This window comes from Paenibacillus sp. FSL H7-0331 (genome assembly GCF_001956045.1).
Genome location: NZ_MRTH01000013.1, coordinates 115,344 through 173,014 on the forward strand (window position 1 = coordinate 115,344; position 57,671 = coordinate 173,014).

A 57,671-nucleotide genomic window follows, 5' to 3' on the forward strand; every position below is an offset into this window, starting at 1 on the left:
CTTACCCTGAATTGGGTAAGCTGCCTAATTTCCTGATGTTAGATGGTGGTAACGAGTCCGTTCCTTCGCTTTCTACCACTCCCTTTCATGGGCACACCACCTCAACGCCTATTTGCTCAGCAACAATTTGACAATGTTTACCCAGAAAGGAAGCGTAACGAAATGAAAAAGCAGTGGGTGATATGGGGGAGTATTGGAGGCGTTGCAATCTTATCAGCTGCCTTGATATTATCGAGCGATAAGATCATAAAAGGTGTAGCTCAGATAAACCAGCTGGTACCTGTAACAGTACCTGTATCTGTACCGGAATCCGCGAAGCCATTGCAAGGAGTGCCGTCCACACCTGCTTCACCTGTTGCGCCTTCGAAGACGACAACTGCCCCTGGAACCCAAGCCCCAAAGGCATCAACAAGTTCGACTTCAGCACCAAAAGCATCTCCAACTGAAATCGTCCCGACACAGACGGAAGTCATGACCACATTACCTTCAGTTGCTCCCAAATCGGTACCCAGTGTGTCCTCCAAGGCCCCAGCAGCGGAATCATCCGCAGCGTCAAAGCCAGCCCCGTCACCAGTAACAACCAAGGCTCCAGCAGCGGAATCATCATCAGCCTCTAAAGCTTCCCCGACGCCAAACGAAGCTAAGGCTCCTTCCACAAAAGAAGTCACCTCCACAACAATCACAGCGCCTGTGGCTCCTGTGGCTCCAGTAACGCCAATTGCCCCCATACATGAGCACAAGTAACGGTTGCTAGAATCAGTTCCAGATTTAACGACACCACTGTAGGTGTCCAGCAGATCAGGGTTCTGCAATCCGATTAGAGGCTGCATAATGGGGTCCAATAGCTTCGGGAACATCGACGAGTTTCTGATGTGCTCCCCAGGTTTCTCCCCATATGCGCATTTGCAGGAGCACGGTTTTGTACGCTCTTCCTTTATCAGTTAATGAGTATTCCACGGTTACAGGTACTGTAGGGAATCTTCAATTATTTTAAGCCGCCTCTTTAGCGCCAGCTCGCTGTTTCATTTTATCAAATCTGCCCGGACCGGACAGTATGCCTGCCAGAACCCCTATTACAGCAAAGATGATAGCAATCATAAATCCGTGATTAATCGCCGTACCGAGCGAGTCACGTAAGAATTCGCGAATTTCCTGAGGTATGCTAGCGGCGGCACGGACTAACAATTCGGGATTCGCCAGCGTATCGATTTTATCAGCGGGAATGTGGTGAGCCTCTGATCCATCCCGTATCATTTGTGCTAGCTGATTGTTTACGATAGTGGCAGTCAAGGTCGCTCCGAGTATACCGCCAATATTACGCCAGAAGCCAACAATGGACGAGCTGATACCGATGTAACGAGGGTCGACACTGTATGCAACGGCATTTTGCGCTACGCTCATCAAGGGGCCAACGGCACCAAACCCAAGCATAACCATCAAAGAAATCATATAAACAGTGGAGGCATCATGAGCAACTCTGCTGAGCAGAAAGGTAACAACGATGCCCATCAGCATGGATACGATGATCAACGATCGGAAGGAGAAGCGCGTCTGCAGGCCACCGAATACAACGGCCCCAACCATCAGCGAGAACATCATCGGTGTCAGCAAGCCATTGGAGTTCGTGTTGCCAAGTACTGCAACAGAGAACATAGGCAAATAAGTAATGGCTGAGAACATGATGGCGCCTTGGCATAAGCAGGCAATACTGGTACCGACAATCATGCGGTTGCGAAATAATTGCAGCGGCAGTATCGGTTCTTCGGCTTTGAGCTCGGTTAGGACGAACAGGATCGTTCCGATCACAGCTGTCGCGAATAAACCGATAATTTGCCACGATGCCCAAGGGTAGCTCTTGCCGCCCCATTCCAAAGCCAACATCAACGAAATCGTGGAAACGATCAAAAGGAAGGTACCCAGATAATCAATTTTGGGCTTGCGGTCTGAACGTGATTCCTTCAAAGCGATCAGCAGTACGAGAAAGGACAAAGCACCGAGCGGCACATTGACGTAAAAGCACCAACGCCATCCCCAGTAATCCGACAACAGCGTGCCAATCTGTGGACCCGCAACAGAGGAGATGCCAAAGATGCCAGCAAATACCCCGGAAAGCTTGGCAGCCTGCTTCGGATCAGCGAACATCGTGTAGATGATCGTAAAGCTGATGGGGAAGAGAGCCCCTGAACCGATTCCCTGCAGCGCGCGAAACCAGATTAACTGATCGATATTTTGCGCGAGCCCGCATAGTGCGGAACCGAGAAGAAAAATGGCAATACCAATTAAATAAAATCGTTTTCGGCCGAATAAATCGGACATCTTCCCAAATACGAGCATCGTACTGGTAGCTGCCAGCATGTAGGCCGTGAAAACCCAGCTCATTTTATCAAATCCACCGATGTCCTTAATGATGTGGCTGACGGCAGCTGAGGTGATCGTATTATCAAGCGACGCCATCAACAACCCAAGTGCCATAGCCAGCAAAATAAATCCGTTCGTCCGCTTACTCATGTGATGGCGCCTCCATATTGTTGTTAATTGTACGGAGTCGTGCAATACCATCCTGCAGCACCTGGACCTGGCTCCGTATATTGCCGATACCAATCTGAATACATAACTCCTGAGTGGGACTCATTTGGGGGCCCATACGTTCATAATCATTTTCCAAACTGAGCAGCTCCGCCTGTGACCGCTGTAAAGCATTGTTTATCCAACCAGCGACCATTTGTGGATCAGCTAATTCTCCAAAAATAAGACGAACCATGAAATCAGAACGAAGCACATTTTCCTGAATGTCGCTTTCTAAATAGCTCTGGAATTTCATTCTGCCTTGTTCGGTAATCGAATATACATGCTTGTTGGGCTTCCCTTGCTGGACAACGCTCTCCTTCGTAATTAATCCTTCCTTTTCCAGCTTGCCAAGCGTGGGGTAAATTGTGCCGTAGCTCGCATCAAAAAAGTAGGAAAATAAATCCTCGAACTTTTTTTTGATATCGTAGCCGGATTTCGGTTCAACTGCCAAAATTCCAAGTATTACATCTTGACCTGTCATTAATGATATGCCTCCCTGATAGCTAATAAATGTATTATAAACGCATGATATATATCGAGTCAATATATAAACGCATGATACACGTATATTTTTTTGTAAAATAAATATGAATTGTCCCTGCTGTTCTTTGCGCTGCAGCACATTTTGATAGATAATAGGAAGGGGAATTTTATAACGACAACAGCAAAATTGAGAGGATGATAGGCATGAGTCAAGCTTCAGTTCAAAATGTACAATTTTACGATGAGCCAGCCATTCAATTAAATGCCGGAGGTTATCAGGCAGTTATCGTTCCGGGTCTGGGTGCTAATATGGTTGAACTGAGCCGTCCTGAGGAAGGCTTGAGCTTTTTACGCACTCCTGGCACAATCGAACAGCTTCGCCAATCAGGTCAAAGATACGGGATACCGCCTTTGTTCCCACCTAATCGAATAGAAGGGGGAATTTTCTCCACACCGCACCGTGACTACACATTTCCGCTTAATAGTTCGGATGGCAAGGTGTTTATGCATGGGATTCTCCATAAAAGACCGTGGCAGATCCAATCTTCCGGTGTTCGCGAGGACGGGTCAGTCGAGGTTAGCCTATTGATGAATATGAATCGCGATGGTGATATGTTTGCCTATTATCCACATGAATTTACATATGTATTAACTTACTTCTTATCGGAGCAGGGTCTTGAACAGCAAATTCGGATTACAAATTTGAGCGATGAACCGATGCCATTGGGTGTAGGCTTTCATACTGCACTTAAAGTCCCCTTCCATCAGGAGGGTCAGGAGCAGGATTACTCGCTGCGGGTATCCGTCGATAAGCAATGGGAGCTGACTTCGGAGTTTTTGCCTACAGGAGTATTATTACCACTGGACGAAATGGACCGGGAACTGCGTCAAGACGGTATTCGACCTACAGGTGAAGCTTATGCGAGGCATTTGACCGGGGGAGCTATCCAGCATAATGGATCTGACTTCTATGGAGCGATTCTCACGGATCAGCAGCGCCAGATCAGTTTGGTTTATGAGGTGGACCCAGCCTTTGGGCATTGGACGATATGGAATGATGATGGCGTGAGCGGATTTATTTGTCCCGAGCCTCAAACCTGGGCTATCAACGCGCCTAATATATCATTACCGGATGCAGTTACGGGATTCCAGCTGCTGGCACCTGGTGCCGAATGGACCGCTTCAAGCCGGCTATACGTTGAACACCAATAAACTCGGTATAATCTTATGAAGCCCGCTGCCGTTGTTGTATAGCCGCGCAGCGGGACTTACTCATCGGATATACAAAGGAGGGGAACACTGATGACCTTGCAAATCGGATTCGTTGGAACCGGTGGCTTTACGCGTTTTCATTGCAATCTGTTAAGCAAAATGGAAGGTGTGCAGGTTCGCGCCTTTTGTGCAACCCGTTTGGAGAAGGCAGAGCAGGCTGCGGCTGATTGGAACAGTGCTGTCGGTTATGACTCACTGACCCATATGCTGGATCAACAGAAGCTGGATGCCGTATTCGTATGCATCCCCCCCATGGCGCACGGAGAGATTGAATATGCGCTGATTGAACGAGGGATCCCCTTTTTGCTTGAAAAGCCGCTCGGTTTGGACCTCTTGCAGCCTGCGGACATAGCCAGTCGTATCCAAGCCAAGCCGCTTATTACCTCAATCGGTTATCATTTCCGTTATATGGATTCCACACAAAGGGCGCTTGAGCTTTTAAAGAGTCGTACTGTAGGGATGGCTCTCGGGTATTGGATGGGAAGTATGCCGAAGGTTCCGTGGTGGCGCAGACAGGACGGATCAGGCGGGCAATTTATCGAGCAAACCTCGCATATGGTGGATTTGCTGCGTTATACGATGGGTGAGGTCGAGGAAGTATATGCAGCTTACGCCAACCGTGTGATGCATGAGAAGGAAGATGGAGTTACGACACCCGATGTCGGTACTGTAACGATCAAGCTGGTCAGCGGAGCGGTAGCGACAATTTCGAACACCTGCATACTGCCGGGCTCAGGTCCCATTGGGCTGCATGTGTATACGGATCAAGGTGTGCTGGAGCTGTCCGACAAAAGCTTAAAGGATATCGGTCGAGCATCTGTGTGCGAGTACGCGAATCAGAACAATCCTTATGTTCGTGAGCATGAAGCTTTTTTTCATGCGGTCAGAACGGGAGACACCTCACGTATTTTATCAACCTATGCGGATTCCCTGCGGACGCAGGCTGTAACAACAGCCGCCTTGCATTCGGCCGCATCCGGCTTACCGGTGCGCCTTGATGAATTTAGCGGATAACTCAACAGAACTTCGGACTCGGGCTAGCCTGGCATGGGAAACGAGAGGAGTATGCTCTTAAGCATGGACACCATTACACATACATTATTCGGACTCACTTTATATGCAGCAGTGAACAAGGCAGGCTACAGCCGCAATGAAAAGAGAGCACTGTTCGTAACGGCAGTGGGTGGCTCGCAAATCCCGGATATCGATGTGATCTCGGCCTGGTGGGATACGACTGGACGCTACCAAATGTGGCATCGCGGCTTGACACATTCCATCTTTCTGGTGCCAGTATGGGCAGCACTGCTGGCGCTGCTGAATAAGCTATTTTTTAAAACCGGCAGCTGGCGATTGTTCGGACTCGGACTGCTGGCGGTCTGGATTCATGACACAAGCGATCTGTTCAATGCATGGGGCACAGGGTACTTGGAGCCATTTTCTTCTAAGAGAATCACATTTGGCACCGTGCCGATCGTCGATGTGACACTATGGGTCATCATGCTGGGCGGTCTGCTGTTCGTGAAGCTTCGCAAGCCAGTGAAATCTTATCGGGTATATCGGATTGTCGGCCTGCTGCTGGCCTGCCATTTTATCATTCAATCTGTGCAAGGCTATGTCTTATACCAGCAGCATGCTAGTCGCTATGATCAGTTTGCACTCTCCGCCGGATTTGTACCCGGACAATTCCAAATCATTGGCAAAAAGGGTGACAAGGTTGAAATCAGCGAGGCTACCGTATTTACCGAGCCCAGGCTGCAGGTTGCCTTGCAATCCAGCGACAGTGCCAATCTTGATCGCTTATTCGCTGACAATTCCAAAGCCAGAACCTTGTATGAATGGTCACCATTCGTTGTGGTCGTGGATGATGGACAGCGGCTTGGCATTTATGATCCGCGTTTTTACCGTAATGGGCAATCCTTCCTATTCGAATTTATTCATAAATAAATGCAAAACCGACCACCTCCGAAAATGCGGAGCGGTCGGTTTTGTTCATTTATCCGTAAACAGCGTGTATGCTTATGTATACTGATTGTGATTGACTTTATTTTTTGCCAGCTTCAAGTATCCGTTAACGTTCAGCAGCTCACTTTCATCTACGAAGCGCAATTTAATCGGGCCGGCGGCTTCAATAATATAGGAACGAAGTGCTGCCGCTCCTCCCCCGATTACATAAAAGCATTGAATATCAGGATGTTTTTTCCAGCGCTTTTTGATCAGGTCCACGATTTTGTTGGCAGCTCGGCTGAAGTACAGATCGACCACCTGCTTCATGCTGGATTGCCCTTCACCGATGCGCCGAATCGTAAAATCATTTTTTTTGATCCGTTGGACCAGCTTGGCGCGGCTTGGAAACCGATATCCGTATTGATCCTCTACATCGCGAATAATGCTATCCAAATAGGTAGCCATCCCAATCTGCTCTCCTGTGCTGAACTGATTGTCGATGCTCATTTTATTAATGACAGGAAAATCAGTAGTCAAGGCGCCGATCTCGCAAATGCCGATGCACCCCTGATGCAGCTCCTCATCCCGAACCTGCAGGTTATCATGTGTGGCCATGTGAAATAACGCCGCTGCACCTTCAATAGAAATGACCGCGCGGCGGATCGATACTTTAACTTTTCGATTTCGCAGGGTAGGTGTGGTCAGGAAGGTGACTTCATGTTCGCCAACAAGCCTATCCTCGAACATTTTATTGTAATAGGAATAGCTGCGTACAGGAAGGCCGGTTCCCAGCGTGTATTCGACTTCCTCAATGTTGCCGTAGCCGCTGTTGGTAACGGATTGACTGACAATACCAGCATACGCGAGAGCGGTTAAGGCTACGATCAGAGACTGATCAGAAACTGCTTTATTGTCGGTCTCCTCAAGCTCCATGCTGTCCTCGTTCTCCATAGCAAGTAAGCCAACAAAATAACGCTGGCTGTTCTTGGACAGCCGAGGACTGTGAACCACGACATCAAGCGCTTTTAACGGTGAATCCTCTTCTTGTAAAATGTGTCGTTCATAACCTGGAGCAACAATATTTTGAATTACTAGTGGCTCGCGTACTCCGTCTAATACTACCTTGATACTGTCATTGCCGATATCTATACCAGCCAACTTCATTGATCTGACTCCTCCAATCGTTTCCCAACGAATTACTTTAGTACTAGAATTCGATTTGTTTCCACAAAATCCCTTCGTACTTTAGAACCATTTTCCAGGGAAGGCTGCAAGCATGCAGGGTTATGAAGCGGATTTGACGAATAAGAACGTAGATTTAATCGAAATTTGTTGGTGAATATTACTTGATGAGCGTGAATCTTGCAAAAGGAGCCAATATGAAACTGGGATGGGGAAGTAAAAAGTTTACATTAGTCATAATTCCGGATGCGAACCGTTCCGTTCGCCAGTTTGAGATGCTGAATTCGATACCTTACATTGCTGCGACCGCTGTCTTTGTCCTGATTCTCGTTACTTTAGTACTATTTTTCTTTCAGGGACGAACAGCCGTTATCGCAGACCAATTGAAGGTTAAGATCGATAGTCAGGAGCTGGTGTATACCCATACGGTGGAGGATAAGAATGAAACGATTGAGCAGCTTCAGAATGAAGTGATCAAGCTATCCCAGCAAACCTCGGAAATGAAAGCCAGAATCGATGATATTCGCAAAATGGAGGACGAGGTACGTTCGATTACGGGTTCCACCAAAATAGTAGCAGCGGCTGAAGGCACAAACACCCTTGATAGTGCAATGGGGGGAATCAGTCATCCCGCTACGAATAACGATGTGAACGAGCTGCTCAGTCAAACCAAAACACAATTAAGCGATATGGATCTTGAACTGGCAGCCCTACAGCAAAGTATTACCGATACGAAGCATAAAGCATTGGCTATTAAGGAGCAGCTTCGCGTGACGCCTAACATATGGCCTGTAGACAGCCATCGAATCACGTCAAGCTTTGGTTTGCGGCAGGACCCCTTTACACGTCGTCCGAGCTTTCACAGCGGCTACGATATTAGCGCACCTGCTAATTCAGAGGTTTCAGTTACAGCAGATGGTATCGTACGTATCACTGGCAGTGATTCAGAGAGAGGCAATCATATTGTGGTTGACCATTCGAATGGCTTGCAAACCATGTACATGCATCTTAATAAAATCCTCGTGCAAAAAAATGATTCGGTTCAAAAAGGACAGCTGATTGGACTTGTCGGATCAACAGGCAGAAGCACAGGCTACCATTTGCATTATGAGGTTTTACAGAATGGTGTCAGTGTCGATCCACTGCCTTATCTCAAATAATCCAGCCTGAAAGGGGAACGATGATGTTTAAAGGTAAGAAGCACGCGCACGGTATACATGCGACGGATACATTAATCGGTGAGGGAACCTTGTTTGAAGGCAGGATCAAGTCAGAGGCAAGCATCCGCATTGAAGGACAGGTAACCGGCGATGTGGATTGCGCAGGCGATGTGACCATTGGCGAGAAGGGCATCGTGAAGTCCAACGTGATTGCACGCAACGTCATACTGGCTGGCACCGTCAATGGAAACGTCCTATGCAAAGGCAAGCTGACAATCCACGCCACCGGCAAGTTGTATGGGAACACGACAGCCCAATCACTCGTTATAGCGGAAGGCGGTTTGTTCCAGGGAATGAGCAAAATGGATAGTACCGAATCGAACTCTATAGAGATGTCTGCTCCTTCTAAACAGACGGAATCGGTCACAGCAGCACCTACCGTTATCACATGGCAATAGCTGATACAACAAAAGGATAAGCATACAGGGACAATCCTGAATGCCTGTCTTTTTTTTTGTTAAAAGTCGCGTGATGATTGAGTTTGAAGTATAATGTAGGCTAATGGTGAAATCGGATAGAGGCATGCACAAGAGGTATGTTTCAATTGACTACAAGGAGAGATTCGATGCTGGGTAAGTTTCAAATCAATAGGCGCAGTGTGCTCCTAACTTGGCTCCTATCTTATTTGGCAGTTTTATTGCTGCCTGTCTTGATGAGTGTAATCGTATACACGCAGTCAAGTAAGACACTGGAGAATGAAATCAACCAGGCGAATCAATCGCTGCTCAAGCAGGTTCGCGAGGTCATGGATAATCAATTCGAATCGATGGAGCGGTTGAACTTTGAATTAACCTGGAACGTCAGACTTCAACAATTCCTGTTTTCGGGTAAATATCAAATCTACCCCAATGAATTACTGTACGACCTGCATCAAATCACACAGGATTTGTTATTGTACAGAACGTCCTACTCGCTTATCGATCTGTTTTATATTTATATAGCCAATAGCAATCAGGTTCTCATGCCTGATGTTTACAGAGATGCTCCCTTTGCTTACAATTTGATCCATAAAAATGGCGTTTATAACTATGAGCAGTGGTTACAAATTGTTAATCAAAAAGAGTTTAAAGGCTTTATACCGATGTCCCGCATTGATGAGAGCGGCAACCTCCGTAATACAGTTGCCTATATCAGCACATATCGCAAGGAATCGGACAAGCCTGGAGCTACTAATGTAATCATGGTTGACCAGTCGCGTATTCTGCGTGCTATTGAAAACATAGAGCTATTTAACAAGGGACATGTGTTAATCCTCAATGAAGCCAACCAGGTATTGGTAACCAGCTCGAAGGAAAGCGTGAATTTGCTCAAGGATTTTCCTTTTGATAAGGAAATGCCTGAATCGAATATGTTTTTATGGAATAAGGATGGCCTTAATTACGAGGTCACTTATATCAAATCAGATCGTTCCAAGCTCAAATACTTATCGATTATCCCGAGCCAATTGTTTTGGGAAAAAGCCGAGCGGGTTCGGAATCTGACCTACATGAGTATTTTTATTAGTTTGCTTGGAGGAATTTCGTTAACATACGTGTTTTTACGCAAAAATTATAATCCGGTACGGCGTCTTGTAACCGCTCTTTCCGGCAAAACCGAGCTGACTGGCGGTCAAGGTTATAATGAGTTTCGATTTATCGAGCAGGCCGTTGACCATACGTTGGTAGAAATGGCCAAAATTATGTCTGAACGTAAAAAACAATACCATATATTACGGTCCAATTTCGTTGGGCGGATGTTAAAAGGAAAGCTTAATGAACAAATCCCTGTTGATGAATCGTTGGCCACCTTTAATATGCAGTTTGCTACGGACGATTTTGCCGTTATTGTGCTTTATGTACAGGAAAGCGGGACTTTCCATGAGCGTATTCAGGAAATAGGCTCGACCGACCCGCAGCAGCTGATGCAATTTATTATTACCAATGTGATGGAGGAGCTGGCAGCCCAAAACCATCAAGGCTATGTAACCGAAATGGAAGATTCGCTCGTCTGTCTTATTAATTTCTCTGCCAAGAATCCCGAGGGACGGATGGAAGAGCTGGTCCGCATCTCCAAGGACGCTCAAGCGTTCATTATGTCCAAGTATCATATTAGTTTGACCCTGTCGATAAGTGGTATTCATAGCGGGATTAACGGAATTTCCCAAGCTTATTTGGAAGCGCTCGATGCTATGGAGTACAAGCTGGTTATGGGCAGCAAGGAAATTTTGTCCTATGAGGATATTCATCAGAATGCTGCTATGGAGGAAGCGGATACCGTCTATTATTACCCGCTCCAGGTAGAGCTCCAACTGATTAATTACGTCAAAATCGGGGATTTCCCGATGGCTCGACAAACACTCGATGAGATCATTGAGCGCAATTTTAAACGATCATTCATGTCTGTGCCGCTTGGTCGATGTCTGATGCTCAATTTGGTCAGTACGATGATCAAAACGATCAGTGAGCTCGGATATATCGAGGACAGCCTCTTAATACGTAACCCAAGACGGATTGAAAAAAGGATCGAGCGGCTGGCGACCTGTGAAACAATTCAGGAAATGCAGGTTCAAATGACGGAATTTCTGGAAAAGGTTTGTGAATATACGTCCAACAAACGTCAGCAAAATATTCAACAGTCCAAGCAGCGAGTTATGGATGAACGAATCCAGCAAATTGTTAATTACATTAATGAGAGCTACACGGACCCGAACCTCAATATCTCGATGATCGGCAGTCACTTTGACATGAAGCCAGCTTACTTGTCCAAGCTGTTCAAGGACCACACCAATGAAGGTCTGTTGGATTCGATAAACAAGACCAGAGTGGCCCGAGCCAAGTCGATTTTAGATGAAGGCAGCCGAAATGTAAGCGATGTAGCAACTTCAGTAGGCTTTAATGATGTGAATGCATTTATCCGGACCTTTAAAAAGTATGAAGGCATCACTCCCGGAAAATATAAGGAAATGAAGGAGGAATAGACCGCTGCTAAGCGGTTTTTTCTTTTTATATTGATTATTTTGTATATCTAATTGTACTTTTTGTTGATTCGAATTCGTGTTTTTGCCGATAAAATTGGCACAATTTACGATTTCATTTTATGTAAGCGCCATCATATAATACGAGTATGGGAAACAGGTTATATACACAATCTCATGTTGAAGTCATTATTCGGTTCAGCCGAAATATTAGGGAGGTCTTCATACTATGAAGAGCAAAAAGAAAATCGTCTCCACTCTAGTAGTTACAGCCATGATGAGCACTGCAGCGATCGCTTGTTCGACACCCGCAGCCACACCTGCACCTGCTGACACGAAAGCACCTGCCGCTGGAACACCTGCACCTGCTGCGACCGCAACAACGTATCCGATAAAGACGGACAAAACACTTTCTTATTGGATGGAGATGACGGGTAACCTGGTCGGCGTAAAAGCGACTCACCAGGATGTTCCTTTCTTTGCTGAATGGCAAAAAAGAACCGGTGTTCCATTAAAATTTATTGCACCTCCTGTTAACCAGGCCAAAGAAGCACTTAACGTTATGCTGGCTTCCGGAGATTTGCCGGACATGATTGAGTTCAACTTCTTTAAGGACTTCCCTGGCGGTCCGGAAAAAGCTATCAAAGACGGATACATTTTGAAGCTGAATGATTTGATTGATAAAAGTGCGCCGAACCTGAAAAAATATTTGAAAGAGCATCCGGAAATCGACAAAATGGTCAAAACGGATAACGGCAGCTACTATGCATTCCCGTTCATTCGCGGAGATGATTCACTGATGGTGTATCAAGGCCCGATTGTTCGTCAGGATTGGCTGGATGAGCTTGGCCTGCCATTGCCGCAAACCATTGATGAATGGACAGCAATGCTGAAAGCTTTCAAAGAAAAGAAAGGTGCAGCAGCTCCTTTCACAGCAAGTGGCAAGCCTCGCGTATTTAATGAATTCAACAGTGGACATTTCATGGGAGCCTACGGGGTAACACGTGACTTCTATCTGGAAGGCGGACAGATTAAGTTTGGTCCTGCTGAAAAAGGCTATAAAGATTGGTTAGCCTTATTCCGTGGTTGGTATGAGCAAGGACTATTGGATAAGAACATTGCAACTGTGGATGCCAAAGCTTTTGATGCGAATATCGTATCGGGTGCATCCGGTGCCACTGTAGCTAATACGGGTGGCGGTATTGGAAAATGGCAGCCGCTTGTTGAAGCTAATAATCCTAAGGCGAAGCTGGTAGCTGCACCACAACCGGTCTTGAAAAAAGGCGATACACCGAAATTTGGTCAAAGAGATTTGCCGTTCTCCGTAAATGGCGGTATGGTAGCCATTTCAGCAACTTCCAAAAATGCAGAGCTGGCTGTTAAGCTGCTGGATTATGGCTATAGCGAGGCAGGTAATAAATACTTCAACTTTGGTCAAGAAGGCGTAAGCTACAATATGGTGAATGGTGTTCCAACCTATACGGATCTATTAATGAAAAATCCGGATAAACTGGCTCCTGCCCAAGCGATAGCTCTGTATACACGCGCTAACTACAGCGGTCCGTTCGTTCAGGATAAAAATTATATTCAACAATATTTAGCGCTTCCACAGCAAAAAGAAGCTCTTGGCATTTGGGCTAAAACCGATGTGGCTAAATATCAATTGCCGCCAATCACACCGACTCCAGAAGAAAGTACTGAAATGGCGAAAATTATGACCGATGTTAACACATTAGTCGATGAAATGACTTTAAAAATTATTTTGGGTGCCGAGCCTCTTGATGCATATGAAAAATATGTTGAAAAGCTGAAATCCGTTAAGCTGGATCGTGCTATCGAGATTCAAAAAGCTGCTTTGGATCGCTTCAACAAACGTTAATTTGCAAGATGGGAGGGCCTACAAGCCCTCCCAACCATTCAAATTATGAGCTAGAGACAAATAGGTGAGGAAGGAGGGGTATGAGATGGCCAAAACGATGCAGCTTGAAAAGTCACAATCGGTAAGAAAGTCAAATCCTACCTTTATGACTCGGTTTATCCGCGATTTTGTGCTGAACAAATATTTATATCTGATGATGGTTCCCGTCATCGCTTATTATGCCATTTTTCACTACACTCCTATGTATGGAGCTATAATTGCCTTTAAAGACTATACCCCGATGAAAGGTATTGTGGGCAGTCCTTGGGTTGGTTTGGCAAATTTTAATGACTTCTTTGGCAGTTATTACTTTTGGCGTATTTTGAAAAATACCGTTGTGATCAGCCTGTATTCTTTAATATTTGAATTTCCTGCTCCGATTATCCTTGCGGTTTTGATTAATGAGGTCCGCAATCAAATATTTAAACGAGTCGTTCAATCCATTACTTATATGCCTTATTTTATTTCGATGATTGTTATCTGTGGTATGATTAGTGATTTTACGAATTCGGATGGCGTTATTAACACGCTTTTAACGTACTTTGGCTATGATGGAAAAGCCATGCTGCAAAAGCCGGAACTATTTCGAAGCATCTACATTCTTTCTGAAATTTGGCAAAAGATCGGCTGGGAGTCGATTATCTATATTGCAGCGCTGATGGGTATTGATCAGGAGCAATATGAGGCAGCCCGTATGGATGGCGCAAGCCGTTGGAAGCAGATTCTTCATATTACACTGCCTGGTATTATGCCGACGATCGCCATCATGTTCATTCTACGGATGGGGAACCTCCTCAACGTAGGTTTTGAGAAGATCATCCTGCTCTACAATCCGGTTACTTACGATACCGCTGATGTCATATCCTCCTTCGTGTACCGTAAAGGTTTGTTGGAGTTCGGATGGAGCTACAGCGCCGCGGTGGGCATATTTAATTCGGTGCTCAATCTGATACTGTTAATTACAGCGAATTACATTAGCCGCAAGGTGAACAATAGCAGCCTATGGTAAGGAAAGGAGAGATAGGGTTATGCCAAAGGATCAAGGTTTAATGGATAAATTATTGGATATCGGTATCCATGTTGGACTTGTGCTTTTAATGATATTTGCGCTCTATCCGATGCTGTATGTTGCCTTTGCATCCATCAGTGACGCAGGGCAGCTGATAGCACACAAAGGATTGCTGTTTAAACCGTTGGGATTCAGTATTGAAGCTTATAAGAACGTTTTTAAGAATCCGGGCATTTTGATCGGATACCGCAACACCTTGTTTATTTTGGTGATGGGTGTTGTTCTGAATCTGTTTATGACAGCTATGGGTGCATATGTGCTTTCCCGTAAAAATGTAATGTGGAATAAGGTATTTATTATTATTATCGTGTTTACCATGTTTTTTAATGGCGGCTTGATTCCTTTGTACCTGACCGTTAAAAATGTTGGTTTGATCAATTCGTTATGGGCGACAATTATACCTTTTGCAATCAGCACCTTTAATCTGATCATCATGCGTACGGCCTTTATGTCCGTGCCAGACAGTCTGGAAGAGTCGGCCAAGATTGACGGAGCCAATCACTTTACGATCCTGTTCAAAATCATTATTCCATTGTCCATGCCAGTTATTGCCGTTATGATTCTCTATTATGCGGTTGAGAAGTGGAATGGCTGGTTCTATGCATCTGTGTTCCTGAAGGACCGTGAGCTGTTCCCGCTGCAGCTGACGCTGCGTGAAATATTGCTGGCCAACCAGACAGACAGCATGTCGGCAGGAGCGAGTGCCGGGGATCAGTTCCAGATCGGGGAAACGATCAAATATGCGACCATCATGGTAGCTACGATTCCAATTCTGTGCGTATATCCATTCGTACAAAAATATTTTGTTAAAGGTGTTATGGTAGGTGCATTAAAAGGCTAATAGACCATAATGGCCAAGAGCTTATACTGAAAAGTCGTTCTTACTCCTATTCGGAATAGGTGTAGGAACGACTTTTTGTTAATTCCAGTTCGGTAATAGTGAATATGATTGAAATATAATCTTTTTTCTTCCCGATTTTTACAAATGTGTGAGAGCTGGTTAGGTGTCTATCTTAAAGCAAATGTCCGCCAGACACTTCAATGTCCTGGGCTGTAACCCAGCCGAAATCATCGGACAATAAGTTCACAATGACCTTCGCAAGATCTTCGGGTTGGCCGATTCTGCCAAATACAGATTGCTCAGCCAGCGGCTTGATGAATTCAGGATGTTTATCGAATACTCCATCGCCAAAATTGCTTAGCGTAGGACCGGGAGAAACTGCGTTGACCCGAATTTTGCGAGGTGCAAGTTCTTTGGCGATATAGCGAGTCCAAGTTGAGAATGCTGCTTTTAACGAGCCGTAGGCGGAGTATCCTGGAAATGATTGGTTCTTGGATGAACTTGTGGTATTTACGATCGCTCCAGCATCATTCATGAATTGGACGAGGTGTTGTGTTAAAAAAACCGGTCCTTTAAAGTTCGTATTAAGAATTTTGTCGAAGTACTCTTCGCTCATCTCAGTTAACATCATTGGCCCACCAACACCGCCATTATTAACTAAGTAATCAAAAGTCGTTCTGTTCCAAATTTCTTTGAGGCTCTTTTTCACTTCTAGAACGAAACCTTCGAATGTTGATATTTGAGTTAGATCCAACTTCAGTGCTACAGCCCGAACTCCTTTATTCTTCTCAATTTCCTTAACGACAGCTTCTGCCCGGTCCTTATAGGTATTGTATGTGAGAATGACGCTAATTCCGCGCTTGCCAAACTCAAGAGCCGTCGCTTTTCCAATGCCATTACTTCCACCTGTTACGATTGCAATTTTCATAAGATCCTACCTTTCTTGTGTTCGATCTGGATTTTATTTTAGTCGTTTCTGCTGAAATAATATAGATTTAATAATGCCTTTTAATTGCCTAAAACCACCATGTATGGTTTCGATAAACCCGGATTATCCCCTTTTTTATTATAAGAAGAGCCTAAAAATGCCGATGCATCTCAGAGTTGTGTTGAGGAATAAGAAGTCATGTGATAAAATAAATGTATGGATAAAGTTTTAGGTGAAATTATTGATCTAATGAAAGGTGCAGGCACTCGACCAATTGAAACCGGAGTACCGGGGCTAAGCATGATTAAGGGAGACATTCCCGCACATCAGCTCGCAGCGCTCTACGAGCCGATGATTGGTTTTACGGTTCAAGGAACAAAGATACTTTCAATCGGTGAGCGTAGCACTACCTTGGAAGGACCCTCGTATTACGTGGTACCGGTACATGTTCCTGCAACGGCGAGTGTACATCCAGACCGTGATGGCCGTCCTTACATGTCCCTTGGTCTAGAGTTGAATCAGAATGTTCTTCAGAGTTTATTAAGAGATCTTCCTGAAAATCTAATACCAACTGCTTCTGAGCATTTCGCAGCTTGTGAAATAGACATTGAATTTATGGAGGCATGGCTGCGCTTATTGCGATTAACGAATACATCAAGAGATATTCCAGCTCTTGCACCGGCTTATGAACGCGAAATCCTTTATCGCGTTCTGATGGGACCACAAGGATGGTATCTGAGGCAACTTGGTCTGCGGGAAAGTAATTTCTCTAAGATTTCTCAAATTGTAAAATGGTTTCGTGAAAATTTTATGAGGCCACTAGACATCGGTGAGATGGCATCAAAATCTGGTATGGCTATAAACACCTTTCACCGTCAGTTTAAACGTGCAACGGGTTTAAGTCCTATTCAATTTCAAAAGCAATTAAGGCTTTTGGAGGCTAGAAACCTCATTGCATTTGAGGGCTATGCAGTAGCCAGTGCCGCATATCAAGTTGGCTATCAGAGTCCCTCACAGTTTAATCGAGAGTACTCCCGCTTCTTTGGTTCATCTCCAGCTCGGGATACTGAGAATCTAAGACGAATCGAAAGCGCGAGGGATTAGATAGCTGGCATCTTTTTGGTACGCTCAAGGTATGTGGAGTGCGTGGTAAGGAAATATCGGGAGGACAGAATTTAATAGTTTCTTTATTGAGCTGAGTCTATCGATCAGAATTTAAGGCTGAGAACTTCCTAAAGGAGGTTCTTTTTAGCATTTTTTTGACTCGTTCATATACTAATTGGCGAATATTGGTATGAATATAGTAGTAAAACATTAGATTTTTTAAAGATGGGGGCGCATTAACTGAATATGAAAAATAAGTTAAAAAATAAAACTATTGCAATACGCCGTATTTCGATGTATTATACAAACATTAATAAAACGCTTTCATTACCAATACAGTTAGATTAAACCGGTTTAATCAAGGTGGTGATAATCACATATGGGTCAACATAAGATAAACTAAAAGGTCCTTAATCAATCTTATTAAACCGGTTTAATCACATACATATAGAGCATACCTGAATCTGTTTGCAATCATAGCCGCTTTTATTAAACCGGTTTAAGTTATCAGGGAGGTGAAGAACAGGAGTTAACCCGTTTCACCGCATTTTCAAAGCAAAGGTTGAATTATGAGCTCATTATGGAGGGGATATTTTTGAAAAAAATCGGGTTGCTAATGGTTATGATATTAATGCTTGCGGTTGCTCTGGCTGCATGTGAAAGTGATCCCAATGCCAAGACATCAGTCGTTGTGACACCTGTTACTCCTGATAAAGCGACTCCCGTTGTTCCTGCGAAGATAGAGGGTTACAAAGAGGCACCTATGCTCGCCAAGCTTACTGCTGCCTCAACTTTGAAAGCGGTTACTGAACGATTACCGGCCAAGGAAGATATCATGGTAGAGAAGGTATTGGAGGAAACAGGTAAGTACGGCGGCGATTGGAAGCTGCCTTGGACAGGAGTCAATGATCGCTGGACGGTGGGTCAACCTACAGAGGAAGCGCTTTTCCGCTTTAACAAGGATGGCAGCGCAGTCGAACCTAACATTGCCAAAGGCTACGACGTCAATAAAGATTCAACGGAGTTCACCATTTACTTAAGAAAAGGTATGAAGTGGTCGGACGGGATGCCTTTTACAGCCGATGATGTCCTGTTCTATTGGGAGCATATGCTCACCAAAGAGACCTTCGGTAAAAAAATCTATGATGCTTATTACTCGGTTGATCCTGTGACGGGTGATAAGGCTTTAGCGACAGTGACCAAAATTGATGATTATAGCTTCAAGGTCGTTCATAAATATCCAAGCGTGCAGTTCCTGGAGCGTGTGGCGATTGACAACAAATGGTTCCAGGCACCGGCACATTTTCAGAAGACTATTTTACCTGAATTCATAGGTCAGGAGAAGGCGCTTGAGATCGCCAAAAAATGGGGCTTCGAGGACGTCAAATCTTTCCTGGTCGCAACCGGTTATTATTACTGGGTCTACCCGCAAATTCCAACCTTAAGAGCTTGGGTAGCGAAAAATGATCCCAATAGTGATCAATTTATTATGGAACGCAATCCGTATTTCTGGAAGGTCGACGGCGAAGGCAACCAGCTTCCTTATATGGACCGTATCGTAGCTACCAAGGTTCAGGACCCGGCACAAAGAATTCTCGGCACCTTGGCAGGCGATTATAATATTATCGATTTTGACTTTAAGGATTTCACGGTACTAAAAGAAAATGAGAAAAAAGCAGGCTTCAGAGTTATGAATTGGTCAACGCCAACCTGGTCAAGCGCGGGCATTCAGCTCAATCAGACGATTGCAGATCCGAATCTGCGCAAGCTGTTTCAAGATATCAAATTCAGAGAAGCGTTATCGGTTGCGGTAGACCGTAAAGAAATCTCTGAGATCGTTACAAATGGGTTAGGCGCTCCTATCCAGGCGTCGGTTCCCGAAGGCTTGGTTGGCTACCAAAAAGGCTGGGCAGATCAATGGAGCAAATTCGATCCGAAGCGCGCGAACGAACTATTGGATGGGCTTGGATTGACAAAACGTGATAAAAACAACTTCCGTCTCAACGAGGATGGATCGGATTTAACAATAACCGTTATTGAAGGCAGTACGAGCACCTCAGGTTTTCTGGAATTGGTCAAAAAATATTATGAAGCTGTAGGCATCAAGGTAGACCTTAAGGTTGTGGATACAGGTACCCACCAAGAGCTCAAATACTCGAATAAAATCCCCGCCACGACTGAAAATATTTCCTTGGTTAATGTTTCCTTCCGGCCTGATACGCTTGTACCTCTAAGAGTCATCACTCCATGGTACGGACAATATGGATTATACAGCTCCTCGAATGGCAAAGAAGGAGTTAAACCTGAGGGTGATGTTGCCTTGATTCTTGACTACTGGAATAAAGTGAAAGCATCGGCAACCAAAGAGGAAATCAATAAATGGAGCAATGAGATCATCAAGCTTCATCAAAAAAATCAGTGGGTTATTGGTTACGCAGGTCCGACACCTCGTCTGATCGTCGCTTCCAATAAAGTGGGAAATGTACCTAAGGATTTGGTGTACTCGGATGAATTCCGCAGCATCGGCCATGGTCACCCCTCACAGTTCTTTATCAAACAATAAGTCGAATGGTTAATCAACCTGCGGGGAAGTGAGCTTCCCCCTTGTTGGTTTCAATGGCATCTTCGAATTAAGCGGAGAGGATAGGATCAGAGATGCTCCAATATATTTTAAGAAGAATCATCTTAGTCATACCCGTAGTGATTTTCATTTCTATTATCGTGTTCTACATCATACAGCTTCCAGCTGGTGATTATGTATCTAATTATGCCGCCAAAATGGCTGTAGCTGGCGATGTAATGACACAGCAGGATATGGATGAAATGAGAGTAAGTCTGAAGCTGGATCAGCCCTGGTATATACAGTATCTTGTCTGGATGAAAAACATTATCCTGCATTTCGACTTTGGTTATTCCTTTAGCTATAACAAACCGGTTATGGCGGTTATCCAGCAATACATGGCGCTTACGATCATCGTTTCTCTGGTGACCATGGCGTTCACGTACGCAGTAGCGATTCCAATCGGCATTTATTGTGCAGTGAGGCAATATTCGATAGGTGATTATTTATATTCAGCTATAGGTTTTCTCGGTATGGCAACTCCCCATTTCCTGTTAGCGATCATCCTTATGTATCTGTCTTACGTGTATTTTGGAGATCCGCTGCTGGGACTTTTTTCAAGCGATTATGTGAATGCCGGGTGGTCCATGGGTAAGGTTCTTGACTTGCTGAAGCATATGATTATTCCTGTTATTGTTATTGGTTTGGCTAATACCGCCGAGCTGATTCGTGTCATGAGAGGTCAAATGCTGGATGAGCTGAATAAGCCGAATGTAGTGACTGCCAGATCCAAAGGTTTATCGGAAACCAAAATCCTGCTTAAATACCCGACGCGTGCCGCGATGAATCCTATCGTCAGTACGATTGGCTGGTCACTCACTTCGATTTTCACAGGCTCCACCATAACGGCTATTGTACTGAACTTACCGATTCAGGGTCCTGTCATGTATAACGCTTTATTAGGTCAGGATATGTATTTGGCGGGAACCTGGCTATTGTTTATGGCCGTACTGACGGTCATTGGGACCTTGATTTCCGATATTTTATTGGCTTGGCTGGATCCAAAAATTCGCACAGAGTTCAGAGGTATGTAATATGAAAACAATCCCGATATTTGGAAGACAGAAAATAACGCCGATCAAACCCGCCATCGCTAATGACGTCTACTACAGCTCACAATGGCGACTTATGTATCTAAGGCTCAAGAAGCATAAGTTAGCTCGAATCAGTTTGTTTATCTTATCGATGTTGTATTTGGCCGCCATCTTCGCCCAGTTCATAGCGCCGTACGGCTTGCAGAGCTATGACAGCAAATATGTGAATGCACCTCCTGTCAAAGTGAGCTTCATAGATGCAGATGGCAAGTTTCAATTTCGACCCTTCGTCAGCGAGTTAAAGTCAGCGAGGGACCCGGTTACACTGCGTAAAATGTTTGTGCAGGATGACAAGGTGCGACATGCAGTCCGGTTTTTTGTACAGGGTGAAACTTATCAATTTCTGGGTCTGTTCTCAACGAATATTCACTTGTTTGGCGTAGATGAGCCCGGACGTTTATTTCTATTTGGTACAGATGGGATGGGGCGCGATCTGTTGTCGCGTATCGTTCTGGGGAGTCAAATTTCATTAAGTATCCCTCTTATTGGAGTAGCGATTAGTTTTGTGCTCGGATTGCTAATCGGCGGGGTGTCGGGATATTTCGGTGGCTGGATTGATTCAGTCATTCAACGGGTTATCGAAATTATTCGCTCCTTTCCAACCTTACCACTATGGATGGCCCTATCGGCGGCAATTCCGCCACGCATACCGGTCGTCACGATGTATATCTATATCGTTATCATCTTCGCTTTTATCGGTTGGACGGAGCTGGCAAGGGTTGCCAGAGGCAAGTTCATATCCTTGAAAAATGAAGAGTATGTATTAGCAGCCAAAATAGCTGGCGTCAGTGATGCCAAAATCATTCTTAAGCATCTGTTGCCTGGTTTTATCAGTTATTTGGTGGTCGCAACGACCTTGGCCATACCGAGCATGATCCTGGGTGAGACCGCAATGAGCTTTCTTGGACTTGGTATCCGGTCACCCGCAACGAGCTGGGGAGTACTGCTTCAGGAAGCGCAGCAGATTGAAAATATTGCTTTATATCCGTGGAAGTTAATACCTTTGGGCTTTGTTATCATCACCGTTTTAACCTTTAATTTTTTGGGTGACGGATTACGTGATGCGGCGGACCCTTATAAGAGATAAGCGTGAAAAGCTCGAACCAGTTACCTATTTCAGTATAGTGAGGGGATATTATGGCATCACAGGCTTCTCAAGCTTCAATAGCTCCACAGGCTGAATCTAAACAACCCCTTCTCTCCGTTCAAGACCTCAAAATCCGCATTCAAATGGATAACGGGGAAATGAAAGCCGTAGATGGAGTCGACTTCGAAATAAAAAAAGGAAAAACGCTCGGTCTTGTGGGCGAATCCGGCTGTGGCAAAAGCTTGACCAGTAGAGCCATCATCAGCATCAATCCGAAAGAGTGTGAAACCACAGGCCAGATTGTGTATCACTCTACTTCTGAGAAGACGTTAAACAATTTGAATCTGTTATCGTTAGACCCGCGTGGCAAACAGATCCGTTCCATTCGCGGCAGAAAAATTGCAATGATTTTCCAAGAGCCGATGACAGCATTCTCGCCAATGTACACGATTGGCAATCAGATCATGGAATCGATATTGATCCACCGCACAAAGAATAAAAAAGAAGCCAAGAAAATAGCACTCGAAATGTTAAGTAAAGTTGGGATTTCAGATCAGGAAAAGCGATTCGATCAATATCCGCATGAATTTTCTGGCGGCATGCGCCAGCGGGCCATGATCTCGATGGCCTTGTCCTGTAATCCGGAACTGCTTATCGCGGATGAACCGACAACCGCATTGGATGTTACGATTCAAGCGCAGGTGCTGGAGCTTATGAAAGGACTACAGAAGGAATTTGGGATGGCGATTTTGCTGGTGACCCATGATCTGGGCATTATTGCAGAAATGTGCGACGAGGTAGCGGTCATGTATTTGGGAAAAATCGTGGAGCAATCGACGGTCGATGAAATATTTTACAATCCGAAGCACCCTTATACAAAGGGCCTGCTCAAATCGATGCCCAAATTAGGCACAGACCGCAATAAACGGCTAGATTCAATCGAAGGCACGGTTCCGATGGCTATTAATTTGCCCCCTATGTGCGGTTTTTACGATCGCTGCACGGACCGAATTGAAGGCGTATGCAATGTGCAGGCGGTACCCAAAACCCAGCTATCCGACAATCATATGGTTAGATGCTTTCTGTACAAGGACAAGAATGAAGGAGAATAAATATGTCTAAACGTATCTTGGATGTAAATAATCTAAATAAGGATTTTCAAGTGAAATCCAAAACCAAGTTATTTAGTAAACCTTCTTACATTCGTGTGTTAAACAATGTTTCTTTTGAGCTGATGGAGGGAGAAACCTTAAGTATTGTGGGTGAATCCGGCTGTGGTAAAACGACCTTGGGCCGATGCATCGTAAGAGGAATGAATGCAAGCTCAGGCGAGGTGCTTTATCATACTGAGGGCGGAGAGCAGGTTAATTTTTTAGGGCTGCAGGGTAAGGAGTTCAAGAAGTACCGAAAAGATATTCAAATGATTTTTCAAGACCCGTACTCCTCACTCAGTCCAAGAATGAGTGTGTATGATATTATTTCCGAGCCGTTGATTGCCAATTTCAAGCTGAGCAAAGCCGAGGTTGATGAGAAAGTCACGGAAATCGCACAAAAGACCGGGTTAAATGTCAGCTACCTCAAGCGTTATCCGCATGCGTTTTCCGGTGGGCAAAGACAGCGTATTGCGATTGCCAGAGCACTTGTTTCCAAGCCCAGACTCATTGTTTGCGATGAGGCGGTATCGGCTTTGGACGTTTCGATCAAAGCTCAAATTATTAATCTATTGAAGGACCTTCAGCAGCAGCTGCAGATCACATATATTTTTATCTCACACGATTTGTCTATCGTTCAAAACATATCTGACAGGGTAGCTGTGATGCATTTGGGTAAAATCGTGGAATTAGCGCCAGTAGATTCATTATTTGACCATCCCAAGCATCCTTATACCGAGGCACTTCTATCGGCAGTGCCCGAGCCAGATCCACATTTGAAAAAAGATCGCATTATTCTCGAAGGCGAAGTTCCGAATCCAGCCAATCCTCCAAGCGGATGTCACTTTCATCCAAGGTGTGCTTATAAGACCGACAAGTGTATGCAGCAAGAGCCGGAGCTGCAGCTAGTCGGTGACCATCATTATGCTGCATGTCACTATGCTAACGAATTTACATTAAGGGGCGTAAACCATGAGTCACAAGACAAGTAATATTTCTGAGCACAAGAAATTAATTGTATTTCTGGATTGCGGAGATACCATCATTGATGAAGGCACCGAAATTCGGGACGATCACGATATCGTCATCCAGGCCAATGTCATTCCCGGAGCGGATGTGATGGTCAAGACGTTGGCCGAACGTGGCTATACACTTGCTATCGTAGCTGACGGTTACGCACAATCCTTCAAAAATATATTGACGGACAATGGATTATACGACTATTTTGCCACAATGGTATATTCGGAAACGGTTAAAGCGTACAAACCAAGCTCTCGGATGTTTAAAGCCGCGATCGGAGCCTTGGATCTTACTGAGCAGGACTGCTCACGCATTGTCATGGTAGGTAACAATCTGAGCCGCGATATTAAGGGTGCCAATGAAATGGGCATTACGAGCATTTTTCTGAGCTGGACACCGAGATACCCCAAATTACATACGGATGAGAGCGAGATTCCCGATTATACGATCAGTGATCCGCTGGAATTGATTGATCTAGTGGAAAAGCTTAATCAACAATTAGGCTGAATTGATTTCTGAGGAGATGTTGATCAGATATGGCCAAAATTGATGATGTTGCAAGATTAGCGAAGGTGTCCAAGGGGACGGTATCGAATGTTTTTAGCCAAAAAAGACCTACAAGCAAGGAAGTCACAGAGCGGGTCATGAGTGTTTCCAGAAAATTAAATTACGTGCCTAATCATATTGCGCGCAGCTTGGTTACCAAAAAAACAATGGCTATCGGATTGACGATACCGCATGGCAGCTTCTTTTTCAACGCCTTTCATACGCAGTTCATCAACGCGGTAATATTGGAAGCATCCTATTATGGATATAGAGTGCTGCTGGATATGATCCCTTTGCAGAAGGTGAAGACGCCCTTTTTGTCGAGCTATCCGATTGATGGCGCTGTGGTTATGAGTCCTACAACAGATGATGAGCGGATTGATCTGATGCATCTCGGTCAAATTCCCTTTGTTACTGTCGGGAAAGTGATGAATGCCAATATTGATCATGCTGCAAGTGTAGATAACGATAATATGAAAATTATTACTAGCATATGCAATTATTTAATAGACAAGGGTCATCGCAATCTGATGTTTTTGAATGCAAACGAGCTGATGACCGTATCGATTGTAAGAACAGCGGGATTTATCCAGGCCATGCATGATCACCAGATCGAAGTGGAACCGCACATGATTCACCATAAGCCAGCGATATTGTCCAATGAATACATGGATTATGGATACGCCGAGACGATTCGTGTATTGGGAAAGCTCAAGAAACAAGTAACGGCCATTATTGCCGATGATGACCGAACGGCGTTTAGCGTGCTGAATGCTATCAAGGATCTGGGTTTAAGGGTACCTGAGGATATTTCTCTATTCGTCATATGCGGAGATCTTTCGATGATGGTGCAATCCAACCCTTCCTTGTCGAGTATGGATTTGCAGCCATCGGAGCTTGGGATTCAATCGGTCAGACTATTAATGCACAAATTGGACGTGTTAAAAGGCGATTTTCCGGAAAATAAAATTATCGACAGCAAAATTATCGAAAGAGACTCTTGTTCAACGATTTGAACCCCTTAGGAGGATAATATGAACGATAAAATGTGGAATGTCGGTATTATTGGGCTTGGAAGCATTGGTGACTATCATATGAACAATCTCTCCAAAATCCCTGATACCAGAGTTGCAGCTATTTGTGATGTGAATGTACAGGCTGTAGAACAAGTCGGCAGCCGATTGGGACTGTCTGCAGGCAAAAAATACATTCAGTACGAGGATATCATTGCGGATCCGGAAATTGATTTTGTTATATCCGGGGTATCCAATAAATTCCATTATGATATTCTAAAATGTGCCATTGCCTATAACAAACCGATATTTTCAGAAAAGCCCTTCACACGAACGATGGAAGAAGCAGATGAGCTATTGGAATTGTATGAGCACAATCCGATTCCTTGCATGGTTGGGTTTTCGTACCGATACAGACCCTGCTTCCAATACGTTAAGCAGCTGGTCGAGCAAGGTGCATTAGGTCGGATTCGGCATATTGCCGCCCACTACCTGCAAGAGGAAAATGCACCTATGTTTAACAAGGAATATACATGGCGGTTTAATCAAGCGATGGCCGGGTCGGGTATATTGGCGGATATTGGCTCTCATATGGTGGATGCGGCGCGTTTTTTTGTCGGGGAATTTACACAGGTGTCCGGGCTGATGAGCACATTTATTGACCAACGGATAGATATGCGTACAGGGCAGCCAACTGCAGTCGACGTGGATGATTTTACAGGCTTCCAGGGTGTGCTTGAAGGTGGAGTCATGGGCACATTTTATACACATAAAAATGCTCTTGGAACCGGTAACCAATTTAATGTGACCTTGTTTGGCGATCTGGGCACGGTCAGAATCTCAGTCGAACAGCCTAACGAGGTTCATTTGACGGTTAGAGAAGGCGAAAGCCTGGAGCTGATAGAAAAAAAGATTTACTTAAATGAGAAGCTAATGAAACCGATGCTTCAGGATTTTGTGGATTATCTGGATCAGGCGAATTCTCCTTTATTCCCGACATTCATGGATGGATACCGTAATCAGCAAGTGCTGCAAGCGATCATAGATTCAGCTAAAGATGGAGTAACCAGAAGCCTAAATCGACCATAACCGAATGAAAAGGAGGCAATTCGATGATTAAAGTAACGATATGGAATGAATTTCTCCAGGAGCAGCGTAAGCCGGAGGTTGCTCACATCTATCCCAAAGGCATGCATGGAGCTATTGCCGATGGGATCAAGCAGGATGGGTTTGAGCTTTCCTATGCAACCTTTGATGAGCCTGAGCATGGACTTACCCAGGATAAGCTCGATAATACGGATGTACTGATCTATTGGGGTCATGTGGATCATAAAGGCTTTCAGGATCAAGTTGTTGATCGTATTTGCGCTCGTGTTCATAAGGGTATGGGGCTGATAGTATTGCATTCAGGGCATCATTCCAAGCTATTCCGCAAGCTCATGGGCACATCCTGCGACCTCTTATGGAGAGAAGCCGATGAGAAGGAGCGGCTATGGGTCGTTGATCCGTCTCACCCTATTGTAGAAGGTATTGGCCCTTATATCGATTTGGACGAGGAGGAAATGTACGGAGAACATTTTGACATCCCTGTACCTGATGAACTCATTTTTGTAAGCTGGTTTGCCGGAGGAGAAGTGTTCCGCAGCGGCTGCACCTACCGACGTGGTCAAGGCAGAATCTTTTATTTCCGTCCGGGTCATGAGACGTATCCGACTTATCACAACAAGGGCGTTCATCGTGTAATCGCTAATGCTGTAAAATGGACGGCGCCCATTCAAAGAGAGCAGACGTTCTACGGACATCATGAGCCGCTAGAGGAGATTAGGAAATAATTGCAATCCTATTGTATTTATAGCTAAGATGAGACAAAAGCGAGCTTCTATCACCATTTATGGGTGAGGGAAGCTTTTTCTATGCAGGTCTGAATGTCACCGTTATGAATGGGCACGCTAAGTATATCATTTTAACTCCGGCTGCAACCTTTTGAACAAGAGTCCCGTCTGTAGGTATAACTTCGAAGTTGAACTTATACTCTTACATCAAGGAAGGATGAATATAATGAAAAAGATCGTAACTTTGGTTTCCACAGCCGCATTGTTGTGTACGGTATCGGCAGGCTCGGTGTTTGCTTTCTCGGACTTGAATGCAGCAGAGAAGGAGCCGATTATGATGCTTAAGGATAAAGGACTCGTAACGGGTGTGGACAGTGAGCATTTTGCACCGCGGAGTACGATGAGCTATGCACAGAGTATCAGCCTGATCGTAAAGGCACTCGATATTAATTTGAACGCAGTTTCTTTTGTGAAGCAGCCGCAGGCCAGCGACTTCTTTACGAACATTCCGAATGATGCCTGGTATGCGGAAGCTTTTATTAATGCCAAGATCAATGGGTTGGATATTCCCAACGATGTTGATCCCAATGCAGCCATCACCCGTGAAAAATACGCGAATCTGCTCGTTACCGCTCTGGAATTAAAGGGTACCTTCCCGATGGTCAAGATGATGGTTCTGTTTGATGATAATGATCAAATTGACCCTAAATACCAAGGAACATTGCAGCGCCTGTACTTGTATCGTATCGCCAAGGCGGATGAAAGCCGGATGGCTTATCCGAAGCGCGAAATGACGCGTGGTGAAGCGGCGGTATGGGTGGGCAACACGGTGAAATTTTTGGAAAGCCAGCCTGATTACATGCAGCCAGTTAAGCCAGCACCCGAGCAACAGGACGATGTTAAAGTGACGGTGGAGCAAGTTAATGCGGATGTCAGCAAAGTCACATTAACCCGCAGCTTGCCAAGTCCTGGGTATGGCTTCACAATTAGCGGCATTCGTTTCCAACCTGATGGTACGGCAGTCATCCAGTATCAGGTAAGTGATCCTAAGCCAGGCATGATGTATCCTCAGGTCATTACTGAGGGCAAAGCCGAAACATATATTTCGTCCAAATATAAACCGGTCACTGAACGGGAAGCAGCACCAACAATCGCAATAGATCCTCCTGCACCTGCAGCCGTGAATCCGAACCCAAGTTAATAATAAGGATATCCTTAAAACTCCAGCTTCACTATTATAGTGAGCCTGGAGTTTTTTTGAGTTAGCTGTGTATTACAAAATATGGTATTCGATTGCAGCCTCTATATGGTATTATTTTTACGACAAGCAGGCTACCCGAATTGAACTGATACACATGATCAACATGATCACTGGAGGCAGATATGTATAAGATTATCGTAGCGGATGATGAAGCAACGGTTCGGGAAGGCATCCGAGATCATTTAAACTGGCATGAGCTTGGTTTTGAAGTGGTGGGCGATTTTGAAAATGGCCGTGAGGTCATTCAAGCGATGGAGCTGCTTCAACCGGATGTGGTTTTAACCGATATCAATATGCCATTTGTAGATGGATTGGAATTGTCGCGCTTTTTGTTTGACCATTATCCTCGCACGAAAGTTATCATTCTTACCGGGTACGACGAATTTGAATACGCCCAGCAAGCGTTAAAGCTGAAGGTGCATGATTATATTTTAAAGCCGAACACAGCAGCGGAAATTCGCCAAATTCTGATTCGGCTCAAAGCGGAAATGGATGAAGAGGGACGCAAGACGGACGATTTGACCAAACTGAAGGAGAGACTGCGAGAAAGTCTGCCACTTGCGCGTGAACGCTTTCTGAATCAGCTGACTTCTGGGATCGTGCGGGAGGGTGAGCTTAAGGATAAGCTTGCTTATCTGGAGCTTCCTATAGAGGGCATGCATCATCTGGTTGCGGTTATTGATGTAGATGATCATGGCGAGCTTGAGAGATTTTATCCAGAGACGGAGAGCGAATTGCTTTATTTTGCCGTATTCAATATTAGTGAAGAAATCATGGCGAAGCATAACGCAGGAATTGTATTTCAGAATAACAACGAAAAAACCATCGTGATCTTATCAGGTGATGATGCTGAGCTGCTTTATGATAGCGCTTTACATGTGCTTGAGGAAATAAATGCAGCTGTTCAAAGCTTTTTGAAATTTACAATTTCAATTGGTGTAGGCGATGTATGTACAGGCTTGAATCAACTTCATCTTTCGCACAAAAGAGCGGCCTCGGCACTCGACTACCGGTTTTTGTTAGGCAAAAATCGTGTGATCAGCATTAATGATATTGAGGGGCGTGCGCACACGCGTGTACCTTATAACAAGGTGTGGGAGCGGAAGCTTGTATCGGGAATCAAATCGGGGACAATGGAAGAGATGGAGCCTAATATTAGTCAACTGATGCACAATTTCAAGAAAACCTATCTGCCGCTGGATCGCTGCTATATTCATATTCAACAGGTCATGATATCGATTATGGATACCTTGGATGAGTTGGGTATTCATGACGATTCCCTATACAGGACCGACAGCAATCCGCTGACCGACATTTATCATTTGAAAACGTTGGATGAGGTAGAGGTGTGGTTAACTGCGTATTGCCAGAGGGTATCCCTGATTATTTCCGAGAAACGCGATCATTTTGTCCGGGTCCAGATGATGAAGGCGGAGGCTTATATCCATGAACATTATGCTGATGAGCTCATATCGCTCGACGCAGTATGTAAGCATGTATCAATGAGCAAAAGCTATTTCAGTCTTCTGTTCAAAAGCTACCAAAGTGAAACCTTCATCGGTTATTTAACCAAGCTCAGAGTCGAAAAAGCTAAAGAAATGCTGAAGCATTCCGATCTGAAGACTTATGAAATTGCTGATCGTGTCGGGTATGCGGACCCGCAATATTTTAGCTTGATATTTAAAAAAACGACAGGGATGACCACGACGGAATACCGTAACAAAATTTGAAGAGAAGGGACCCAGGAGAATGAAGATCAGGCTGCTTGGTTTTGGTTTTTTTCATTATAAAAGCATTCAATCGACCATGGCGGTTGCCTTTTCCTGTCTGATTTTGTTTACGACGCTTTGTATTGCTTATACCACCTATACGTTATCCACGAATGCCGCTGAGCAAAGCTCCCGCGAACACACCGCTCAATTAATTGAGCAGGTGAACACCAACATCGAAACCTATATCAATTACATGGAAAATATATCGCAAATGGTGCTTTCCAACTCGGATATTCGCCAATATTTAATGAATACAACGATGTCCAGCACGAATGATAATCTCATTTTGGAGCAACGGATCAGCTCTCAGCTTAGCTCGGTACTGAACACCCGCAAGGATATTTCTTCGATACTTATTTTCGATCATAATGGAGGAATCGTACCGTATAACCATATGAAGCTCAATCCTTTTGCAGATCCTGCACAGCAGAGCTGGTATACGAAGGCCATCGAGGGGAACGGCAATGTTGTCATCTCGGCCCCTCATGTACAAAATATTATTCAGGAATATAATTGGGTCGTTTCGTTAAGCAGACAGCTTCGTGATGCGGATGGGAATAAGCTGGGCGTATTGTTAGTGGACTTAAATTACAGTGTCATTAATGATTTATGCAATAAAATAGAGCTCGGCAAAAAGGGTTACATCTTTATTCTCGATCAAGAGGGGAATATCGTGTATCACCCCCAGCAGCAGCTGATTTACAGCAAACTTAAAGAGGAAAAGATTGAACAAGTGATGGCCTCGACGACGAGCAGCTTTACCACCTCTGAAGGAAAAGACAGCCGTATGTATACGATCAATCAGTCCAAGAAGGGCTGGAAAATCGTTGGTGTCACTTATGTGGATGAATTGGTTTCGAACAAGCAAGAAATCCAGACTTATATATTGATGTGGGGAATCGGGCTGATTGCTATAGCGATCTTGATCTCCATTTTTCTGTCCTCACGGATTTCCAGACCGATTAAGCACCTGGAGGCTTCAATGAAGGAAGTCGAGAAGGGGAACTTTGATATTCAGGTAGCGATTGAAAACCGTAATGAAATAGGACAGCTGAGCAAGCGGTTCAATCGGATGACCACGGAGATCAAAGAGCTGATGGTTCAAAATGTCACGGAGCAGGAGCTCAAACGGAAAAGTGAATTGAAAGCGCTTCAAGCTCAAATTAATCCGCATTTTTTATATAACACTTTGGACTCGATCATTTGGATGGCAGAAGGCAAGAAGTCGGAGGAAGTGGTATTGATGGTGTCGGCTTTAGCCAAGCTATTCCGTTTGAGCATTAGCAAAGGGCAAGAGTTGATTACGATCGCTAACGAAATTGAGCATATCAAAAGCTATTTAACGATTCAAAAAATACGTTACAAAGACAAGCTGGATTTTCAGATTGCTGTAGACCCGCAGATAGTATCGAACAAGGTGCTCAAAATCATTTTACAGCCTTTGGTAGAAAATTCGATTTATCATGGGATTAAAAATCAGGCGGGCTCTGGCACGATTCTGATCACTGGAGAAATCATCGCGCATCGCATCCGTCTTCAGGTTATTGACCAAGGTATAGGCATGTCGCCGGAAACGATTCAACGCATGTTTGAAAAAAATGAAAATTCCGGTGGTGGTGGCGGGATCGGAGTCAGCAATGTTAATCAAAGGATTCAGCTCTATTATGGAACTGAATATGGGATTACCTTTGAAAGCGAGTTGGGGCAAGGCACGACGGCCAATATTTGGCTGCCGATACTGGAGTGAGGGCTGGGTGGATAACTTGAAGATGAAGCTTGGTTCGATACGATGGCTCCCTCTCCTTCTTGCTGGTATCTTTATTTGTACCGTGCTCGTTTTAATTAAAGTCAATATGGCGAGGTCTGGAGGCAACCAGCCCCACATTCTCGTGATGATGAAAGCGATCGATCCCAAGATTGAATTTTGGAATACCGTAGGAGCAGGAATTGAAGCGGCGAGAAAAGAATTTGATGTGCAGGTTGAAGTACAGGGACCTGATAATGAATTTGATGTCGAGGGTCAAATTCACAAGCTGAAAGAAGCATTGAAATCGAAGCCTGATGCGGTTGTACTTGTTGCCTCCGACTATGAAGCTTTAGTACCGTGGGCTGAGAAAATTCGCAAGCAAGGCATTCCGCTAATCATGATGGATTCAGGTATTAACAGTACGGCTGCTAACAGCTTTATTGCAACAGATAATATAGCGGCAGGCCGTAAAATGGGTAAGGTACTGTCGAAGCTGGTGGATCCGTCCAAGCAAATCGCGATTGTTAGCCATGTGCAGGGTACGTCGACTGCCATTCAAAGAGAACAGGGCGCGAGAAGTGGACTTTCCGAAGCTTTACAAAAATCCGTTGTAGGCACCTACTTTAGCAATGGATCGGAGGATAGGGCTTATGAGATTACCAAAGAGCTGCTAAACGCTCGTGATGATATCGGGGGAATTGCCGGATTGAATGAAATTACTACGGTTGGCGCGGCTCGGGCTATTAAGGAATTAGGCTTGAAGGAGCAGGTTAAGCTTGTCGGATTTGACAGCTCAACGAATGAGATCAAATGGATTGAAGAAGGTGTGATACAGGCTGTTGTGATTCAGAAGCCTTTTAACATGGGTTATTTGGGAGTTAAGACCGCCTATGAAGCTTTACAAGGAAAAAAGGTCGCCCCCATCATAGATACAGGCTCTGAGGTCATTAATAAGCAAAATATTTATACGATTGAAAATCAAAAGCTGTTGTTTCCTTTTTTAAGCCCGTAGTTAGAAGTGCGGTGAATAAGACTCGCTGCGCGGCCAAATATCCTTCCGATCGCTGTTGTTTCCGTATTTTTGATTTTATAAGAGATTTAGCGGTAAAAGCACGGAAACAAAGGCGAGCGCTGACGCTTCTCCAGGATTATTTGGCCGCTCCGCTCTTTATTCACCGCACTTCAAGATATTTTATAAACAACCTCTCTGGATTTCATATCCGTAGAGGTTTTTTTTTTGAAAATTAATTTGATAATTTGTGGAAGATAATCAACCTTTCCAAGAAGATCCTCCATTATTAAATACGCTATTCAATTGTATGCTTAATTCAATGAACGTAGCGATTAGGGGTGATCATGGTGAAGGAAGCATTAGTGCTTATGGAAGGCATCGAAAAGCACTTTCCAGGCGTTCATGCGCTTAATCAATGCCGTTTTGAATTAGCGAGTGGGGAGGTCCATGCCTTAGTCGGAGAAAATGGAGCAGGTAAATCCACGCTGATGAAGGTATTAACCGGAGTATACACGAAGGACGCGGGGCGAATTATTTATAAAGGCAAAGAAATTGAAATCACTACGCCCAAGATGGCGCAGGATTTAGGGATCAGCATCATTCATCAGGAGCTTAATCTCATGCCGGACCTGACGGTAGCACAGAACATATATATTGGACGTGAACCGAAGAAGCTGCTGAACCTGTTTTTGGATGAGCAAGAGCTGAATGTACGTACACAGCAATTGTTTCAGCGCATGAATTTGCAAATGGATCCACGAATTAAAGTATCCGATCTTACGGTAGCCAAACAGCAAATGGTTGAAATCGCTAAGGCGTTGTCTTTTCAATCAGAGGTGTTAATTATGGATGAACCAACGGCTGCTCTGACAGATACCGAGATTGACGATCTGTTCAGCATCATTCACCAGCTTCGTAACAGCGGTGTTGGGATCGTTTACATTTCGCATCGCATGGAAGAGCTGAAACGAATAACCGACCGGATTACGATCATGCGAGATAGCCGCTACATTGAAACATTGGAAACTAAAGACGCGACGATCGATCACATTATTTCACTGATGGTAGGTCGAGAAATTTACAGCAAGCCGACGGAATCGCAGGAAACATCGAACCAGCCCGTCGTCCTGGAGGTCAAGCATCTTAACAGAGGCAATGTGATCCGGGATGTCAGCTTCCAATTGAAAAAAGGCGAAATTCTCGGCTTCGCAGGATTAATGGGTGCAGGTCGTACAGAAGTAGCGAGAGCCATTTTTGGTGCAGACGCGAGTGATTCAGGTGAAATCCGCATTCATGGCAACCCCGTGAAAATTAACAATCCACACGATGCCGTGGGCTATGGAATGGGCTATTTATCCGAGGACCGTAAACGATACGGGCTGCTTGTAGGGATGGATGTAGAAACCAATATAGCGATTTCTTCCTACAAGAAGTTAAGCAGCTGGGGTGGATGGATGAATAAAGCGCAAACACTTGCAGTAGCAGAGCAATATTCAGCAGCCTTGAAAGTCAAAACACCGAGTATGAATCAGGAAGTGAAATTTCTGTCGGGCGGGAATCAACAGAAGGTTGTTATAGCCAAATGGCTGACGCGGGATTGTGAGATTCTGATCTTTGATGAGCCGACACGAGGTATCGATATTGGCGCCAAAAGTGAGATCTACAAGCTGCTTAATGACCTCGCGTCGCAAGGAAAATCGATCATGATGATCTCCTCGGAATTACCGGAAATACTGCTTATGAGTCACCGGATTATGGTGATGTGTGAAGGTCGAATTACAGGCGAATTAAGCAATAAAGAGGCTACACAGGAAAAGATCATGATGCTGGCGACAAATCGATCAGGAGGCGTAATCGCTTGAAAACCTTACTCATTCCAAAAACAACCGCTTTTCAAACCGGTGCGACACAAAAATTGTTGGCCTTTGCCAGCCTGATTTTACTTGTGGTTATTTTCTCGCTTTCATCGAGCAACTTCTTTCAATTCGATAATCTTGTAGGCATTATGCTGTCAACCGCTGTCATAGGCGTGCTCGCCCTGGGATCAACGTTTGTCATCATTACCGGTGGCATTGATTTAGCGGTCGGAACGGTGATGACCTTTTCCGCAGTGATGGCAGGCGTGATGATCACGCTGTGGCAGCTGCCGATGCCCTTGGGCATTGCGGGTGGTATTGCGACCGGCGCACTCTGCGGGTTGATCAGCGGCCTTGCCGTGGCCAAGATGAACATTCCTCCTTTTATTGCAACATTAGCGATGATGATGATCACCAAAGGACTGTCACTTGTCATATCGGGAGCGAAGCCGATTTATTTCAATGACACACCAGGATTCGGAAAAATTTCAATGGGGTCTGTGATCAACTCGATCATCCCCGGTCTCGAGATTCCGAATGCGATTATCATTTTTCTGGGAGCTGCGATCATAGCCAGCATCATATTAACAAAAACGATTATCGGGCGTTATAACTTTGCGTTAGGCAGCAATGAAGAGGCGACTCGACTGTCTGGTGTCAACGTGAATTTTTGGAAAATAGCCATATATACATTAACAGGCGTATTCAGCGGCATAGCCGGAATTATGATTGCCTCACGATTGAATTCTGCGCAGCCTGCGCTGGGTCAAGGCTATGAGCTTGAAGCGATTGCAGCGGTTGTGATTGGTGGAACCTCGTTAAGCGGTGGCAAAGGTTCGATTCTCGGAACGGTCATCGGCGCTTTAATTATGAGTGTACTAACCAATGGTTTGCGTATCCTCTCAGTCAAGCAGGAATGGCAAACCGTGATCGTCGGACTGGTTGTTATCCTTGCCGTATATGCGGATATTCTCCGCCGCCGCAAAAAATAAGGTAGTTCCTCCCATCGGGAGTTCTATAATAATAAGGCAAGGGGAGATTGAATTGAAAAGCACAAAAAACCTGTTCGCTCTGGTGTTTATGTTAATGTTTACCATTGTCTTAGCTGCTTGTGGTGAAACTGCCAAGCCGGCAGTTACTCAACCACAGGAGGCTGCCAAATCGGCAACTCCAGCTCCAACTCCAGCTCCAACTCCAACTCCAGCTCCAGCGGCTGCACCAGCCGCTGCTCCTGAAGCGAAAAAGGCCGAGAAAATGTACATTCCCGTGATCTCCAAAGGCTTTCAGCATCAGTTTTGGCAAGCAGTTAAGATTGGTGCTGAGAAAGCAGCCAGGGAATTAGATGTGACGATCACCTTCGAAGGTCCAGAAACTGAAGCACAGGTGGATAAACAAATCGAGATGCTTACTGCAGCGTTGGGCAAAAAACCGAGTGCTATCGCATTTGCAGCATTGGATAGCAAAGCGGCTGTTCCTTTATTGGAAAAAGCCAAGGCAGGCAAAATTCCGGTCGTTGGATTTGACTCCGGTGTAGACAGCGACATTCCAGTAGCTACGGCAGCTACGAATAATATCGCAGCAGCTAGTCTTGCAGCGGATAAAATGGCAGGACTTATTAATAATGAAGGTGAAGTCGCCGTTGTCGTACATGACCAAACAAGCCGTACAGGTATTGATCGCCGTGACGGTTTTGTGAATCAAATCAAAAATAAATATCCAAACATCAAAATTGTCGATATCCAATATGGCGGCGGCGATCAATTGAAATCTACCGACCTTACCAAAGCCATCATTCAAGCGCATCCCAACATTAAAGGGATCTTTGGTTCCAATGAAGGATCAGCGATTGGTGTTCTGAACGGCGTCACCGAATTGAAAAAGGATAAAATTATTGTCATTGGCTACGATTCAGGCAAGCAGCAAATTGATGCCATCAAGAGCGGCAAAATGGCAGGAGCTATCACGCAAAATCCGATTGGAATTGGCTATGAGTCAGTGAAAGCCGCAGTTAAAGCTGTAAAAGGAGAAAAGGTCGAGAAAAATATCGATACCGGCTTCTTCTGGTATGATAAAACCAATGTTGATTCACCTGATATCAAAGCGGTTCTTTACGACTAAAAACCAAGGAAAGTCACAAGCTAAACTTTATTTTTAAAATAGACGTAAAAGGCTGCTGCGGCGGCCTTTTGCTGCTTCTGCAGTTCTTTATTCATCCATAGTTCTTGTTTAATGAACAGGAAAGTAGGGTATCGTTATATAGATAATATTCAGAAGAGTGCCGTATAATATAACGTATAGCTGGGGAAGGGGAAATAAGAATGGAAAACAAATTTATTGCGGTGGATGGTGGAGGCAAGTTCTCCTATAAGGAACAAGGCACAGGCAAAACGGTTGTGCTGCTGCATGGTTTTTGCGGAAGCTCTGCCTATTGGGATGAGCTGCTTCCACTGCTGCCTAATGGTTATCGCTGGGTACTGCCGGATTTGCGAGGACACGGGCAATCGGGAGCGCCTGCTGGCGAATATTCAATGGAAGCCTTCGCAGGTGATCTGGCACAGCTGCTTAAGGGACTTGATTCAGGACCGGCAATTGTATTTGGTCACTCCTTGGGAGGTTATATAGCGCTCGCTTTCGCTGAACGGTACCCTGAAATGCTGTCCGGGTTCGGGTTGATTCATTCCACGGGCTTCCCGGATACGGATGCGGGAAAAGAAGGACGATTGAAAGGCATCGCTACGATAGAAGAACAAGGTCTGTCAGCTTTTATTGAGGGACTGGTTCCGAAGCTGTTTGCTCCAGATCATCTTCAATCGATGCCGGAGGCAGTCGCCAGAACGATCCAGATCGGCAATAACACGGATCCACAGGCTGCAATCCGTACACTTCAGGGAATGAGATCACGGCCTGATCGCAACGATGTACTATCCAGCACGAAGGTTCCAGTACTGCTGGTTGCAGGTGCGCACGATCAAATTATTCCGGTTGAACGGACGTTTACGGTTAGTGGAAGCCAAATTACACAGCGATTGATCGAAACTTCAGGTCATATGAGTATGCTGGAGGCGCCGGAAACATTGATGGAAGCTATCGAATCGTTTCTAGCTACGGTTTACTAAGTGCATGTTATTGCCTTATTGCTCGTATTGCTCTCAGGGATGCTGCACGCCGTCTGGAACCTGTTTGCCAAGAAAAGCGTTAATAAGTCTGTCTTTTTATGGCTGGCGCATTGGGTAGGAACTATAGTCTTTCTACCTGGAGCCTGGTATGAGTGGGGGAGCTTTGCTTTTACTTTAAAAAGCATGGGATTGTTGGCAGGCTCCATGTTCATACACGGACTGTATTTATTTTTGCTTGCCCGAACGTATCAGATTGGTGATCTGTCCCAGGCTTATCCAATCATGAGGGGAATCAGTCCGATTATCGTCCCGCTTGTCGCTGTGCTTCTGCTGGGTGAAACGATGTCCAGCCTCGGTTGGGTTTGTATTCTGGCTATTATAGCTGGAATTGTTTGGGTGAGTGGGGGCAGGGCGTTGTTTCGTCAGCCCGCTCATACCCATCATACCCTACTGCTGGCGGGTGCAGTCGGGATCTGTGTCAGTGGTTATATCGTTGTGGACAAAATCGCCATCGAGTCGTCGATTCCGCCTATTGTGCTAAATGAAGCTACGAATATCGCCAACTTATTGGCATTAACGCTAGCGGTCATCCGTTCAAAAGGCATTGCTGCTGAATGGAAGCTGAACTATCGTACCATTATAATCGGCGGAATTTTGGCGCCTGGCGGTTACATGCTTTTTCTGTATGCGCTAACATTGGCACCAGCATCCCAGTTGGCGCCAATGCGGGAAATCGGAACCGTATTTGGCACCTTGTTCGGCCTGCTGCTATTGAATGAGCCGCAGGGTCGTAGTCGTATTATCGGTTCTTTACTTATAACCGCAGGCGTTATCGGCCTGGGATTCTTATAATGGAACAGGCTCCCCCTGGAGTCTGTTTTCTGTTGCATAACTCATCAATCTGGATAGTCGGCGTAAGAGCGAAAAGTCCAGGCAGCAGCAGCCGGCCTTATTTGAGGCTTTTTCCACCCACATGCATCGGTGATGAATGTCTATTGATCTTCGAGCCTAGGTACAACAGAATGAGCAGCATAATCGCACCTTGAATAACAATGGCCATCGAGATCGACGCTCCTTGTTCAATGACCAAATAGTACAGCCCCGATCCGATCACCATCAATATATTTTCAACAAAATTTTGCACGGCTATCGTTTTTCCAGCCCCTACCATTTTCGTTCCTTCTTCCTGAAGCACCGTGTTCATCGGCACAATGAAAATCCCGCCCATACAGCCTACGGCTAATAAAAATACGATGGTGATTGAGGTAGAATGCAGCCATGGGAAAATAAAGATGAGCATTACCATCAAAAAGCCGTAAATAATCGATTTGTAATACTGCTGAAGCTGAACAAATTTAGGAGCAAGGAATGCACCAATCACGATCCCGATCGACGTGGTGGCGAGAATCAGAGAAACACTGAAATCCTCAGGACTAAACCCCAGAGCAAGTGGTATCCAGGCTAACACGGCCGTACGAAGTACGGCTGAGCTCATCCAGAAGGCTCCTGTACCGATCAGGGAAAAGTTGGTTTTGGAATGGCTCAGCAGTGTCGTTACACTTTTGAAAAACTGTAGAGCTTCCCGCGTATAGCGTATGGACTGATCTCCCGGCATACGTGGAATCAAGAAAGTCACACCTAGTGATAAAGCATATAGCAGCACACAGATGAGTGACGATTGTACCGTACTGGTTACGGAGACAATAGCACCGCCTCCACCGATCCCTGTCAGGATGGCCAGGATCGTGTAAGCTTCAATTCTGGAATTAGCTTTAAACAGCTGCTGGTCGGTTTCGATGAGCTCTGGTAATATCCCATACTTGGCTGGTGAATACACAACGGCTCCAACGCCTACGGTAAAATAACTGAGCATTAATAAAATAATATTGGATTGATCAATAAAGATGAGTGCAGAGATACCCAGCAGCTTGATCAGATTGCCTATAATGAGCACGACGGATTTTGGCATTTTATCTGCAAATGGACCGACAATGGGGGCTAACAAAATATAGGGAAGGAAAAACGCCATTGTCACCAAGGCTAATGATTCGGGCGAAAATCCATTTTTTGTTAACAGACTGGCAATGACTAATAGGGACATGTTGTCTGAGAAAGCTGACAAAAATTGAGTGACATATAAGGCGTTTAGGGCCCGCTCTTTCATACATATCAATCCCTTCTAATGGCAATGGGCAAGACATTTGTCAATGCGTCAGTAGATGCTTGCACGGTTACAACAATCTCAGACTCCTTGCTCGTGCGCGCTTCAACGTGTTTCTTCAGTGTCACGTAATCGGTTTTGCCACTGCCAAGCAGCGGCAGCTTATCAATAACTTGTAATCTGGAAGGCAGCAGCATCGGTGTATATCCTTTTTCGTTAAGCTTAGCCTTAAATTCCTGTAAATTCAGACCTTCCTTGGTGGTGAACAGCAGAATACGCTCTCCTTTGCGGCCGTCGGCTACACTGATTGCTGCAACCGGAATGTCACCATAACAGGCGGCAGCAAGCTCTTCAACCAACTGCAGGGAAATCATCTCTCCGCCAATTTTGGCAAAACGCTTCAGCCGCGATTTAATGCTCAGAAAACCTTGTGCATCCAACTCTACAACATCTCCGCAATCGTACCATTCAGGGCAAGGAACAAATCCCTTACCATGAATCAGGTAACCCTTCATAATATTAGGACCTTGAATAAGCAGGTTGCCGCCATGCTCAATACCAGGTATCGGTTCAATCTTGTAACGGATGCTCGGCAGCAGCTTGCCGACGGTGCCTCTTTTGTAGTTGAGCGGTGAATTGATCGAGACGACTGGCGAAGCCTCGGTTGCGCCGTAGCCTTCGAATATACGGATACCAAACTTTTGGCTCCACAGCTCGCGCACCTCATCCTTCAGCTTTTCGGCTCCTGCTACAACAATTCGCAGTGAATGAAAGTCATATGGGTGTGCAGCCCGACCGTATCCAGCGAGAAAGGTTGAGGTTCCGAATAAAATCGTCGCATTGCGATCATAGACGACCTCGGGAATGGCGCGATAATGCAAGGGACTTGGATAGAGCATCACCGGCACTCCGGTAAGGATAGGCAGCAGGGTGCCTGCAGTCAGACCGAAGCTGTGAAACATCGGCAGTGCGTTGAACATTTTGTCAGCCGCAGTAAAATCGAATACAGCCTTGCACTGCTGAATATTCGCATACAATTGATCATGCCCGAGAACGACACCCTTGGGCTTGCTTTCACTGCCGGAGGTGAACAGGATGATATCGCGAAACCCTTGCTCGGCTTGTGCGCTCATCCAATAATCAAGCAAGCCTCCAAGCTTGTCGGACAGCTTGACTTCGTCCTTAATATCCTCCAGATAAATGATCGTGATTTCCTGTGCCAAGGCCTGAATGGTGGCTTCCAGCTTGGCCTTCTCTATGAACTGGCGGGAGGTGATTATGGTACGCAGCACCGCTGTTTCACAAGCATCCAGAAGGCTTTGCTGTCCGGCCGAGAAGTTCAGCATGGCAGGTGTTTTCCCAAGACGCAGCAGAGCGAACAAGGCGATCACATGAGCAATCGAATTAGGCAGCAGCAAACCGATAGCGGCTTGGTTGTTAAGCTTGGGACGCAGCTTACGCCCGAATACGTAAGAGGAGACGATCAGCTTTTTATAGGTAAGGCTCTGTGTTAAATCCTCGCAAATTTTGTTCGTTTGTCCATAAAGGGAAGCTTGCAGCAGCAGTTCGTTGAACAGGTTTACCTCCGTTTTCAAGCGACTTTTCAACAAATGCTCCTGCATGGTAGTCAGAATCGTATCCGCAGCCTGCTGCTTTTGCAGCTTCATGGATACTCCCGGCTGCTGCTCGATTCGGAAATGGTCACCAACCTGGATACGGATTGCCGGAAACAAGACCGTCTTGATTTTATGACCGATATAGGAAAGCTTGGAGCGTTCGGCTCCATTAATGGCGATGGGAATAAGCTTAGCCCCTGTTTTTAAGGCAATGTAAGCAATACCGCTGTATATTTTCATCAATCCGCCTGTAGTTGTGATACGCCCCTCCGGGAATAGAACGAGCGGAACACCGCTTTGTACCGTCTTGACCATCTTGCGAACCGAATACGGATTAAGTGGATCTACAGTAATATGCCGGACCAGCTTAAGCGGCAATCGCAGTCGGCGGGCAATCGATGTATTCACCACGAAGGTCGCTTCCTGAGGCAGATAGAGTGCTAACAGCAGCGCATCCAGCAGTGATACGTGATTAGGCATCAGAATGGTCGGCTGGCTGAAATCCAGCTTCTCCAAGCCGGATAGCTTGAGCCGGAATATGATCCGGAATAATCCTTTTAAGAACGCGATAAGCACGGACATGGCAATCGACTCCTTTACATGGAACGCATGAATGTATAGTTGAGTATGGTTGATAATTGTATTGTACATGGAAGGCAGCAAAAAGAAGAGTACTAACTTTATGTAGTACCCTTCTGATAACATAAGAATTTATCAGTTTTCAGCGGAACTGAAGGATTCTTATGTTTCAAGAAAAACTACCTCTGAACCGCGGTCGCTCATCTTTGAAAGGCCTCGATAGAGGTTTTCTTATTAAGGCGATGCAAGCTGCGAATTCAAGCAAGCCATACAGCAAATGTCTGCTTCCCGCAGCCTTAGTTGGTAAACCCGATCTGCTTGCGATACTGCCCTGGCGGCATACCAACGATACGCTTGAACATCCGGATGAAATTGGAGTAGTCGTTAAAGCCAGACATTTGGCAGGCTTCGGTGACATTGTGTCCGTCATGCAGCAGCTTCTTGGCGCGTGAAATTCGTTTCATAAGAATGTAGGAGTGAATGGTGCTACCGGTGCTTTGCCGAAATAGACGGCTCAGATAGTATCGGTTCATGTACACCTGCCGCTCGAGCATCTCCAGAGTCAGATCCTGATCGAGATGATGATCGATATAATCGAGAACGGGTGCCAGCTTCTCCGATACGGCAGACGATTCCGACAGAGCCGTGTTGTTGCGGAAAGAACGGTTAAGCAGCACCAACAGCTCGATGAAATGAATCGTCAACAGCAGATTGGTTTCTTCGGATGGGAGCAGCAGCAGGGTATCGATCCTTTTGTACAAGGCCATGATCTCCTCCAGCTGCTGGGGTTGAAGATGGATTTTATTGTGCTCTCCGGATTCACGCTCTGTAAAGCAATCGAGCAGGCCATATTGAAATATGGACTCAAAGGGTTGAACGATTTCAGGGTCAAAGTGAATAACAATGTTCTCATACGGTGCATCGGATTTGAAGGTTGATTTGTGCAGCTCGCGGTTGTTAATAACGAGCAGGTCGCCGGATTTCATCGGATATACCTTTTTCTCGATTATAAAATTGACGTCACCCGCAATAAAAAAATAAACTTCAAAACGTTCATGCAAATGAAAATCCATCTTGGGCGGCGGCGACAAACGTCTATGGTTGTATTGAAGCTGGGAAGTATTAGTATGGATATTGAAGTTCACAGAGGACACACCTTCCGAATAAATAAGGTCTCATCAGCATAAAGTCAAAAAAAGCAAGAAACACGGCAATTGACGCAATGTATTTGTTTTTATTATACTGCATTATAAAGCTAACTTTAATCTTATGTTCAAGAATATGCTTTTGGACATAACCAATCTGAAGAAATTAGGTGAATCCATTGACAACATTGGGTACAGCAATAATCGGGCTCGGAGCCATTTCAGGGGTCCATTTAAAGGCAATAGCAGATTTGGAACTGACAGATTTGAAAGCGGTTGTAGATATTGATGAAAACCGGGCACGTCAGGTAGCAGAGGAATACGGCTGCGATTATTACACCGACTATAAGGAAATGCTCAAACGCGATGATATTCAGGTTGTTCACCTGTGCACGGCACATTACTTGCATTCTCCGATGGCGATTGATGTGTTGCGAGCAGGCAAGCATGTGCTGACCGAGAAGCCGATGGCAGAAAATATAGCTTCCGCTCAAAAAATGCTGCAGGCAGCTGTCGAGAATCCGAATGTACAGCTAGGCGTTATTTTTCAAAACCGTTACAATGCCCCATCCAAAAGAATGAAGCAGTATGTTGAATCCGGTGAGCTGGGCAAGCTGATCTGCATGAAGGGAATTGTTACCTGGAATCGGACAGCGGCTTATTATGAAACCGAGTGGAAAGGCAAGTGGGCAACCGAAGGTGGCGGCGTACTGATTAATCAGTCGATTCATACGGTCGATTTACTGCAATGGCTTGGTGGCGAAATTTCATCCGTAAAGGGCTCGATTTCTACCGATTCCCTGGAGGGCGTTATCGAAGTGGAAGATTCGGCACATGCCTACATTGAATTTAAAAATGGAGCTACTGCGATCTTCTACGCAACCAATGCATATGGACGCAACTCACCGGTTGAGGTGGAGCTCGTATTCGAGCAAGGCACCTTGCTGCAGCGCGGCGACTCGCTGTACCTTGATCAAGACGGCAAGCTTACCACGTTGGAGGAGCCTGTGGTCAACACTCTGGGTGAGAAATCATATTGGGGAATGAGCCACGAGCTGCAAATTCGTGATTACTATGAGCATCTGCTGGCAGGTAAACCGTTCTGGATCGATGGACCAGAAGGCTTCAATGGTTTCCGTGTTGTGATGGACATTTATGAATCCTCACGAACTGGCCAAAAGATTGTTTACGATGGAGCAGAAATAGTTTTGTAGGAAAGTAACAAATTTTGCTGAAAGATTGCAATTTAATGATATTTGATCCAACAGGGTGCTTCTAGAACGATTAGAGGCACCCTGTTTTTTTGTTTTTACCAAGTACTCTTTCTTGATTTTGAAGCCCGAAGAAGCCCTCGGGAACTACGGGGGCTTAGGATTGATCTACTGTAGCTGCTTATAGAACGCAATAACCTTTTCCTCATATTCCTTCGCAAATTTGGCATGGGACTTGACGTGCTCTTTACCGGTCGTCTGCCAAATTTGAAAACGGTCCTTATGCTTCGCCCACATCGATTCACTGTTCACATAGGGAACAGATTGGTCCTCTATGCTGTGAATAAACAAGACAGGACGCGGGTACACATGATCTACGGCGCTCAACGCATCGACTTGATCAGGGTCCATATTCGTCAAACGAGGCAAAATCCCCAAAATAAGCGGTGTATAGGGGAAGCTCGGCAGGTGCGACCAAACAGGAAGGTTATCTTCCAAATAACGAGTTAGATGATTAAAGGGACTGTCCGCGACGACACCGGCAACATCAGGCTCATCCGCAGCTGCAAGCAGCGAGGTTGCAGCACCCATTGAAAATCCGTGAAGTGCTATACGTCCGGGATGATGAGTTCGAACCCAGTCGATGGCTCCGAGCACATCCGCCTTTTCCAGATAACCCACCGTAGTCAAGTTACCGCCAGATTCACCTGAATTGCGAAAATCGAACATCACAACATCAAAGCCAGCGGCGGATAAAGCCTTGGTCAATTTGATGGCCTCTGCACCGCTCTGCAGCCGGTTTTCTCGATAACCATGGGCCATAATGATTGTCAGCTTGTCCGGTGTTGGCTCCGTAGCAGCCGGGATGTACCAGCCTTCCAGTGTGACATCCTGAGACCGGCTCGGAAATTGGATAGGTGTATAGGCTAGTCCATAACGGTCTGGGCTATCGGCCAGCGCTTTGCGTGCCGGATGAGTCAACTGCCAGCCTACATAGGTAGAAACACCGACACTGACCAACAATAGGATGACAACCAACAGGATCAAGGCCAACAGCACGGTTTTAAAGGGGGTGCGCCGAGGACGGGCTGCTCTTGTAATCATCAAGGTCGGTCGCATGGGAATCGTTCCTTTCTAGAATGGCTTATTTAAATCGATGGTAGATCATAGAGCCGCAAGCGGCGATAATAAGCATGATTGCTGCCCATAGCGGCGCAGACAGTGTCCAGAATGCAGGTATAATGATCAGCACGAGCATACATAGATGCAGGGTCAAGCGGACTACCCGCAGAGATTGCTTCCGCAGATGTGGTGAGAGCGGATATATATGCTGCCATAGATGCTCGCGATAATAACGCAGCAGGTCGGCAAGTTGAACAGCACTAAAGATGGCTAGAATGGCATACAATACAGCTGCCAATATTTTATTGTCAAAAGCGACCATCAGCAGTATACCAATGACAGTGAAACGGCAGGTCATGCCGAACAATTCGGAGCGCAGCCAAACGAGCGTAAATAAATATTTATAGGTGGATTTACGTTGAAACGGGATGAAATTTACTATTTTATTTAACCAACGTATGTTTCTTGCTTTGCCGCGCAGCTCGGGCACATCGATAAACAGGTTCAGAATCCGATAAATACTCGCCTTATGCCGTAGCTCCCAATCAATGAGCAAATTCCAATGTACTTTGTACTGCCGTGGAAGCCGAAGAATACCCAGGTAAGCCAGAGAACCAACCGCTAGTATCCCTGCTCCATACCCAGGCCCCAGCTTGAAAACGGTGTAGGTCAGTCCGGCGCACAGCAGCCAACGCAGCACAATGAATAGGTAACGCGTTCGCTGCTCCAGAAGCTGCTGCTCTGTCCATTTGCCAAACAGCAGCACCTGTTTAAATACAAGCCAGACGAGCAGTAGCAATAAGAATAACCAGCCGCTTGAAGGCGCAAGCTTATGATACATCGGCCAGACGATCAACCAGCCAATGGCAGTCAGAATAGACCCAATAATCCGGGCTCTGCGCATTGCCGTTTGCAAATAGATGGCCATCGCTGGCTCCTGCGGTAGCAGGAACAATGTATCTGCTTGCTGTAAATAGGTACGAATACGGCCGCCGCCAAGCACGAGCATCATACAAACCGTCGCTGTGAGCTGCCAAGGAAACTCTGGTGTTACCCACTGCAGGAATTGTCGATACCCGATCATAAAGACAAGAAAGCCGATACCCGCAGCAATGGACAAGCTTTGCAGTGCGTAATGCAAGTAAGGACGAATTTCTTTGAGGAATTCCGCCTCTCGGCGACGGTATAAGGCTTGGGTATCCATCATCGCGGGTCGCCCCTTGTTACCAGCTCGCAGAATAGATCGTCCAAGGACGCAGAGGGCATACCCGCAGCAGCCTGCAGCGCATCTACAGGACCTGAAGCAATCAGCTTGCCTTGATGCAGGACGAGAAATCGGTCGCAATAACGTTCAATGGTAGCCAGAATATGAGAGCTGATGAGAATCGAGGCACCGCTTTGTTTAACACTGACCAATAGCTCCAGCAGAGATCGCATGCTTAAGGGATCCAAGCCAAGAAATGGCTCATCAATAATATACAGCTCCGGCTGCACGAGGAATGCGCACAGAATCATGACTTTTTGGCGCATCCCTTTGGACAAGTGGGAGGATAATCGTTCCTGGTAAGCATCCATCTGAAATTGCTTGAGTAGCACGGCAGCGCGTTCCTCGTAGGAAGCTCTATCCAGTCCATAGGCCATAGCGGTTAGCTCCATATGTTCCCGAACGTTCAATTCTTCGTATAATAAAGGGCTTTCTGGCACATAGGCAAACGTTTGCCGATACTTTTCCTGGGATGCGGCCAAGGTCTGTCCATTCAGACGAATCTCCCCTTGATGGGGCATCATAAGTCCGAGGATATGCTTGATGGTCGTGCTTTTTCCTGCTCCGTTCAGCCCGATCAAGCCGATCATTTCTCCCGGTTGCACATGAAAGCTGAGGTTATGCAGTACAGGCTGAAGGCGGCTGTAACCGCCGGTAATGCCGTCTACTTCGAGAATCGGCTGCATGATTATTGGTCCTCCCTTGAAATCCGTATCTACTAAGAGTAGCGGAAATAGCAGCAGATTTCCAGTAAGACCTAAGATACCCGTGTTGTTGAGTTGATGAGGCTACGAAGGAAGCAGAAGCCTTACTTCCCTTTATCCTTGGAAGCGTCTTTAGAAGATTTATTTGTAGAACCCTTCTGTTCCTTCGAAGCATCCTTTGAACTGCTTTTCTGTTTTTGGGAGGAATCACTTGTCTGGGAGCTCGATTCTGACTGATCCTTCTGCAGCTTTTTTAGCTGATCCTTGTTGGATTTGCGCAGCTTTTCGGATTCCTGAAATTCATACTGCTTAATATCCTTGTACATGTTCATTTGTTCCTTGAGTGCAGAGTCGATCGGTTTGCCTGATTGTTGCTGTCCCTGGGCTTTTTGCTGGTTTCCACTTTGTTGTTCTGCTTTTTTTCCTCCGCAGCCTGTCACTGACATGAATACGGAAACACTGATGAGCGCAGCACTAATTGATATCATGAACCGGATAGGTAAAGCCTTCATAACCGTCAGCCCCTTTTTTGAGAGAATTAATGATAGGTTGCCCGATACGTCAGCAGAACATGACATGAGAAAAAAATTGATTTTTTGTATACATTTGAATACAATATATATAAAACACTGGAGTTACGGGAGGGTTTAAGCATGGCGGAAACTTATCGTAAATCCAAGATTGAGCACTATCTGGAACGACTGCAAGTACGCAAGGAAGCTTTAACAGCACAGCTAGAGATGCAGGGCTTGGAAATATCCAAAGAATTTATCTGCGGTCAGCTATCGGCTACCGATTTGATTATTCGCGAAATATCGATGGAATTTGGTTTGAATGAAAATCATACTGAAGGAGGCGATGACCATGTCAGCAAAACTTGTTCCAAGCTCGGATCTTCCAAACCCTCAGCATTCGAGGGCGACAAGGATCCAGGTCGCTAAGCGTTTTATATTCCTCTTGGTCGGGGCAGGCTTAGTTTCAGTTGGTCTGGAAATTTTTCTTGTCCCGAACAATATTATCGACGGTGGGGTAGTCGGTATATCCATTATTTTGTCCCATTTAACTTCACTTCCCCTGGGTGTCTTCCTCTTTATTCTTAACCTACCTTTCTTTTTTCTGGGCTACAAGCAAATTGGTAAAACGTTTGCGTTATCGACTCTCATTGGTGTTCTAATCATGTCTGTAGGTACCACATTGCTGCATCCGGTGCCGGCTTTTACGATTGACCCGCTTCTGGCGGCTGTTTTCGGAGGTATCATATTAGGTATTGGTGTCGGGATGGTTATCCGCTATGGAGGTTCACTGGATGGAACGGAAATTGTTGCAATCCTGCTGAATAAAAAATCGCCGTTTTCTGTAGGCGAGATCGTGATGTTCTTCAATTTGTTCATTCTTGCCAGTGCTGGCTTCGTATTTGGCTGGGATCATGCGATGTATTCATTAATTGCTTATTACATAGCTTTCAAAATGATTGATATTACAATCGAAGGCTTCGATGAATCGAAGGCTGTATGGATTATCAGTGACAATTACCGCGATATTGGCGAAGCGATATTGAGTCGTTTGGGACGTGGAGTTACCTATTTGGATGGAGAAGGCGGCTTCACAGGCGGGGAGAAACGTGTGATCTTTTGTGTCATTACCCGATTGGAGGAAGCCAAGATGAAATCGATCGTAGAAAACTATGATCCAACAGCTTTCCTGGCTGTAGGCAATATACATGATGTCAAAGGCGGACGCTTTAAGAAAAAAGACATCCACTAAGCTGTTTATCGGAGGCACAAGGTTATGCGCAGACTGGAAGGCAAAAGAATTGCTATCACGGGGCCGCGCAAGGCTGCGGAGTTAAGCATTATTGTAGAAAAGATGGGTGGTATTCCATTGGTTCGTCCGGCTCAAGGGACGGTTGCGGTTGAGGACCATAAAGTCGAGGCGGAAGTAAGGAAGCTGATTGAAGAAGGCGTAGACTGGATCATATTGACCACGGGCGTAGGCACGGAGATGCTGTACCAGGCTGCTGAACGAATGGCTCTGGCTGATGCTTTTGTTGAACGTCTTCAACAAACACAGATTGCGGCCAGAGGCTACAAGACGGTGAAATATTTGAAAACTCTCGGTCTTGTACCCACCGTTCGCGATGATGATGGTACAACCGTTGGTATACTTCGTGTGCTCCAACCTTATGATATCAAAGATCGGCGGGTGGCGCTGCAGCTTTATGGCGATCATGCGCCGCGACTTGTGGAATGGCTGAGGCAGCAGCAGGCCGAATATTATGAAATTCTTCCTTATATTCATGTTCCACCAGATTTGGCTGTACTGGATCAATTGATTTCGGAAATTATTGCAGGCTCCGTGGACGCCGTGACCTTCACAAGCACACCACAGGTACGGTTTATGATGGCTTATGCCCGCGAACAGGGGCAGGGTGAAGACTTGTTGACCGCTTTTCGTGAGATTACCGTTGCCGTTGCGGTAGGCAAGGTGACGGCGGAGGCGCTCCGAGATGAAGGCATGGAACGCGTGATTGCGCCCGTGGAAGAACGGATGGGCAGCATGATGGTAACTTTGGCTCAATACTACGAGAATGCATAGTATCTGAATGCATAGGTTGGTCTACAATAAAGGATATGGTATACTTTTCCTGAAAAGTTACCCTATCCTTATTTAAGTTGGAGGACTCATGGAATCAAATAGTATCGTACAGCTTCGTAATGTGACCAAGCGGATCGGCTCTAAAACAATTATCGATCGCCTGTCATTTGATGTGCACCCTGGTGAGGTGTTCGGTTTCCTGGGACCTAACGGAGCAGGTAAAACCACAACCATTCGGATGATTGTAGGACTGATGTCGATGACCGAAGGTGAAATACTTGTTAGCAGCCACAATATCAAGAACCAATTTGAGCAAGCGATGAGGCATGTTGGAGCTATTGTGGAAAATCCCGAATTTTATAAGTTTTTGAGCGGTTATCAAAATTTACAGCATTATGCCCGAATGATTCCGGGGATTACCGAGGAACGAATGAACGAAGTGATTGCTCTGGTAAAGCTGGATCATCGGATTCATGATAAAGTAAAGACGTACTCGCTTGGGATGCGTCAGCGGCTTGGTGTGGCGCAGGCTATATTGCATCGGCCCTCCGTATTAATATTGGACGAGCCTACGAATGGCCTTGACCCTGAGGGAATCCGCGAGCTGCGTGATTACTTGCGTAAGCTGTCCAGAGAAGAAGGGCTTGCCGTTATCGTATCCAGCCATTTACTCTCTGAGATGGAGCTGATGTGTGATCGGGTGGCGATCATTCAGAATGGCAAGCTGCTGGATGTAAGATCCTTCAAGGAGATGCAGGCTGAGACCGGACGCCTTGAGGTTCAATTCGATGTGGATCATCTTGATGCAGCAGCCAGAGCGGCGGCGGAATTTGTCGGTGAACAGGCTGTTGTGCAGCAAGCTGACGGCGTATTGACTGTAAGCCTGACCAGTGAACGAGAAGAGATCGCCGAGCTGAATGCCCGGTTGGTTAGCGCAGGCGTGCGCGTGTACGGAATTCGGACGCATAACAAATCGCTAGAAGATCAATTCCTTGAAATTACGAGGGGGAATCAAATTGTCTAACTTTCTCAGCCTCATCCAAAATGAGCAAATGAAAATATACAGCAGGGCACGTACGTGGATTATGCTAGCGATATTGGTGTTGGTTGTCGTCTTGTGGGCGGTTATGCTCAAATATGTGGTGGAGTCGGGTCTCAACAGTATGATTTCATTCGTATCGATGAGTACAAGTCTGTCGACACTGGTATTCATTTTTACAGTCATTGTTGCTGGTGACAGCGTGGCCTCGGAGTTTACCTGGGGAACCATTAAACTGCTATTAATCCGGCCTGCGACAAGATCCAAGGTTTTGGCGTCTAAATATATATCCGTTGTGCTTTTTTTAATCACATTGCTGCTGGTTCTGCTGATCGCATCCTATTTTGTTGGACTGATATTTTTCGGTCTTGGAGGTATGATACCCGAACAGGACTCGTTCACAGACATATTGAAAACGTATGGCTTCAAAGGTATTGATCTGCTGATGTCGATTACTTTGGCTTTTATGATTTCAGCTGCTTTTCGCAGCAGTTCGCTTGCTATCGGGTTATCGTTTTTGCTGATGTTCGTGACTTCATCCGGACTGATTTTTGTTTTGGCACAATTCAAATATACATGGGTCAAATATTTGCTGTTTGCCAACACAGACTTATCTATCTACCATTCAGGCGGGAAGCCGTTGGTGGAAGGAATGTCGCTTGGTTTTTCAATTTCAATGCTTGTTGCTTATTGGGTTGTGTTCTATGGGGTTTCTTGGCTATTTTTCACCAAGCGTGATATTGCCAGCTAACGGATATAGGGTAGAGTCTCAACCTCATACTTCAAAAAAACATCAATAGCCGAGCGCGTCAGCGAAATTAATATTCTCGCTGACGCGCTCGGCTGTATGTATGAAGAAGGACATGCATATATAAGTACTAGAGCGTGTCTCCCAATAGCTCAATAACCCGTTCCTCCAGAAGAAGCGGATCAATGGGCTTGGACATATAATCCTGTGCACCAAGCTTGATACCGCGTACAACGGTGTCTCGTCGTGCATCACCAGTCAGCAGGAGAATCGGGATAGCTGCCGTTTCCGGTGTGGATTTTAACTTTGTTAAAGCCTCAAGACCATTCATACCGGGAAGATTTATATCAAGTAGAATAAGATCATAATGAGCAATACGAGAGATCAGCACAAGAAAATCGTTAGCTGTTGAAAAGGTATCTATATCATATCGATGTTCGAAAATTTGTCTGACTAACAAGCAAAAAGGGGAGCTATCGTCGATGAGAGCAATTTGTTTGTTCATGCTTTGGGTCACTTCCTTATTATATGGAGGGATGATTCGATATGGTTGATATTAGCAGAGAACAACGCATGCAGGCAATTATAGTCAAAGCACGCAGGATGTTTTTACAGGATGCCTTGGAACGTGAGGCCGTACTTAGAGCAGATATGGTACTGTGGAATCGGCAGCAGTTGTCGAACCAGCAGATCGGCGAGCATATGTATCTATATGTTCATACACTCAAAGGGGTCGCTCAGACCGTGGGCTGCGATCAAGTGCATCAGCTCAGTGAAGCGGCCGACTCTTACAGTATACTGCATCAGAATGATTGGACGGAAGAGGTAATTCAAGAGCTGCGCCAATACTTGGATCAGCTTCATATCGAGCTGCAGCGCGAGCTTGGTCATGCGGAGGCTTTATGATTGAAAAAGTGTTGATCATATCGATCCTGACTTTTATTATTCATGCTGTGGAAACCTTGTCTTATGGCGTACGTCTGGCTGGGGTTAGAACAGGGAAGCTGGCCGTTGCTCTATCGCTAACCGGGATGATTGTGCTTGTATCGAGAACATCGAATTTGGCCCAAGCCCCCATGATGGGCAAAATCGTAGATTATGCCAAGCTTCACGCGGAATATTCCTTGGAGGCCCAACTGCATATCTTTATCGCAGCCGCTTCACTCGGCACTTTGTTTGCGATCGTATTTATTCCGACAGCGATCAGGCTGTCCGTCAGTCTGATCAGCCGTTTGGAGGAAACGGGTTCGCTCCCGAGGCTGCTTCGCGAATCGGTTTCGATTCGCAAGCTTAAGGTTGTTCGAAGACATGTGCAAATGCCCAGCTGGGCGATGCTGTCGAGACTGCGAATCGGCGGTGTACCCAAACGGCTGCTTATTCTGAATATGCTGGTAACTGGAATCTACACGGTTGGCGTTTTGGCAGCACTGTATGCTTCCTTTTTATTACCTGAATACAGCGTGACGGCGTCACAATCGTCCGGCTTGATCAATGGGGTTGCCACCATTCTAATGACGATACTGGTCGACCCTCAAGTCGCACTGATGACGGACAGGGCTATGAATGGTAACGAAAGTTTGGCGCAAATTAATAAAATGTATGGATTGCTGATGTTTTCGCGTTTTTTTGGTACGGTGCTTGCCCAGGTTTTATTGGTACCTGGCACGTATTTGATAACGGCGGTAGTCCCTTTTTGGTAATGCAATAGGTTCTATTAGGGCATCGTATGGGAAGAAAAGGAACTTGATTAATCGAGTGGATTCTGATAAGTAATGAATAGTAAAACTTCAAAGGAAAGGGGGATAGGAATTACAAATTGCAGGAGAAAGTAACGTGTGATCATCGAGTAATGGAAATAAAATCAAAGGTTTACAGAATATAATGGAGTTCGCACAATTTGCGTTGTTCGTAAAATTTCGACAAAAAATGATACTGTATTTTGTTATAGTCACTAGTAGTATAGTTAATTATAACCAAAATAACAATATCATTTTTATAAAGAAGCAGGAATATATACCTAAATATGGTCTTTTAAGCTGTCCTCGACATAATCGGGGGCAGCTTTTTTGATTTGCTGTACGGTGTGCAGATAACGTTGAGTTGTATTGATGTGTGTATGGCCGAGCGACTCCTGAACCTGTTGTAATGAAGCGCCGCGGAGAAGAGCCAGGGTGGCATTGGTATGTCTAAGCCAATGGGGAGTTACCTTTTTGTCCACTCCCCACTGTTCACGAGCTTTTTGGATCATTTTTTCAACAGCTCTTACGGTTATCGGGAAAATTCTTTGATCCCGCTGACCTTCATTTTGCTTCAAATCTTGAATATAGGGTTCGAGCAGTCTCCACAGCAAGGGTGGGACCTTGACTTCTCGCTCCTTGCCTCCCTTACCGTAAACCGTCAGCCACATGGATGACTCCTCTGGATCGGAATGAAAGTGTCCACTTTCAATAGAAATTAATTCGGACACGCGCAGACCGAGGAGAACAAGCGTTAATCCAATCATATAGTTACGCAATCCTTGCCGTTTTAGCTGTTGGATCAAGCAAACGACTTCGTTTTTTGTCAAATAATGATTTCTGCTGGTAACGGATACTTTGGGGGTGCGGACAGAGGTGGTCGGATTTTTTGTGAAAATGTTGATGTTCGGATCACTACCCCATTTATAAAGAGAGCGCACAGGAGCTATATAAACAGCAACTGTTGCGGGAGCTTGGGGACTATTGTTTTTACTAAAAAAGCCTTGAATTAACCCAAGTTTATACACCTCGATTTCTCTCCAGGTTACATCTCGCAATGACTTGTTGCCAATGAAAGCCCGAAATTTGTTAATAGCAATCCGGTAATTTCTAATGGTGTATGTGGAACGATGACATGCTGCTATAAACATATTAAGGATTTGATCATCAGTGTAGGTTTCATTGTGTTCCCCGAGAGTTGCAAGTACCGGTGAAACCGTTTGTGGGCGCATATAGTGCCTCCTTATTATGCGAACAACGCAAATTGTGCGAACTTTAGTTTAGCATGTTGAACTGAAAGGAGAAATGCAAATAAATGATTTATTTGTAAATTTAGGATATCTGTAGATGGAATTTCCTTCTTTCTGGAAGGGTTCTATCTTTTTTTGCTAATACGAAGGGAGGAGCATCGATTGCAGGAGCATTTCGTGATGAAATCATTATTGCATCTGAAGGAAAAGGATTTGAATACCTACGAGCACAGCATACGCGTGGGAAAGTTGGCCGAGTATATCGCCTCCCGTTTCGGTTTTGATGAACGCATGACGGATCATCTGGTTACAGGCTGCTATTTGCATGACATCGGCAAGATTGGGATACCGCAGAACGTTTTGATCAAATCGACTGGACTCGATTCGGATGAATGGGAAACGATGAAGAGTCATCCCTCTCTGGGCAAGGAGATGCTACAGGAGTATGCAACCATAGATCAGGAAATTATCGATATCATCGCTTATCATCATGAACGCTGGAACGGAACCGGGTATCCATACGGACTGAGAGGCGAACAAATTCCGCTGCTGGCAAGGTGGTGCTCGATTATCGATTCCTTGGATTGCATGCTATCCGACCGTCCTTATCGCAACCGTCTGTCCCTTAAAGAGGCCAAAGATGAGCTATTAATACAAAGTAATCAACAATTCGACAAGCAATTGGTATATAAACTGTTGAGTCTACCTGACATCGCATTGACGAATATACAGACCATAGATAGATAACAACTCGGGGAGAGTGACTGTACGATGAAAATGACAGTTTCTAAAAAGCTTTACAGTGGTTTCTTTGCAATTTTGCTCCTTTTGGCTGGAATCGCCAGCATTAGTTATTATCAAATGAGTACAATTGATAAATCCTATGGGGATCTGATCGATAACCGTGCATACAAAGTAAGTTTGACCAAAGACATGCTTCTAGCCGTAAGAGAAGAACAAATCATGATTCGCAGTTATTTATTGATAGGCGATGAAAAGTATATTCAGAATTGGGAAACGGCTAAAGAGCAATTCAAAAAAAATAGTGCCAAATTCAATAAAATTTTGGATACGGCCAAGGGCGCAGAATATTTGTCTCAGCTGGATCAGCTGGAATCACAATATAACCAGATCGGCAGTCAGTCTATTCAGTTAAAGAAACAAAACAACTTGGACGAGGCTTTGAAAATTTCCGAAACACAGGCAGGTCCTGTCGTTGATAAAATAACCCAGGTTGGTAAAGATTTAATTCAACTACAGCAGGATATATTGGATAAAGGTAATGAGGATAATTCCAAAAAGGTCAGCTCCACACTGTTCTGGTTGTTGACATTAAGTATCTTAGCCGTTATCGCCGGAATCGGTGTTGCTTTTTACATAAGCCGTCAAATATCGCTGCCTATTATGGCAGTGGCGAAGTCCGCGGAAAGAATTGCGAATGGAGATCTGACTGGCGACTCGCTTTCTATCAAAAACCGAGATGAAATCGGTGATATGGCAATTGCATTTAATAAAATGTCAGCCAGCATAACTGCAATTATTAGTACTGTAATCATATCCTCACAAAATCTTTCAGCAGCCGCGCAGCAGATCTCGGCCAGCACGGAGGAAATTGCCAGCGGAAGTGCCAATCAGGCGAGCTCTGCGCAAACGATCAATGAACTGTTCAGAGAGCTGTCCGTAGCGATTACTTCTGTAGCCAATGGAGCCGAGCAGGCAGCTGAATTATCGAATAATACGATGGGCCTTGCTCAGGAAGGCGGCCAAGTGCTGCGTTCGTCTATTGAAGGGATGAATTTGGCTAATGAACAAATGGCGCGGCTGGAGGAAGATTCGAATAAGATTGGTGAAATCATTGAAGTTATTGATGATATTGCCGATCAAACGAATCT

Annotated in this window: 52 protein-coding genes and 1 pseudogene (1 of these 53 only partly in view); 38 read left to right on the forward strand and 15 right to left on the reverse strand. The window is 45.3% G+C overall.

Translation table 11 applies throughout. The features are described 5' to 3' along the window. Positions 1 to 260: 260 nt before the first annotated feature. The 4 genes and pseudogenes from BK127_RS20285 to BK127_RS20300 form a co-directional block, all read right to left on the reverse strand. On the reverse strand, positions 261 to 857 hold the full coding sequence (locus BK127_RS20285; RefSeq protein ID WP_179097545.1) for a hypothetical protein: 597 nt from the start codon (positions 855 to 857) through the stop codon (positions 261 to 263). Further along, positions 799 to 963, reverse strand: a pseudogene (locus tag BK127_RS42470) (winged helix-turn-helix transcriptional regulator); the annotation flags it as partial. The gene BK127_RS20285 and the pseudogene BK127_RS42470, both read right to left, overlap by 59 nt. A 27-nt stretch (positions 964 to 990) precedes the next feature. Beyond that, entirely contained in the window at positions 991 to 2,508 is a 1,518-nt protein-coding gene (locus BK127_RS20295) for a DHA2 family efflux MFS transporter permease subunit (protein ID WP_076233337.1), read from the reverse strand. Further along, positions 2,501 to 3,049 carry a PadR family transcriptional regulator gene (locus BK127_RS20300; protein WP_076233338.1) on the reverse strand — a complete coding sequence of 183 codons (549 nt, stop codon included), beginning with the start codon at positions 3,047 to 3,049 and terminating at the stop codon, positions 2,501 to 2,503. The genes BK127_RS20295 and BK127_RS20300 overlap by 8 nt, the downstream gene beginning before the upstream one ends. Positions 3,050 to 3,255: 206 nt before the next feature. On the opposite strand from BK127_RS20300, the gene BK127_RS20305 reads away from it, so the two are divergent. The 3 genes from BK127_RS20305 (at position 3,256) to BK127_RS20315 (ending at position 6,267) form a co-directional block, all read left to right on the forward strand. Next, the gene (locus tag BK127_RS20305; protein ID WP_179097546.1) at positions 3,256 to 4,263 is read left to right on the forward strand and encodes an aldose 1-epimerase; all 1,008 of its coding nucleotides are present in this window, start codon (positions 3,256 to 3,258) and stop codon (positions 4,261 to 4,263) included. Positions 4,264 to 4,353: 90 nt separating this feature from the next. Beyond that, positions 4,354 to 5,337 carry a Gfo/Idh/MocA family protein gene (locus tag BK127_RS20310; RefSeq protein ID WP_076233340.1) on the forward strand — a complete coding sequence of 328 codons (984 nt, stop codon included), beginning with the start codon at positions 4,354 to 4,356 and terminating at the stop codon, positions 5,335 to 5,337. A gap of 63 nt (positions 5,338 to 5,400) precedes the next feature. Next, on the forward strand, positions 5,401 to 6,267 hold the full coding sequence (locus BK127_RS20315) for a metal-dependent hydrolase (protein WP_076233341.1): 867 nt from the start codon (positions 5,401 to 5,403) through the stop codon (positions 6,265 to 6,267). Between the two features lie 72 nt (positions 6,268 to 6,339). Here BK127_RS20315 and BK127_RS20320 read toward each other — a convergent pair whose 3' ends face one another. Beyond that, positions 6,340 to 7,431: a ParM/StbA family protein gene (locus tag BK127_RS20320; protein WP_076233342.1), complete on the reverse strand. Its 1,092-nt coding sequence runs from the start codon at positions 7,429 to 7,431 to the stop codon at positions 6,340 to 6,342. A 215-nt stretch (positions 7,432 to 7,646) separates the two neighbouring features. Between BK127_RS20320 and BK127_RS20325 the strand changes: the two genes are divergently transcribed. The 6 genes from BK127_RS20325 (at position 7,647) to BK127_RS20350 (ending at position 15,450) form a co-directional block, all read left to right on the forward strand. Next, positions 7,647 to 8,609, forward strand: a complete 963-nt coding sequence (locus BK127_RS20325) for a M23 family metallopeptidase (protein WP_179097547.1) — start codon at positions 7,647 to 7,649, stop codon at positions 8,607 to 8,609. Between the two features lie 23 nt (positions 8,610 to 8,632). Beyond that, positions 8,633 to 9,067: a bactofilin family protein gene (locus BK127_RS20330; protein ID WP_256711382.1), complete on the forward strand. Its 435-nt coding sequence runs from the start codon at positions 8,633 to 8,635 to the stop codon at positions 9,065 to 9,067. A gap of 167 nt (positions 9,068 to 9,234) precedes the next feature. Further along, positions 9,235 to 11,625, forward strand: a complete 2,391-nt coding sequence (locus BK127_RS20335) for a helix-turn-helix domain-containing protein (RefSeq protein WP_076233345.1) — start codon at positions 9,235 to 9,237, stop codon at positions 11,623 to 11,625. Positions 11,626 to 11,851: 226 nt separating this feature from the next. After that, positions 11,852 to 13,501 (forward strand): type 2 periplasmic-binding domain-containing protein, encoded by a 1,650-nt coding sequence (locus BK127_RS20340; RefSeq protein ID WP_076233346.1) that lies wholly within the window; start codon positions 11,852 to 11,854, stop codon positions 13,499 to 13,501. Between the two features lie 145 nt (positions 13,502 to 13,646). Then, a complete protein-coding gene (locus BK127_RS20345) occupies positions 13,647 to 14,549 on the forward strand; it encodes an ABC transporter permease (protein ID WP_076233426.1) in 903 nt (300 codons plus the stop codon). Positions 14,550 to 14,568: 19 nt separating this feature from the next. Next, on the forward strand, positions 14,569 to 15,450 hold the full coding sequence (locus tag BK127_RS20350; protein WP_076233347.1) for a carbohydrate ABC transporter permease: 882 nt from the start codon (positions 14,569 to 14,571) through the stop codon (positions 15,448 to 15,450). Between the two features lie 172 nt (positions 15,451 to 15,622). Here the strand turns inward: BK127_RS20350 and BK127_RS20355 are convergent, their stop codons facing one another. After that, positions 15,623 to 16,378: an SDR family NAD(P)-dependent oxidoreductase gene (locus tag BK127_RS20355; RefSeq protein ID WP_076233348.1), complete on the reverse strand. Its 756-nt coding sequence runs from the start codon at positions 16,376 to 16,378 to the stop codon at positions 15,623 to 15,625. A gap of 216 nt (positions 16,379 to 16,594) precedes the next feature. Between BK127_RS20355 and BK127_RS20360 the strand changes: the two genes are divergently transcribed. The 19 genes from BK127_RS20360 to BK127_RS20450 all read left to right on the forward strand — a co-directional run bounded on the left by BK127_RS20360 (position 16,595) and on the right by BK127_RS20450 (position 39,461). Continuing rightward, the gene (locus BK127_RS20360) at positions 16,595 to 17,482 is read left to right on the forward strand and encodes an AraC family transcriptional regulator (protein ID WP_076233349.1); all 888 of its coding nucleotides are present in this window, start codon (positions 16,595 to 16,597) and stop codon (positions 17,480 to 17,482) included. 595 nt (positions 17,483 to 18,077) lie between these two features. Beyond that, positions 18,078 to 20,045, forward strand: a complete 1,968-nt coding sequence (locus tag BK127_RS20365; protein ID WP_076233350.1) for an ABC transporter substrate-binding protein — start codon at positions 18,078 to 18,080, stop codon at positions 20,043 to 20,045. Between the two features lie 92 nt (positions 20,046 to 20,137). After that, the gene (locus BK127_RS20370; RefSeq protein ID WP_076233351.1) at positions 20,138 to 21,136 is read left to right on the forward strand and encodes an ABC transporter permease; all 999 of its coding nucleotides are present in this window, start codon (positions 20,138 to 20,140) and stop codon (positions 21,134 to 21,136) included. Position 21,137: 1 nt separating this feature from the next. Then, complete coding sequence (locus tag BK127_RS20375; RefSeq protein ID WP_083689434.1) at positions 21,138 to 22,283, forward strand: ABC transporter permease; 1,146 nt, start codon at positions 21,138 to 21,140, stop codon at positions 22,281 to 22,283. Between the two features lie 50 nt (positions 22,284 to 22,333). Continuing rightward, positions 22,334 to 23,395, forward strand: a complete 1,062-nt coding sequence (locus tag BK127_RS20380; RefSeq protein ID WP_076233352.1) for an ABC transporter ATP-binding protein — start codon at positions 22,334 to 22,336, stop codon at positions 23,393 to 23,395. Between the two features lie 2 nt (positions 23,396 to 23,397). After that, positions 23,398 to 24,426, forward strand: a complete 1,029-nt coding sequence (locus BK127_RS20385; protein ID WP_076233353.1) for an ABC transporter ATP-binding protein — start codon at positions 23,398 to 23,400, stop codon at positions 24,424 to 24,426. Beyond that, positions 24,407 to 24,961, forward strand: coding sequence for an HAD family hydrolase (locus tag BK127_RS20390; protein ID WP_076233354.1), 555 nt, complete (start codon positions 24,407 to 24,409; stop codon positions 24,959 to 24,961). The genes BK127_RS20385 and BK127_RS20390 overlap by 20 nt, the downstream gene beginning before the upstream one ends. Positions 24,962 to 24,990: 29 nt before the next feature. Beyond that, on the forward strand, positions 24,991 to 26,016 hold the full coding sequence (locus tag BK127_RS20395; protein WP_076233355.1) for a LacI family DNA-binding transcriptional regulator: 1,026 nt from the start codon (positions 24,991 to 24,993) through the stop codon (positions 26,014 to 26,016). 18 nt (positions 26,017 to 26,034) lie between these two features. After that, positions 26,035 to 27,102: a Gfo/Idh/MocA family protein gene (locus tag BK127_RS20400; protein ID WP_076233356.1), complete on the forward strand. Its 1,068-nt coding sequence runs from the start codon at positions 26,035 to 26,037 to the stop codon at positions 27,100 to 27,102. 23 nt (positions 27,103 to 27,125) lie between these two features. Beyond that, positions 27,126 to 27,845, forward strand: a complete 720-nt coding sequence (locus BK127_RS20405; protein ID WP_076233357.1) for a ThuA domain-containing protein — start codon at positions 27,126 to 27,128, stop codon at positions 27,843 to 27,845. A 226-nt stretch (positions 27,846 to 28,071) separates the two neighbouring features. Beyond that, positions 28,072 to 29,046 (forward strand): S-layer homology domain-containing protein, encoded by a 975-nt coding sequence (locus tag BK127_RS20410; RefSeq protein WP_256711383.1) that lies wholly within the window; start codon positions 28,072 to 28,074, stop codon positions 29,044 to 29,046. 182 nt (positions 29,047 to 29,228) lie between these two features. Beyond that, a complete protein-coding gene (locus BK127_RS20415) occupies positions 29,229 to 30,836 on the forward strand; it encodes a response regulator transcription factor (RefSeq protein ID WP_076233359.1) in 1,608 nt (535 codons plus the stop codon). A gap of 19 nt (positions 30,837 to 30,855) precedes the next feature. Further along, on the forward strand, positions 30,856 to 32,625 hold the full coding sequence (locus BK127_RS20420) for a sensor histidine kinase (protein WP_076233360.1): 1,770 nt from the start codon (positions 30,856 to 30,858) through the stop codon (positions 32,623 to 32,625). Positions 32,626 to 32,632: 7 nt separating this feature from the next. Beyond that, positions 32,633 to 33,637, forward strand: a complete 1,005-nt coding sequence (locus BK127_RS20425; protein ID WP_256711384.1) for a substrate-binding domain-containing protein — start codon at positions 32,633 to 32,635, stop codon at positions 33,635 to 33,637. A 347-nt stretch (positions 33,638 to 33,984) separates the two neighbouring features. Then, positions 33,985 to 35,499 carry a sugar ABC transporter ATP-binding protein gene (locus BK127_RS20430; RefSeq protein ID WP_076233429.1) on the forward strand — a complete coding sequence of 505 codons (1,515 nt, stop codon included), beginning with the start codon at positions 33,985 to 33,987 and terminating at the stop codon, positions 35,497 to 35,499. Next, the gene (locus BK127_RS20435; RefSeq protein ID WP_076233361.1) at positions 35,496 to 36,485 is read left to right on the forward strand and encodes an ABC transporter permease; all 990 of its coding nucleotides are present in this window, start codon (positions 35,496 to 35,498) and stop codon (positions 36,483 to 36,485) included. The genes BK127_RS20430 and BK127_RS20435 overlap by 4 nt, the downstream gene beginning before the upstream one ends. Positions 36,486 to 36,537: 52 nt before the next feature. Next, positions 36,538 to 37,611 carry an ABC transporter substrate-binding protein gene (locus BK127_RS20440; RefSeq protein WP_076233362.1) on the forward strand — a complete coding sequence of 358 codons (1,074 nt, stop codon included), beginning with the start codon at positions 36,538 to 36,540 and terminating at the stop codon, positions 37,609 to 37,611. Between the two features lie 200 nt (positions 37,612 to 37,811). After that, positions 37,812 to 38,609: an alpha/beta fold hydrolase gene (locus BK127_RS20445; protein ID WP_076233363.1), complete on the forward strand. Its 798-nt coding sequence runs from the start codon at positions 37,812 to 37,814 to the stop codon at positions 38,607 to 38,609. Then, complete coding sequence (locus tag BK127_RS20450; protein ID WP_076233364.1) at positions 38,610 to 39,461, forward strand: DMT family transporter; 852 nt, start codon at positions 38,610 to 38,612, stop codon at positions 39,459 to 39,461. A gap of 97 nt (positions 39,462 to 39,558) precedes the next feature. Here the strand turns inward: BK127_RS20450 and lplT are convergent, their stop codons facing one another. From lplT to BK127_RS20465, 3 genes are all read right to left on the reverse strand, one after another. After that, positions 39,559 to 40,773, reverse strand: coding sequence for a lysophospholipid transporter LplT (gene lplT / locus BK127_RS20455; protein ID WP_256711385.1), 1,215 nt, complete (start codon positions 40,771 to 40,773; stop codon positions 39,559 to 39,561). Positions 40,774 to 40,778: 5 nt separating this feature from the next. Continuing rightward, positions 40,779 to 42,968, reverse strand: coding sequence for an AMP-binding protein (locus BK127_RS20460; protein WP_076233365.1), 2,190 nt, complete (start codon positions 42,966 to 42,968; stop codon positions 40,779 to 40,781). Between the two features lie 293 nt (positions 42,969 to 43,261). Next, complete coding sequence (locus BK127_RS20465) at positions 43,262 to 44,110, reverse strand: AraC family transcriptional regulator (RefSeq protein WP_256711386.1); 849 nt, start codon at positions 44,108 to 44,110, stop codon at positions 43,262 to 43,264. A gap of 188 nt (positions 44,111 to 44,298) precedes the next feature. On the opposite strand from BK127_RS20465, the gene BK127_RS20470 reads away from it, so the two are divergent. Beyond that, the gene (locus BK127_RS20470) at positions 44,299 to 45,324 is read left to right on the forward strand and encodes a Gfo/Idh/MocA family protein (RefSeq protein WP_305954313.1); all 1,026 of its coding nucleotides are present in this window, start codon (positions 44,299 to 44,301) and stop codon (positions 45,322 to 45,324) included. A 165-nt stretch (positions 45,325 to 45,489) separates the two neighbouring features. Here the strand turns inward: BK127_RS20470 and BK127_RS20475 are convergent, their stop codons facing one another. The 4 genes from BK127_RS20475 to BK127_RS20490 all read right to left on the reverse strand — a co-directional run bounded on the left by BK127_RS20475 (position 45,490) and on the right by BK127_RS20490 (position 48,899). Continuing rightward, positions 45,490 to 46,425, reverse strand: a complete 936-nt coding sequence (locus BK127_RS20475; RefSeq protein ID WP_083689444.1) for an alpha/beta hydrolase — start codon at positions 46,423 to 46,425, stop codon at positions 45,490 to 45,492. A 40-nt stretch (positions 46,426 to 46,465) separates the two neighbouring features. Continuing rightward, the gene (locus BK127_RS20480; RefSeq protein WP_076233368.1) at positions 46,466 to 47,650 is read right to left on the reverse strand and encodes an ABC transporter permease; all 1,185 of its coding nucleotides are present in this window, start codon (positions 47,648 to 47,650) and stop codon (positions 46,466 to 46,468) included. Beyond that, positions 47,647 to 48,393 (reverse strand): ABC transporter ATP-binding protein, encoded by a 747-nt coding sequence (locus tag BK127_RS20485; protein ID WP_076233369.1) that lies wholly within the window; start codon positions 48,391 to 48,393, stop codon positions 47,647 to 47,649. Before BK127_RS20485 ends, BK127_RS20480 begins: the two co-directional genes overlap by 4 nt. Positions 48,394 to 48,515: 122 nt before the next feature. Continuing rightward, the gene (locus tag BK127_RS20490; RefSeq protein WP_179097548.1) at positions 48,516 to 48,899 is read right to left on the reverse strand and encodes a hypothetical protein; all 384 of its coding nucleotides are present in this window, start codon (positions 48,897 to 48,899) and stop codon (positions 48,516 to 48,518) included. 165 nt (positions 48,900 to 49,064) lie between these two features. On the opposite strand from BK127_RS20490, the gene BK127_RS20495 reads away from it, so the two are divergent. The 5 genes from BK127_RS20495 (at position 49,065) to BK127_RS20515 (ending at position 52,796) form a co-directional block, all read left to right on the forward strand. Next, the gene (locus tag BK127_RS20495) at positions 49,065 to 49,352 is read left to right on the forward strand and encodes a hypothetical protein (protein WP_076233371.1); all 288 of its coding nucleotides are present in this window, start codon (positions 49,065 to 49,067) and stop codon (positions 49,350 to 49,352) included. Then, the gene (locus BK127_RS20500) at positions 49,270 to 50,175 is read left to right on the forward strand and encodes a YitT family protein (RefSeq protein WP_372237364.1); all 906 of its coding nucleotides are present in this window, start codon (positions 49,270 to 49,272) and stop codon (positions 50,173 to 50,175) included. Before BK127_RS20495 ends, BK127_RS20500 begins: the two co-directional genes overlap by 83 nt. A 24-nt stretch (positions 50,176 to 50,199) precedes the next feature. Next, on the forward strand, positions 50,200 to 51,006 hold the full coding sequence (locus tag BK127_RS20505; RefSeq protein WP_076233373.1) for a uroporphyrinogen-III synthase: 807 nt from the start codon (positions 50,200 to 50,202) through the stop codon (positions 51,004 to 51,006). A gap of 88 nt (positions 51,007 to 51,094) precedes the next feature. Beyond that, positions 51,095 to 52,030 (forward strand): ABC transporter ATP-binding protein, encoded by a 936-nt coding sequence (locus tag BK127_RS20510; protein WP_076233374.1) that lies wholly within the window; start codon positions 51,095 to 51,097, stop codon positions 52,028 to 52,030. Then, positions 52,023 to 52,796 carry an ABC transporter permease gene (locus BK127_RS20515; protein ID WP_076233375.1) on the forward strand — a complete coding sequence of 258 codons (774 nt, stop codon included), beginning with the start codon at positions 52,023 to 52,025 and terminating at the stop codon, positions 52,794 to 52,796. The genes BK127_RS20510 and BK127_RS20515 overlap by 8 nt, the downstream gene beginning before the upstream one ends. A 127-nt stretch (positions 52,797 to 52,923) precedes the next feature. Here BK127_RS20515 and BK127_RS20520 read toward each other — a convergent pair whose 3' ends face one another. Continuing rightward, positions 52,924 to 53,298 carry a response regulator gene (locus BK127_RS20520; RefSeq protein WP_076233376.1) on the reverse strand — a complete coding sequence of 125 codons (375 nt, stop codon included), beginning with the start codon at positions 53,296 to 53,298 and terminating at the stop codon, positions 52,924 to 52,926. Between the two features lie 41 nt (positions 53,299 to 53,339). Here BK127_RS20520 and BK127_RS20525 point away from each other — a divergent pair, with 41 nt between their 5' ends. Continuing rightward, a complete protein-coding gene (locus tag BK127_RS20525; RefSeq protein WP_076233377.1) occupies positions 53,340 to 53,699 on the forward strand; it encodes an Hpt domain-containing protein in 360 nt (119 codons plus the stop codon). Continuing rightward, complete coding sequence (locus BK127_RS20530) at positions 53,696 to 54,493, forward strand: lipid II flippase Amj family protein (protein ID WP_179097549.1); 798 nt, start codon at positions 53,696 to 53,698, stop codon at positions 54,491 to 54,493. The genes BK127_RS20525 and BK127_RS20530 overlap by 4 nt, the downstream gene beginning before the upstream one ends. A 317-nt stretch (positions 54,494 to 54,810) precedes the next feature. On the opposite strand, the gene BK127_RS20535 is transcribed toward BK127_RS20530, so the two are convergent. Beyond that, on the reverse strand, positions 54,811 to 55,761 hold the full coding sequence (locus tag BK127_RS20535; RefSeq protein WP_076233378.1) for a tyrosine-type recombinase/integrase: 951 nt from the start codon (positions 55,759 to 55,761) through the stop codon (positions 54,811 to 54,813). Between the two features lie 198 nt (positions 55,762 to 55,959). Here BK127_RS20535 and BK127_RS20540 point away from each other — a divergent pair, with 198 nt between their 5' ends. Both BK127_RS20540 and BK127_RS20545 read left to right on the forward strand, forming a co-directional pair. Then, positions 55,960 to 56,526: an HD-GYP domain-containing protein gene (locus tag BK127_RS20540; RefSeq protein ID WP_076233433.1), complete on the forward strand. Its 567-nt coding sequence runs from the start codon at positions 55,960 to 55,962 to the stop codon at positions 56,524 to 56,526. A 30-nt stretch (positions 56,527 to 56,556) separates the two neighbouring features. After that, positions 56,557 to 57,671, forward strand: partial view of a methyl-accepting chemotaxis protein gene (locus BK127_RS20545; protein ID WP_144026517.1) — the 5' portion only. It continues 448 nt past the right edge of the window; the window shows 1,115 of its 1,563 coding nt (coding positions 1–1,115); its start codon is at positions 56,557 to 56,559; its stop codon lies off the right edge, out of view.

Excerpts from the sequence above, each read along its gene's own strand:
- BK127_RS20525 (WP_076233377.1), top strand. The coding sequence starts at position 53,340 with ATGGTTGATATTAGCAGAGAACAACGCATGCAGGCAATTATAGTCAAA.
- BK127_RS20360 (WP_076233349.1), top strand. The coding sequence starts at position 16,595 with ATGGATAAAGTTTTAGGTGAAATTATTGATCTAATGAAAGGTGCAGGC.
- BK127_RS20480 (WP_076233368.1), bottom strand. The coding sequence starts at position 47,650 with ATGATGGATACCCAAGCCTTATACCGTCGCCGAGAGGCGGAATTCCTC.
- BK127_RS20330 (WP_256711382.1), top strand. The coding sequence starts at position 8,633 with ATGTTTAAAGGTAAGAAGCACGCGCACGGTATACATGCGACGGATACA.
- BK127_RS20530 (WP_179097549.1), top strand. The coding sequence starts at position 53,696 with ATGATTGAAAAAGTGTTGATCATATCGATCCTGACTTTTATTATTCAT.
- BK127_RS20505 (WP_076233373.1), top strand. The coding sequence starts at position 50,200 with ATGCGCAGACTGGAAGGCAAAAGAATTGCTATCACGGGGCCGCGCAAG.
- BK127_RS20540 (WP_076233433.1), top strand. The coding sequence starts at position 55,960 with ATGAAATCATTATTGCATCTGAAGGAAAAGGATTTGAATACCTACGAG.
- BK127_RS20420 (WP_076233360.1), top strand. The coding sequence starts at position 30,856 with ATGAAGATCAGGCTGCTTGGTTTTGGTTTTTTTCATTATAAAAGCATT.
- BK127_RS20490 (WP_179097548.1), bottom strand. The coding sequence starts at position 48,899 with ATGATATCAATTAGTGCTGCGCTCATCAGTGTTTCCGTATTCATGTCA.
- BK127_RS20520 (WP_076233376.1), bottom strand. The coding sequence starts at position 53,298 with ATGAACAAACAAATTGCTCTCATCGACGATAGCTCCCCTTTTTGCTTG.
- BK127_RS20310 (WP_076233340.1), top strand. The coding sequence starts at position 4,354 with ATGACCTTGCAAATCGGATTCGTTGGAACCGGTGGCTTTACGCGTTTT.
- BK127_RS20380 (WP_076233352.1), top strand. The coding sequence starts at position 22,334 with ATGGCATCACAGGCTTCTCAAGCTTCAATAGCTCCACAGGCTGAATCT.
- BK127_RS20370 (WP_076233351.1), top strand. The coding sequence starts at position 20,138 with ATGCTCCAATATATTTTAAGAAGAATCATCTTAGTCATACCCGTAGTG.
- BK127_RS20445 (WP_076233363.1), top strand. The coding sequence starts at position 37,812 with ATGGAAAACAAATTTATTGCGGTGGATGGTGGAGGCAAGTTCTCCTAT.
- BK127_RS20305 (WP_179097546.1), top strand. The coding sequence starts at position 3,256 with ATGAGTCAAGCTTCAGTTCAAAATGTACAATTTTACGATGAGCCAGCC.
- BK127_RS20535 (WP_076233378.1), bottom strand. The coding sequence starts at position 55,761 with ATGCGCCCACAAACGGTTTCACCGGTACTTGCAACTCTCGGGGAACAC.
- BK127_RS20410 (WP_256711383.1), top strand. The coding sequence starts at position 28,072 with ATGAAAAAGATCGTAACTTTGGTTTCCACAGCCGCATTGTTGTGTACG.
- BK127_RS20325 (WP_179097547.1), top strand. The coding sequence starts at position 7,647 with ATGAAACTGGGATGGGGAAGTAAAAAGTTTACATTAGTCATAATTCCG.
- BK127_RS20300 (WP_076233338.1), bottom strand. The coding sequence starts at position 3,049 with ATGACAGGTCAAGATGTAATACTTGGAATTTTGGCAGTTGAACCGAAA.
- BK127_RS20315 (WP_076233341.1), top strand. The coding sequence starts at position 5,401 with ATGGACACCATTACACATACATTATTCGGACTCACTTTATATGCAGCA.
- BK127_RS20475 (WP_083689444.1), bottom strand. The coding sequence starts at position 46,425 with ATGATTACAAGAGCAGCCCGTCCTCGGCGCACCCCCTTTAAAACCGTG.
- BK127_RS20485 (WP_076233369.1), bottom strand. The coding sequence starts at position 48,393 with ATGCAGCCGATTCTCGAAGTAGACGGCATTACCGGCGGTTACAGCCGC.
- BK127_RS20500 (WP_372237364.1), top strand. The coding sequence starts at position 49,270 with ATGACCATGTCAGCAAAACTTGTTCCAAGCTCGGATCTTCCAAACCCT.
- BK127_RS20495 (WP_076233371.1), top strand. The coding sequence starts at position 49,065 with ATGGCGGAAACTTATCGTAAATCCAAGATTGAGCACTATCTGGAACGA.
- BK127_RS20510 (WP_076233374.1), top strand. The coding sequence starts at position 51,095 with ATGGAATCAAATAGTATCGTACAGCTTCGTAATGTGACCAAGCGGATC.
- BK127_RS20375 (WP_083689434.1), top strand. The coding sequence starts at position 21,138 with ATGAAAACAATCCCGATATTTGGAAGACAGAAAATAACGCCGATCAAA.
- BK127_RS20345 (WP_076233426.1), top strand. The coding sequence starts at position 13,647 with ATGACTCGGTTTATCCGCGATTTTGTGCTGAACAAATATTTATATCTG.
- BK127_RS20390 (WP_076233354.1), top strand. The coding sequence starts at position 24,407 with ATGAGTCACAAGACAAGTAATATTTCTGAGCACAAGAAATTAATTGTA.
- BK127_RS20285 (WP_179097545.1), bottom strand. The coding sequence starts at position 857 with ATGTTCCCGAAGCTATTGGACCCCATTATGCAGCCTCTAATCGGATTG.
- BK127_RS20320 (WP_076233342.1), bottom strand. The coding sequence starts at position 7,431 with ATGAAGTTGGCTGGTATAGATATCGGCAATGACAGTATCAAGGTAGTA.
- BK127_RS20355 (WP_076233348.1), bottom strand. The coding sequence starts at position 16,378 with ATGAAAATTGCAATCGTAACAGGTGGAAGTAATGGCATTGGAAAAGCG.
- BK127_RS20335 (WP_076233345.1), top strand. The coding sequence starts at position 9,235 with ATGCTGGGTAAGTTTCAAATCAATAGGCGCAGTGTGCTCCTAACTTGG.
- BK127_RS20460 (WP_076233365.1), bottom strand. The coding sequence starts at position 42,968 with ATGTCCGTGCTTATCGCGTTCTTAAAAGGATTATTCCGGATCATATTC.
- BK127_RS20405 (WP_076233357.1), top strand. The coding sequence starts at position 27,126 with ATGATTAAAGTAACGATATGGAATGAATTTCTCCAGGAGCAGCGTAAG.
- BK127_RS20400 (WP_076233356.1), top strand. The coding sequence starts at position 26,035 with ATGAACGATAAAATGTGGAATGTCGGTATTATTGGGCTTGGAAGCATT.
- BK127_RS20395 (WP_076233355.1), top strand. The coding sequence starts at position 24,991 with ATGGCCAAAATTGATGATGTTGCAAGATTAGCGAAGGTGTCCAAGGGG.
- lplT (WP_256711385.1), bottom strand. The coding sequence starts at position 40,773 with ATGAAAGAGCGGGCCCTAAACGCCTTATATGTCACTCAATTTTTGTCA.
- BK127_RS20350 (WP_076233347.1), top strand. The coding sequence starts at position 14,569 with ATGCCAAAGGATCAAGGTTTAATGGATAAATTATTGGATATCGGTATC.
- BK127_RS20415 (WP_076233359.1), top strand. The coding sequence starts at position 29,229 with ATGTATAAGATTATCGTAGCGGATGATGAAGCAACGGTTCGGGAAGGC.
- BK127_RS20340 (WP_076233346.1), top strand. The coding sequence starts at position 11,852 with ATGAAGAGCAAAAAGAAAATCGTCTCCACTCTAGTAGTTACAGCCATG.
- BK127_RS20295 (WP_076233337.1), bottom strand. The coding sequence starts at position 2,508 with ATGAGTAAGCGGACGAACGGATTTATTTTGCTGGCTATGGCACTTGGG.
- BK127_RS20385 (WP_076233353.1), top strand. The coding sequence starts at position 23,398 with ATGTCTAAACGTATCTTGGATGTAAATAATCTAAATAAGGATTTTCAA.